General features: G+C 66.2%; 42 protein-coding genes, 2 tRNA genes and 1 pseudogene (2 of these 45 only partly in view). 13 read left to right on the forward strand and 32 right to left on the reverse strand.

What is annotated here, in order from left to right; genetic code table 11:
* On the forward strand, window positions 1-791 hold the 3' portion of the coding sequence (locus MJ606_RS10065) for a homocysteine S-methyltransferase family protein (RefSeq protein ID WP_243049389.1). 289 nt of this gene lie to the left of the window's left edge; 791 of the gene's 1,080 nt are visible here — the last part of the coding sequence; its start codon lies off the left edge, out of view; it ends in the stop codon at window positions 789-791.
* Window positions 792-797: 6 nt separating this feature from the next.
* Entirely contained in the window at window positions 798-3,485 is a 2,688-nt protein-coding gene (metH, locus tag MJ606_RS10070; protein ID WP_243049390.1) for a methionine synthase, read from the forward strand.
* Window positions 3,486-3,512: 27 nt separating this feature from the next.
* Here the strand turns inward: metH and MJ606_RS10075 are convergent, their stop codons facing one another.
* The gene (locus MJ606_RS10075) at window positions 3,513-3,854 is read right to left on the reverse strand and encodes a lipid-A-disaccharide synthase N-terminal domain-containing protein (RefSeq protein ID WP_243049391.1); all 342 of its coding nucleotides are present in this window, start codon (window positions 3,852-3,854) and stop codon (window positions 3,513-3,515) included.
* Between the two features lie 132 nt (window positions 3,855-3,986).
* Here MJ606_RS10075 and MJ606_RS10080 point away from each other — a divergent pair.
* Together MJ606_RS10080 and MJ606_RS10085 are read left to right on the forward strand one after the other, a co-directional pair.
* Window positions 3,987-4,061, forward strand: a tRNA-Val gene (locus MJ606_RS10080).
* Window positions 4,062-4,347: 286 nt separating this feature from the next.
* On the forward strand, window positions 4,348-4,800 hold the full coding sequence (locus tag MJ606_RS10085; protein WP_243049392.1) for a hypothetical protein: 453 nt from the start codon (window positions 4,348-4,350) through the stop codon (window positions 4,798-4,800).
* Between the two features lie 53 nt (window positions 4,801-4,853).
* Here the strand turns inward: MJ606_RS10085 and MJ606_RS10090 are convergent, their stop codons facing one another.
* Window positions 4,854-5,621 carry a hypothetical protein gene (locus MJ606_RS10090; protein ID WP_243049393.1) on the reverse strand — a complete coding sequence of 256 codons (768 nt, stop codon included), beginning with the start codon at window positions 5,619-5,621 and terminating at the stop codon, window positions 4,854-4,856.
* 352 nt (window positions 5,622-5,973) lie between these two features.
* On the opposite strand from MJ606_RS10090, the gene recC reads away from it, so the two are divergent.
* Genes recC through recD form a run of 3 tightly spaced genes read left to right on the forward strand, consistent with a single transcriptional unit; the run spans window position 5,974 to window position 15,093 of the window.
* Window positions 5,974-9,462 carry an exodeoxyribonuclease V subunit gamma gene (gene recC, locus MJ606_RS10095; RefSeq protein ID WP_243049394.1) on the forward strand — a complete coding sequence of 1,163 codons (3,489 nt, stop codon included), beginning with the start codon at window positions 5,974-5,976 and terminating at the stop codon, window positions 9,460-9,462.
* The gene (gene recB / locus MJ606_RS10100) at window positions 9,459-13,124 is read left to right on the forward strand and encodes an exodeoxyribonuclease V subunit beta (RefSeq protein WP_243049395.1); all 3,666 of its coding nucleotides are present in this window, start codon (window positions 9,459-9,461) and stop codon (window positions 13,122-13,124) included. The genes recC and recB overlap by 4 nt, the downstream gene beginning before the upstream one ends.
* Window positions 13,114-15,093: an exodeoxyribonuclease V subunit alpha gene (gene recD / locus MJ606_RS10105; RefSeq protein ID WP_243049396.1), complete on the forward strand. Its 1,980-nt coding sequence runs from the start codon at window positions 13,114-13,116 to the stop codon at window positions 15,091-15,093. The genes recB and recD overlap by 11 nt, the downstream gene beginning before the upstream one ends.
* A gap of 9 nt (window positions 15,094-15,102) precedes the next feature.
* Here the strand turns inward: recD and MJ606_RS18315 are convergent, their stop codons facing one another.
* The 18 genes from MJ606_RS18315 to murJ form a co-directional block, all read right to left on the reverse strand.
* Window positions 15,103-15,531 carry a type IV pilin protein gene (locus MJ606_RS18315; RefSeq protein ID WP_343214810.1) on the reverse strand — a complete coding sequence of 143 codons (429 nt, stop codon included), beginning with the start codon at window positions 15,529-15,531 and terminating at the stop codon, window positions 15,103-15,105.
* Between the two features lie 14 nt (window positions 15,532-15,545).
* Window positions 15,546-19,394 (reverse strand): PilC/PilY family type IV pilus protein, encoded by a 3,849-nt coding sequence (locus tag MJ606_RS10120; protein WP_243049397.1) that lies wholly within the window; start codon window positions 19,392-19,394, stop codon window positions 15,546-15,548.
* Window positions 19,395-19,405: 11 nt separating this feature from the next.
* A complete protein-coding gene (locus MJ606_RS10125; protein ID WP_243049398.1) occupies window positions 19,406-20,023 on the reverse strand; it encodes a PilX N-terminal domain-containing pilus assembly protein in 618 nt (205 codons plus the stop codon).
* 20 nt (window positions 20,024-20,043) lie between these two features.
* Window positions 20,044-21,360, reverse strand: a complete 1,317-nt coding sequence (locus tag MJ606_RS10130; RefSeq protein WP_243049399.1) for a PilW family protein — start codon at window positions 21,358-21,360, stop codon at window positions 20,044-20,046.
* Window positions 21,357-21,884: a type IV pilus modification protein PilV gene (pilV, locus tag MJ606_RS10135; protein WP_243049400.1), complete on the reverse strand. Its 528-nt coding sequence runs from the start codon at window positions 21,882-21,884 to the stop codon at window positions 21,357-21,359. The genes MJ606_RS10130 and pilV (MJ606_RS10135) overlap by 4 nt, the downstream gene beginning before the upstream one ends.
* 210 nt (window positions 21,885-22,094) lie before the next feature.
* Complete coding sequence (locus tag MJ606_RS10140; protein ID WP_243049401.1) at window positions 22,095-22,706, reverse strand: GspH/FimT family pseudopilin; 612 nt, start codon at window positions 22,704-22,706, stop codon at window positions 22,095-22,097.
* On the reverse strand, window positions 22,699-23,142 hold the full coding sequence (locus MJ606_RS10145; protein WP_243049402.1) for a DUF4124 domain-containing protein: 444 nt from the start codon (window positions 23,140-23,142) through the stop codon (window positions 22,699-22,701). The genes MJ606_RS10140 and MJ606_RS10145 overlap by 8 nt, the downstream gene beginning before the upstream one ends.
* Before the next feature lie 2 nt (window positions 23,143-23,144).
* Window positions 23,145-23,558 carry a type IV pilin protein gene (locus MJ606_RS10150; protein WP_279236765.1) on the reverse strand — a complete coding sequence of 138 codons (414 nt, stop codon included), beginning with the start codon at window positions 23,556-23,558 and terminating at the stop codon, window positions 23,145-23,147.
* 11 nt (window positions 23,559-23,569) lie between these two features.
* Window positions 23,570-28,981, reverse strand: a complete 5,412-nt coding sequence (locus tag MJ606_RS10160) for a PilC/PilY family type IV pilus protein (RefSeq protein ID WP_243049403.1) — start codon at window positions 28,979-28,981, stop codon at window positions 23,570-23,572.
* 13 nt (window positions 28,982-28,994) lie between these two features.
* Window positions 28,995-29,699, reverse strand: coding sequence for a PilX N-terminal domain-containing pilus assembly protein (locus MJ606_RS10165; protein ID WP_243049404.1), 705 nt, complete (start codon window positions 29,697-29,699; stop codon window positions 28,995-28,997).
* A gap of 4 nt (window positions 29,700-29,703) precedes the next feature.
* Window positions 29,704-30,828: a PilW family protein gene (locus MJ606_RS10170; protein ID WP_243049405.1), complete on the reverse strand. Its 1,125-nt coding sequence runs from the start codon at window positions 30,826-30,828 to the stop codon at window positions 29,704-29,706.
* Complete coding sequence (gene pilV / locus MJ606_RS10175) at window positions 30,825-31,349, reverse strand: type IV pilus modification protein PilV (protein WP_243049406.1); 525 nt, start codon at window positions 31,347-31,349, stop codon at window positions 30,825-30,827. Before pilV (MJ606_RS10175) ends, MJ606_RS10170 begins: the two co-directional genes overlap by 4 nt.
* Window positions 31,350-31,675: 326 nt before the next feature.
* A tRNA-Thr gene (locus tag MJ606_RS10180) sits at window positions 31,676-31,751 on the reverse strand.
* A gap of 52 nt (window positions 31,752-31,803) precedes the next feature.
* Window positions 31,804-32,763: a 4-hydroxy-3-methylbut-2-enyl diphosphate reductase gene (gene ispH, locus MJ606_RS10185; protein ID WP_243049407.1), complete on the reverse strand. Its 960-nt coding sequence runs from the start codon at window positions 32,761-32,763 to the stop codon at window positions 31,804-31,806.
* Window positions 32,764-32,841: 78 nt separating this feature from the next.
* Window positions 32,842-33,333, reverse strand: coding sequence for a signal peptidase II (gene lspA, locus MJ606_RS10190; RefSeq protein ID WP_243049408.1), 492 nt, complete (start codon window positions 33,331-33,333; stop codon window positions 32,842-32,844).
* A gap of 139 nt (window positions 33,334-33,472) precedes the next feature.
* A complete protein-coding gene (gene ileS / locus MJ606_RS10195; RefSeq protein WP_243049409.1) occupies window positions 33,473-36,337 on the reverse strand; it encodes an isoleucine--tRNA ligase in 2,865 nt (954 codons plus the stop codon).
* A gap of 111 nt (window positions 36,338-36,448) precedes the next feature.
* Complete coding sequence (locus tag MJ606_RS10200; protein ID WP_243049410.1) at window positions 36,449-37,402, reverse strand: bifunctional riboflavin kinase/FAD synthetase; 954 nt, start codon at window positions 37,400-37,402, stop codon at window positions 36,449-36,451.
* A 150-nt stretch (window positions 37,403-37,552) separates the two neighbouring features.
* Window positions 37,553-39,160, reverse strand: coding sequence for a murein biosynthesis integral membrane protein MurJ (gene murJ / locus MJ606_RS10205; RefSeq protein ID WP_243049411.1), 1,608 nt, complete (start codon window positions 39,158-39,160; stop codon window positions 37,553-37,555).
* 265 nt (window positions 39,161-39,425) lie between these two features.
* Here murJ and rpsT point away from each other — a divergent pair, with 265 nt between their 5' ends.
* Window positions 39,426-39,689: a 30S ribosomal protein S20 gene (gene rpsT / locus MJ606_RS10210; protein ID WP_038616506.1), complete on the forward strand. Its 264-nt coding sequence runs from the start codon at window positions 39,426-39,428 to the stop codon at window positions 39,687-39,689.
* A gap of 331 nt (window positions 39,690-40,020) precedes the next feature.
* Here rpsT and cgtA read toward each other — a convergent pair whose 3' ends face one another.
* The 4 genes from cgtA to MJ606_RS10230 all read right to left on the reverse strand — a co-directional run bounded on the left by cgtA (window position 40,021) and on the right by MJ606_RS10230 (window position 42,725).
* Window positions 40,021-41,100: an Obg family GTPase CgtA gene (cgtA, locus tag MJ606_RS10215; RefSeq protein ID WP_243049412.1), complete on the reverse strand. Its 1,080-nt coding sequence runs from the start codon at window positions 41,098-41,100 to the stop codon at window positions 40,021-40,023.
* A 155-nt stretch (window positions 41,101-41,255) separates the two neighbouring features.
* The gene (gene rpmA / locus MJ606_RS10220) at window positions 41,256-41,513 is read right to left on the reverse strand and encodes a 50S ribosomal protein L27 (protein WP_019465502.1); all 258 of its coding nucleotides are present in this window, start codon (window positions 41,511-41,513) and stop codon (window positions 41,256-41,258) included.
* Window positions 41,514-41,532: 19 nt separating this feature from the next.
* The gene (gene rplU / locus MJ606_RS10225; RefSeq protein WP_019465501.1) at window positions 41,533-41,847 is read right to left on the reverse strand and encodes a 50S ribosomal protein L21; all 315 of its coding nucleotides are present in this window, start codon (window positions 41,845-41,847) and stop codon (window positions 41,533-41,535) included.
* Between the two features lie 137 nt (window positions 41,848-41,984).
* Window positions 41,985-42,725: a DUF2059 domain-containing protein gene (locus tag MJ606_RS10230; protein ID WP_243049413.1), complete on the reverse strand. Its 741-nt coding sequence runs from the start codon at window positions 42,723-42,725 to the stop codon at window positions 41,985-41,987.
* Window positions 42,726-42,907: 182 nt separating this feature from the next.
* On the opposite strand from MJ606_RS10230, the gene uvrA reads away from it, so the two are divergent.
* The 4 genes from uvrA (at window position 42,908) to MJ606_RS10250 (ending at window position 48,698) form a co-directional block, all read left to right on the forward strand.
* Complete coding sequence (gene uvrA / locus MJ606_RS10235; RefSeq protein WP_243049414.1) at window positions 42,908-45,805, forward strand: excinuclease ABC subunit UvrA; 2,898 nt, start codon at window positions 42,908-42,910, stop codon at window positions 45,803-45,805.
* The gene (locus tag MJ606_RS10240; RefSeq protein ID WP_243049415.1) at window positions 45,802-46,290 is read left to right on the forward strand and encodes a thioesterase family protein; all 489 of its coding nucleotides are present in this window, start codon (window positions 45,802-45,804) and stop codon (window positions 46,288-46,290) included. Before uvrA ends, MJ606_RS10240 begins: the two co-directional genes overlap by 4 nt.
* A gap of 104 nt (window positions 46,291-46,394) precedes the next feature.
* The gene (locus MJ606_RS10245; protein ID WP_243049416.1) at window positions 46,395-47,849 is read left to right on the forward strand and encodes a DUF4139 domain-containing protein; all 1,455 of its coding nucleotides are present in this window, start codon (window positions 46,395-46,397) and stop codon (window positions 47,847-47,849) included.
* Window positions 47,850-47,942: 93 nt separating this feature from the next.
* Entirely contained in the window at window positions 47,943-48,698 is a 756-nt protein-coding gene (locus tag MJ606_RS10250) for an enoyl-CoA hydratase/isomerase family protein (RefSeq protein WP_243049417.1), read from the forward strand.
* Between the two features lies 1 nt (window position 48,699).
* Here MJ606_RS10250 and MJ606_RS10255 read toward each other — a convergent pair whose 3' ends face one another.
* The 3 genes and pseudogenes from MJ606_RS10255 to MJ606_RS10265 all read right to left on the reverse strand — a co-directional run bounded on the left by MJ606_RS10255 (window position 48,700) and on the right by MJ606_RS10265 (window position 51,125).
* Window positions 48,700-49,569, reverse strand: coding sequence for a sulfurtransferase (locus MJ606_RS10255; protein WP_243049418.1), 870 nt, complete (start codon window positions 49,567-49,569; stop codon window positions 48,700-48,702).
* A pseudogene (locus MJ606_RS10260) lies at window positions 49,566-50,371 on the reverse strand (CoA pyrophosphatase). The gene MJ606_RS10255 and the pseudogene MJ606_RS10260 overlap by 4 nt, the downstream one beginning before the upstream one ends.
* A gap of 37 nt (window positions 50,372-50,408) precedes the next feature.
* On the reverse strand, window positions 50,409-51,125 hold the full coding sequence (locus tag MJ606_RS10265) for an FKBP-type peptidyl-prolyl cis-trans isomerase (RefSeq protein ID WP_243049419.1): 717 nt from the start codon (window positions 51,123-51,125) through the stop codon (window positions 50,409-50,411).
* Between the two features lie 153 nt (window positions 51,126-51,278).
* Between MJ606_RS10265 and MJ606_RS10270 the strand changes: the two genes are divergently transcribed.
* A complete protein-coding gene (locus MJ606_RS10270; RefSeq protein ID WP_243049420.1) occupies window positions 51,279-52,061 on the forward strand; it encodes an enoyl-CoA hydratase-related protein in 783 nt (260 codons plus the stop codon).
* Window positions 52,062-52,107: 46 nt separating this feature from the next.
* Here the strand turns inward: MJ606_RS10270 and MJ606_RS10275 are convergent, their stop codons facing one another.
* The 5 genes from MJ606_RS10275 to MJ606_RS10295 form a co-directional block, all read right to left on the reverse strand.
* Window positions 52,108-53,019 (reverse strand): DUF1684 domain-containing protein, encoded by a 912-nt coding sequence (locus tag MJ606_RS10275; protein WP_243049421.1) that lies wholly within the window; start codon window positions 53,017-53,019, stop codon window positions 52,108-52,110.
* 73 nt (window positions 53,020-53,092) lie between these two features.
* Window positions 53,093-54,928, reverse strand: coding sequence for a DNA mismatch repair endonuclease MutL (gene mutL / locus MJ606_RS10280; RefSeq protein WP_243049422.1), 1,836 nt, complete (start codon window positions 54,926-54,928; stop codon window positions 53,093-53,095).
* Window positions 54,929-55,016: 88 nt separating this feature from the next.
* On the reverse strand, window positions 55,017-56,606 hold the full coding sequence (locus tag MJ606_RS10285) for an N-acetylmuramoyl-L-alanine amidase (protein WP_243049423.1): 1,590 nt from the start codon (window positions 56,604-56,606) through the stop codon (window positions 55,017-55,019).
* 193 nt (window positions 56,607-56,799) lie between these two features.
* Complete coding sequence (gene tsaE, locus MJ606_RS10290; RefSeq protein WP_243049424.1) at window positions 56,800-57,258, reverse strand: tRNA (adenosine(37)-N6)-threonylcarbamoyltransferase complex ATPase subunit type 1 TsaE; 459 nt, start codon at window positions 57,256-57,258, stop codon at window positions 56,800-56,802.
* Window positions 57,255-57,671 carry the end of an NAD(P)H-hydrate dehydratase gene (locus tag MJ606_RS10295; protein ID WP_243049425.1) on the reverse strand. Its footprint extends 1,068 nt past the window's final position, so the window shows 417 of its 1,485 coding nt (coding positions 1,069-1,485); its start codon lies off the right edge, out of view; it ends in the stop codon at window positions 57,255-57,257. Before MJ606_RS10295 ends, tsaE begins: the two co-directional genes overlap by 4 nt.

A 57,671-nucleotide genomic window follows, 5' to 3' on the forward strand; every position in this document is an offset into this window, starting at 1 on the left:
TCGAGACCAATACCTTCAACTCCACCCGCATCAGCCAGGCCGACTACCACCTCGAACATCTCGCCTACGAACTGAACCGGGAGGGCGCCGCCCTGGCCCGCGCCGCCTGCGACGCGATGGAAGCGAAGACGCCGGACCGGCCACGCTTCGTCATCGGCGTGCTCGGCCCCACCAGCCGCACTGCCTCGCTGTCGCCGGACGTCAATGACCCGGGCTTTCGCAACGTGACGTTCGAAGAACTGGTCACCAACTACACCGAAGCCGCCAGCGGCCTGATCGACGGCGGTGCCGACCTGATCATGGTCGAGACCATCTTCGACACGCTCAACGCCAAGGCGGCGCTGTTCGCGCTCAGCGAGCTGTTCCACCAGCGGGGGACGCGGCTGCCGGTGATGATCTCCGGCACCATCACCGACCGTTCCGGCCGCACGCTGTCGGGCCAGACCGCGGAGGCGTTCTACTACTCGGTACAGCACGCGCGGCCCATTTCCGTGGGCCTCAATTGCGCGCTGGGCGCGGCCGACCTGCGCCCGCATGTGCAGGTGCTGGCCAACACCGCCAGCTGCTTCGTCAGCACGCATCCCAACGCCGGCCTGCCCAATGCGTTCGGCGAGTACGACGAATCGCCCGAGCAGATGGCCTCCGTCATCCGCGGCTTTGCCCGCGATGGCCTGCTGAACATGGTCGGCGGCTGCTGCGGCACCACCCCCGCGCATATCAAGGCCATTGCCGAAGCGGTGCGTGACTGCGCGCCGCGCGCACTCCCTTCTGATAATGCAAAGGCCGCCTGAGTCCCCATGATGCCCCGCTACACCCGCCTCTCCGGCCTCGAACCGCTGGTCATCACGCCTGATCTGCTCTTCATCAACGTCGGCGAACGCACCAATGTCACCGGCTCGGCGCAGTTCAAGAAACTGATCAAGGAAGAGCGCTACGAAGAGGCCGTGGACGTGGCGCGCCAGCAGGTCGCCAGCGGGGCGCAGATCATCGACGTCAACATGGACGAAGGCCTGATCGATTCGGAAGCGGCGATGACGCGCTATCTGAACCTGATTGCCGCCGAGCCCGACATCGCCCGCGTGCCGGTGATGGTCGACTCCTCCAAGTGGAGCGTGATCGAGGCCGGCCTGCGCTGCCTGCAGGGCAAGGGCATCGTCAACTCCATCTCGATGAAGGAAGGCGAGGACGTGTTCCTCGAACACGCGCGCAAGGTGCAGCAATACGGCGCCGCGGTGGTGGTGATGGCCTTCGACGAACAGGGCCAGGCCGATACCTGCGAGCGCAAGGTGGAGATCTGCTCGCGCGCCTACGAACTGCTCACCACCCGGCTCGACTTCCCGCCGGAAGACATCATCTTCGACCCCAACATCTTCGCCATCGCCACCGGCATCGAGGAACACAACAACTACGCGGTGGATTTCATCGAGGCCACCCGCGAGATCAAGCGCCGCTTCCCCGATACCCATGTATCCGGCGGCGTGTCGAACGTGTCGTTCTCGTTCCGCGGCAACAACACCGTGCGCGAGGCGATCCACTCGGTCTTCCTGTACCACGCCATCCAGGCCGGCATGGACATGGGCATCGTCAACGCCGGCGCGCTGATGATCTATGACGACGTGCCCCAGGAACTGCGCGAGCGCGTCGAGGACGTGGTGCTCAATCGCCGGCCGGACGCCACCGAGCGCCTGCTGGAGATCGCCGAGAAATTCAAGGCAAAGAAAGGCGAGGCCGTCGTCGAGAACCTGGCCTGGCGCGAGCAGCCGGTGCGCGAGCGGCTCAGCCATGCGCTGGTGCACGGCATCGACCAGTTCGTGAACGAGGACACCGAGGAGGCGCGCCAGCTGTCCACGCGTCCGCTCGACGTCATCGAAGGTCCGCTGATGGACGGCATGAACGTGGTTGGCGACCTGTTCGGCGCCGGCAAGATGTTCCTGCCGCAGGTGGTCAAATCCGCCCGCGTGATGAAGAAGGCCGTGGCTTACCTGCTGCCTTACATCGAGGCGGAAAAGCTGCGCACCGGCGACATGGGCAAGAACAACGGCACCATCGTGATGGCGACGGTGAAAGGCGACGTGCACGACATCGGCAAGAACATCGTGGGCGTGGTGCTCCGCTGCAACAACTTCGAGGTGATCGACCTCGGCGTGATGGTGCCTGCGCAGAAGATCCTGGACACCGCGCGCGAGCACAACGCCGACATCATCGGCCTGTCCGGCCTGATCACGCCCTCGCTGGAAGAGATGAGCCAGGTCGCCCGCGAGATGCAGCGGCAGGATTTCCACATCCCGCTGCTGATCGGCGGCGCCACCACTTCGCGCGCGCATACCGCGCTGAAGATCGAGCCGCATTACAAGGCGCCCACCGTGTGGGTGAAGGATGCCTCGCGCGCGGTGGGCGTGGCGCAGTCGCTGGTCAGCAAGGACCTGGTCGACCACTTCATGGCCAAGATCCGCGCCGAGTACGCCGAGGTGCGCGAGCGGCATCGCAACCGCGGCCCCGGCAAGCAGCTGGTGTCGCTGGAGAAGGCGCGCTCGCAACGCTTCAACGGCGACTGGGCGAACTACACGCCGCCAACGCCGCGCCAGCCCGGCATCACGGTGTTCGACCACTATGACCTGGCCACCCTGCGTCCGTATATCGACTGGACGCCGTTCTTCAACGCGTGGGAACTGGCCGGCCGCTTCCCGGCCATCCTCACCGACGAGATCGTGGGCACCCAGGCCTCGGATCTGTTCCGCGATGCCCAGGCCATGCTGGACAGGATCATTGCCGAGCGCTGGCTCACCGCCCGCGCCGTGATCGGCTTCTGGCCCGCCGCCCAGGTGGGCGACGATACCGAAGTGACCACGCCCGAAGGGGAAAAGCTCGCCGTGCTGCATCACCTGCGCCAGCAGGTCGACAAGCCGGTCGACCGCCCCGACTTTTCGCTGGCCGACTTCATCGCACCCAAGGACGCCGGCCGCCAGGACTGGATCGGCGGGTTCGCCGTCACCGCCGGCATCGGCATCGACGCGCACGTGGCCCGCTTCGAGGCGAACCACGACGACTACTCGTCCATCATGCTCAAGGCCCTCGCCGACCGCCTGGCCGAAGCATTCGCCGAGCACCTGCACGAGCGCGTGCGCCGCGAGTTCTGGGGATACGCGGCGGACGAAGCGCTCGACAACCAGGCGCTGATCGACGAGAAGTACCGCGGCATCCGTCCCGCCCCCGGCTACCCGGCCTGCCCGGACCACACCGAAAAGGCCACCCTGTTCCGCCTGCTCGACGCCACCCGCCACACCGGCATCGAGCTGACGGAAGGCTTCGCCATGTACCCGACGGCGGCCGTTTCCGGCTGGTATTTCTCACACCCGCAAAGCCAGTACTTCGTGGTCGGCCGCGTGACCCGCGAACAGGTCGACGACTACGCCAAGCGCAAGGGCTGGACCCGCGAGGAAGCCGAACGCTGGCTGGCACCCAACCTCGATTACGACCCGGATTGAAACAGTATCGCGCCCGGAGAGGCGCGATCAGACCTCGCTCTCGACCAGGTCGCGACGCTTTACCTCGCGCATGTGCACGATGAGGTTGTACACCGAGACGAAGGCGGGGAAGAAGTTGGAGAGAATGCCCACCGAGTCGTTCTTGCCGAAGATGAAGTAGGACAGCAGCAAGGCGCTGCCGATCACCGACAGCCACCAGAACGAAAGCGGCATCACCACGCGCTTCAGCTTGCGGGTGAAGTAAAGCTGCACGAACCAGCGGCTGGTAAACATGACCGACCCCAGCAGACCGACCATCTTCCAGGGCGTGAGCTCGAACCGGCGCAGGGATTCGAGGATATGGACAAGTTCGTGCTGCAGGAAATCCATGGGCTGCGACCAGTGACGTCAAACCGCCTATTCTACTCGGCAACCTTTCAACCAACTGCCTGCGACCTGCTTTTTTTGGCGCTCACGTATTGACCCCTCGCCCCATACCCCGTATATTTGCGCGCTCTCGGCGGGCGGTTAGCTCAGCGGTAGAGCACTGCCTTCACACGGCAGGTGTCACAAGTTCGATCCTTGTACCGCCCACCATCGAATCGAAACCAAAGGCCCGGCATTGCCGGGCCTTTGGTTTTTCATGGCCGCCCAGGTCACTGGCGGCCATGAACGGGAAGCGCCCGGCCCGCCGTACCGCCATCAGCAAACGGACGCGCTCGCCCGCTGCCTCCCCCGTAAGGGCTGCCCCGAGCGGCGACGCCCCTGCCCGTCGAACGCGATGTGCCGACGAGGCCGCGCCATCCGGCCAATATTCCGATACACAAATCGCCCCGACAGGTAGAAAATGGGCGATCAACTTCACCGGAGGGGGGACCGGCTCATGAGTCAGAACGACGCTACGGCGTATCCCGTAATGCAGTTGCTTGTCGTCACGCGCAGTTTGGTGGAGCTCACGGACCGTGCGGTCTCCGACAGCGAGCTGTCGCGGGCGGCCGCCGATGTCCTGGTGTTCGCGGCACGGCAGGCGGCCAAGCTGGTGGAGGAAGTGGTGAGCGCACGCTCGCACGATCCCGCCGGCGCACATGCCTTCGCGCAGTGTCCCAGCAGCGCCGATCTCGATCGCGCCTACAGCGACCTCGAATGCCTGGCCGAGGCGGCCGGCATGATCCGCGCGCACGGCATCGGCTCGCAGTACCGTGCGCACCTCGCCTATCTCATGCGCTACGCCGCCGAATCGGCATGCAGTGCGCTGGAACGAGCCGAACGCGGCATGGACGATGCCCCCGTGGCCCCCACCCTCACCGGCCTGCCGCCAGCCACGCTGCACAACTGACGTTTCGCGAACGCCTGCGCCGGCGATGTTGCACCGCCGGCACCGCTTGCCACTCAGTTCGTGGCCCGCTTGTCGTCGGGCGAGGGGACCTGTTGCAGCGGCCCCACCTGGACATGGCCTACCCAGCCGTCGAAGACGCTTGCCGCCATCGTATCGACCACCTTCACCACAGACTGCGCGGTGGGGCAAACCGTGGGATCGACGTTGGGCTGCGCCATGGTTCCCGAACCGGCCATGCAGAACCGGGCGCCGCTGTTGCTCAGCCGGGTCAGCTCGGCCATGCCCGCCGTATAGCGCTGTTCGGCACGTACCGCCGCGACGCTGTCGGCATAGGTTTTCCGCATGGTGACCAACAGCTGCTCGGCAGCCTGGCGCTCGTCCGCCGACGCCGCCTTGTGGAGCGACTCGTACGCCTGGCGGTAATCGGAATTGGGCCGCTCGGAGGCCAGCGCCAGCCATGCCAGCGCCAGCGGCCGGTTCACCGGCTGATGATCGCCGTTGAGCGCCATGATGCCGAGCACGTACTGCGCCGGCTTGCTCGCCCAACTGGCGGCCGTCGTGAAGAATTTCTGGGCATAGGCGTAGTGGTGGCTGCCATAGTTCTGCGTGGCCAGGCAGTAGTAATAGTCGGCTGGCAGGAAGCGCTCCTCGCCGATCGCGCAATTGGTACCGGCAAGCTCGGCATCGGTGGGCACATCGTCATCCTGCGCCGGCGCAGCACCTGCGGCAGCCGTGTTCGCCAGCAAGGGCGGTGCAATAGCCAGCGCCAGTGCGGCGGCCAGCCCTATCGACCATGAGTTCAAACATCGCTGCTTGTCCATGCTGCTGTTCTCCTGTTCGTTGGGGAGGGGAAGACACGAATCTTAACGGGGATGATAGCCCTGCCGATGACAGTGCAAGGCACTGTAATGACGCAATATTTTGCGCCCACGTGACCCCAGCGAACGCTCATCGACAACCCACGGGCGGGTGACGACTGGATCGCCACAAGCGTTTGGACGTCCAAACGGATGCCTTGCCCCCGGCCGCCACGAAGCGGACGCGGCAACCCGCGTAGCGCGCTGAAGCCGCCCCGGCCTCTCACGAGCCGAGAAGGCCATCGATGATGATGCGGGACATCGCGCACCCGCTCGGCGAGAATGTCCCCATGACCCAAGCCGCCCCCTGCCTGCCGTGAGCCACAGCCTGGACCTGCCCCTGGAGGCCCCGATCGAGCCGGGCCTGATGGTGATCCATGGCAACCGCATGGAAGACCTGCGCGACCTGCTGGCCGCATGGCTCGCCCGCGCACCGCTGCGCCCGCTGGAAGACGAGCTGATGCTGGTGCAGAGCAACGGCATCGCCCAATGGCTGAAGTGGGCGCTGGCGCGCCCGGCGGCTGATGGCGGGCTTGGCGTCAGCGCCGCGATCGACGTGCAGTTGCCTGGCCGGTTCCTGTGGGCGGCCTATCGCAGCGTGCTCGGCCGCGAGGCGGTGCCCACTACCTCGCCGTTCGACAAGTCCCGGCTGAGCTGGCGGCTGTTGCGCCTGCTGCCACAACACCTGCATGAACCCGATTTCGCGCCGCTGCGCGACTTCCTTCGCGACGACCCGGACGAGCGCAAGCGCTTCCAGCTGGCCGAGCGCGTGGCCGACCTGTTCGACCAATACCAGGTCTACCGCGCCGACTGGCTGGCGGATTGGGAAGACGGCCACTATCGCCTGCGCGACGAACTGCGCGGCCAGCACACGCCCCTCGCCCCCGACCAACGCTGGCAGGCACGCCTGTGGCAGTTGTTGCTGGAGGACGTGGACAGCGAGCGGCACAACCACCGCGCGGCGGTGCATCAGGCGTTCCTCGAACGCATCGGCCAGCTGGGCGCGCGGCCGGCCTCGCTGCCCAGGCGCATCGTGGTGTTCGGCATCTCCTCGCTGCCGCAGCAGACGCTGGAAGCACTGACGGCGCTGGCGCGCTTCAGCCAGGTGTTGCTGCTGGTGGCGAACCCGTGTCGCCATTACTGGGCCGACATCATCGAGGATCGCGAGCTGCTCAAGGCAAGCCAGCGTCGCCAGGCGGGCAAGCCCGGCCTGCCCGCGGAGCCACGCTATGAAGACCTGCACCTGCACGCCAATCCACTGTTGGCGGCCTGGGGACGACAGGGGCGCGACTATATCCGCCTGCTCGACGCGTTCGACCGGCCGGACGGCTACCGCCAGCAATTCGCCGCGTGGAACCGCAGCATCGACCTGTTCGCCGACACCGACGGCAGCACGCTGCTGCGGCAGATCCAGCAGGCCATCCTGGACCTGGAACCGCTGCCGGCCGAACCTGCCGAACGCCGCCCATGGAAGCCGCACGACACCTCGCTGCGCTTCCACGTGGCGCACAGTCCGCAACGCGAGGTGGAGATTCTCCACGACCAGTTGCTGGCGATGTTCGAGGACGCTCACCGGCGCGGCACACCGCTGTCGCCGCGCGACGTGATCGTGATGGTGCCGGACATCCAGACCTATGCCCCGCACGTGCAGGCCGTGTTTGGCCGCGTGCCGCCGGATGACCCGCGCCACCTGCCCTGCTCCGTGGCCGACCAGCCCACCCGCGGCGCGGTGCCGTTGATGGTGGCGCTGGAACACCTGCTGTCGCTGCCCGACTCGCGCTTCGCGGTCAGCGACCTGCTGGACCTGCTCGACGTGCCCGCCTTGCGCAAGCGCTTCCAGATCGACGAAGCCGGATTGCCGACGCTGCGGCGCTGGATCGAAGGCTCGGGCATCCGCTGGGGTCTCGACGGCAGGCAGAAGCAGAGCCTGGAACTGCCCGGCATCGAACAGAACAGCTGGCGTTTCGGATTGCACCGCATGCTGCTGGGTTACGCCGTGGGCGACGGAGAAACCTGGCAAGGCATCGCGCCTTACGACGAAGTGGGCGGGCTCGATGCCGCCATGGTCGGCCCGCTCACCGAGCTGTTCGATCAATTGGAGCGTTACTGGCAATCGCTGCGCGAACCCGGCACGCCCGCCGAGTGGCACGCGCGCCTGCAAGCCTTGCTTGGCGATTTCTTTGCGCCCGACGACCCCGCCGACAGCGATCGCCTGACGCGCCTGGGCGATGCCCTGGATGCCTGGCAGGAAGCCTGCGCCGAAGCCGCCTTCGCCCAGCCCATGCCGCTGGGCATCGTGCGCGAGCACTGGCTCAAGGCGATGGACGAGAGCCGGCTCTCGCAACGCTTCATGGGCGGCGCAGTGAGCTTCGGCACGCTGATGCCGATGCGCGCCATCCCGTTCCGCGTGGTGTGCCTGCTGGGCATGAACGATGGCGACTATCCGCGCCGCCAGGCGCCGGTCGACTTCGACCTGATGGCGCAACCCGGGCACGCCCGTCCAGGCGACCGCTCCCGTCGCGAGGACGACCGCTACCTGTTCCTCGAAGCGCTGGTCTCGGCACGCGACGCGCTGTACATCAGCTGGGTGGGTCGCAGCGTGCGCGACAACAGCGTGCTGCCGCCTTCGGTGCTGGTCGGCCAGCTGCGCGATTACCTTGCGGCCGGCTGGCATCGCGAGGGGGACGACGCCGGCAACACAGCCACCGGCAAGGCGCTGCTCGATGCGATGACCACGGCCCACCCGCTGCAGCCCTTCAGCCGCCGCTATTTCAGCGCCGATGCCGATCCGCACGTATTCACCTATGCGCGCGAATGGCGCCAGGCGCATGAGCTGCCGGCCACGGCGCCCGCTGCACACAAGCTTGCCGCGTGGGTGCCCGATGCCGCGCTTGGCGTGGGCCAGCTGCAGAGTTTCCTGAGCCGCCCCGTGCGCTACTTCTTCAACCATCGCCTCAAGGTGCATTTCGCCGGGCTGGACGAAGAAGCCGCCAACGACGAGCCGTTCGGGCTCAACGCACTGGAACATCACCTCGCCACCGCCACGGTATTGCGGGCCGCGGTGAACGCGGCCGACGCCAGCGAAGCCGTGGACATCGCCACGCGCCAGCTCGCCGAGCAGGGCGCGCTGCCACCCGGCGGATTCGGTGACCTGCTGCGCGATGCGCTGGCGCGGGAAAGCCGCGAGCTGGCCAACAGCTGGCTCGCCGCCTGCCATCGATGGCCGAAGGCCGCCGACAAGATCGAGCTGCAATACGCCGCGCATGGCGTGCGCATCGAGGACTGGCTGACCGATCTGCGCACCGACGGCGCTGCAACCTTCGTGCGCCTGGAACTGGCGGCCGGCAAGCTGCGGCAGAAGAACGGCGACATCCGCCACGACAAGTTGATCGGTGCCTGGGTGATCCACCTGCTCGCCCATGCCCAGGGGCTGCATTTGCACACGCACATCATCGGCAAGGATGCACAAGTGACCTTGCGTGCCCTTGATGCCACCGAAGCACGCGCGTTGGCAGACGACCTGCTGGCCGCGCTGGACGAGGGCATGCGCGCGCCGCTGCCCATCGCCCGCAAGGCCGCCTTCGCCTGGCTGCAATACGCCGACGACAGTGAGAAGGCCCGCAAGCAGGCCCAGCTCGTCTACGAAGGCAGCGGCTTCGGCGGCGCCCCTGGCGAAGTGGAAGAAGACCCCTGCCTGGCCCGCGCATGGCCAAGCTTCGCGCGCATGCAAGCGGCCGGCTTCGACAGCTGGCTGAAGCTCTATCGCCCGCTGATGGATGCCGCCGCGCTGGGAGACGCCGCTTGAATACCAGCGCCACGCTCCAACCGCTGCAGCTGCCGCTGTACGACATCCAGCTGATCGAGGCCAGCGCCGGCACCGGCAAGACCTGGACCATCGCCGCGCTCTACCTGCGCCTCGTGCTCGGCCATGGCCGCACCGACGCGGAACCGCTGCTGCCGTCGCAGATCCTGGTACTCACCTTTACCAAGGCCGCCACCGCCGAGTTGCGCGAGCGCATACGCGAGCGCTTGGGCGAAGCCGCGGAAGCCTTCCGGCACGGCCACGCCACCGACGATTTCCTGCGCGACTTGATCGCGGCCTACCCGAACGACGATGCGCGCGCCGTCGCCGCCCGTCGCCTGGAGCTGGCCTCGCAATGGATGGACGAAGCCGCCATCCATACCATCCACGCTTGGTGCCAGCGCATGCTCGGCCAGCACGCCTTCGACAGCGGCCACCCGTTCGTGCAGGACACCGAGACGGACGAAAGCGAGCTGCTCGCCGAAACCGTGCGCGACTATTGGCGCAGCCACTTTTCCCCGCTGGACCGCGACGGCGCGGCGCTGGTATCGCGCTGGTGGAACAGTCCATCGCTCCTGCAGAAAGCCCTGCGGCCGCTGTTGCGCCAGCCCGTGGAGAACCTGCGCCTGGACGGCAAGCCGCTGCCGGAACCGACCCAGGTGCTGGATGCGTTCCATCGCCATGTGGAAGCGGCGCGCGCGGCGGAAGCCGTCGCGCGGCAGCAGTGGCTCGATGATGTCGACAACATCGAGGCGATGTTCGCCAGCGCGCTGGACGCCGGCGCCCTCAACGGCGTCAAGATGAAGCGCGAAAAGGTAATGGGCGAGCTGGCCCTGCTGCGCGACTGGTCGCAAGGGCGGGAGGATGCCGGCGAAACACTGTCGCGCTACAGGCAATCCGCCCTCGCCGACGCCAGGAACAAGAACGCCGCGCCACTGAGCCATCCCGCTTTCGTGGCCATCGAGGCCTGTGCGGACGCCCAGTCGAAGCTGGCGCCGCTGGAAGCCGCGGTACTCGCCCACGCCACCACCTGGGTAACGCGGCGGCTTGAACAGACCAAACAGCGCCGCGCGCAACTCGGCTTCGATGACATGCTCAAGCGCCTGGACGGCGCGTTGCACAGCCACGCCGGCGCGCGACTGGCCGACACCGTGGCCAGGCAATACCCGATCGCGCTGATCGACGAGTTCCAGGACACCGACCCGCTGCAGTGGCGCATCTTCCGTCGCATCTATGCTGGCCGCGGCACCACGGGCCTGCTGCTGATCGGCGATCCCAAGCAGGCGATCTACGGCTTCCGTGGCGCGGACATCCACACCTACCTGCGTGCCCGCGCCACGGCGCAGCAGCCCACGTGGACGCTGGATACCAACTACCGCTCCACGCAGGCGCTGGTCAGCGCGGTCAATCGCGTCTTCGAACATGCCGACACGCACGCCGAGGGGGCGTTTGCGTTCGGCAAGGGACAGCACGCGCTGCCGTTCCACCCGGTGACGGCGCATGGCCGCGACGATCAGCTCGTACTCGACGGAGAACCGTTGCCACCGATGCAGCTGGCGGTGGAAGCGGGCGCGGAGGCCATCAGCGGTGGCGCCTATGTCGAGCTGATGGCACGGCAGGCGGCGGCATATCTGGCGAAACTGCTGACGGCGGCGCACGAGGGGCGCTGTGGCTTCAGGGCGCCGGATGGCATCGTCACTCCCTTGCGGCCCGGCGACATCGCCATCCTCGTGCGCAATGGCAACGAAGCGGCCCGGATACGCGGGGAGATGCAGCGGCTGGGCCTGAAGAGCGTCTATCTCTCCGACCGCGATTCCGTGTATGCCTCGGCCGAGGCTGCCGACCTGCTGCGCTGGTTGCAGGCCTGTGCGGACCCCGCCTCCGATCGCGCCATGCGCGCGGCCCTGGCGACGCCCACGCTGGGACAAAGCGATGCGGAGCTGGATCGCCTCAACCTCGACGAACATCACTGGGAAGCCTGCGGCGAACGTTTCCGCCAGTTGCACGACAGCTGGCGACGCCATGGCGTGCTGGCCATGCTGCACGATCTCCTGCATGCCTTCGACCTGCCCGCCCGCCTGCTCGCCCGCCCGGAGGGCGAACGCGCGCTGACCAATCTGCTGCATCTGGCGGAACTGCTGCAGCACGCCGCCGCGAGCCTGGATGGCGAGCATGCGCTGATCCGTCATCTCACCGCGCAAATGGCCACGGCTGCCGATCCACAGGCGGAAACGGCCGAGGAACAGATCGTGCGACTCGAAAGCGAGGCCGCGCTGATCAAGGTCATCACCATCCACAAATCCAAGGGCCTGGAATACCCGCTGGTATTGCTGCCCTTCATCTGCTCCGCCCGCGAAGTGAAGCGCGATGACAGCTTCCTGTGGCACGACGCCGAAGGCGAGCCGCAGATGGACCTGCGCGCGGACGAAACCGCCCGCGCGCTGGCCGATCGTGAGCGCCTGCAGGAAGACCTGCGCCTGCTCTACGTGGCGCTCACCCGCGCGCGCTATGCCTGCTGGCTGGGCATCGCCTGTTATCGGGTGGGCAACAGCAAGACACCTTCGCTGCACAAATCCGCGTTTGGCCATGTGCTTTCCGGCGGCGAGGTCATCCAGCCGGGCGATCTCATGCGCCGACTGGAAGACCTGCGCGGCGGCCACCCGGGCCTTTCCATCCAGACCTTGCTGCCGATCGAACCCGCTCCGCTCAAGGCCACCCACGACGAGATCACTCCGCTGTGGGAGGCGCGCACCTACCAGGGCCCCGCGCAGGAACGCTGGTGGGTGGCCAGCTACAGCTCGCTGAAATACGCGGAGGCGGACCCTGCCCGCATCCCTGCCCCGGAGACCGCCGCGCAGGACGTGCGCATCGAACTTGGCAGCGAACAACCGGCCATGCCCGAGACCACGCAAGCTGCGCCAAAGGGCATGCACGCCTTCCATGCCGGCGCCGAGGCAGGCACGTTCCTGCACGACCTGCTCGAATGGGCCGCCGACGAGGGCTTCGCTGCCGTCGCCGCCGATGCCAGCGGACTGCAGAAGGAAATTGCCCGCCGCTGCCAACGCCGCGGTTGGCAGTCCGACATTCCGCTGCTGTCGCAATGGCTGCCCGCCCTGCTGCGCACGCCGCTGGCGCTGCCCGGTGACGTCTCGGCCAGCCTGGCCGAGATGGGCAGCTACTACGCCGAAATGGAATTCTGGTTCGAAGCCAACCACGTCGACACGCTGGCGCTCGACCGGCTGGTCACCGCGCACTCGCTCGACGCGCAATCGCGCGTGCCGCTGCTGGCCGAACGCATCAATGGATTGCTCAAGGGCTTTATCGACCTGGTGGTCGAACATCAGGGGCGCTACTACGTGATCGACTACAAATCGAACAGGCTCGGCACGGATGCCAATGCCTACACGCCCACCGCCATGCGCGAGTCGATACTGCGCGAACGCTACGACCTGCAGTACGCCATCTACACACTGGCGCTGCATCGCCAGTTGCGCGCGCGCCTACCCGGCTACGACTACCAACGCCATATGGGCGGCGTCGCCTACCTGTATCTGCGCGGTGTCGATGGCACCGGTCACGGCGTGCACCAGGAACGCCTGCCGCTGGCTTTGATCGATGCGATGGACCGCCTGTTCGCCACAGGAGCACGCGCCCATGCGGCATGACCCGCGGCTCGACCTGCTGGAACAGGCCACGGAGCGCGGCATGCTGCGCGCCCTGGACGTGGCCTTCGCCCGCTTTCTCGCGGCACAAGACACCGCAGCCTCTGCCGTGGTGCCCCTGCTGGGTGCACTGGTCAGCCGGCAACAGGCCGATGGTCACCTGTGCCTGGATCTGACGACCTGGCGACAGCTGGCGGAGGAATTCGCATGGCCGTCGAGCTGGCAGGCGCTGGTCACCGAGGCCGCCGCCGATCCCCATGCGTTGACCACATCCATCCTTGTGGCCACGCCCGCCCACCACGCGCGCAGCGCCTCGCCACTCGTGCTGGATGGCAACCGTCTTTACCTGCGCCGCTACTGGAACCACGAACAACGCGTCGCCCAGGCCATTGGCCGCCGATTGGCACAGGCGCCCAACGCACCGGAAAAACTGGCCGAACAATTGGCACGGCCGTTTCCTGCCGCCAATGCCGATGCACCCGACTGGCAACGCATCGCCTGCGCGCTGGCCGCACGCGGCGCGTTCACCGTCATCACGGGCGGCCCGGGCACCGGCAAGACCACCACCGTGGTGCGCCTGCTCGGCCTGCTGCAGACCTTGCAACGGCACGACTCGCCCCGCCCCTTGCGCATCCGCCTGGCCGCGCCCACCGGCAAGGCCGCCGCCCGCCTGCAGTCATCGATCAGCACGCAGATTGCGCAGCTCGATGTCGATGCCGACGTGCGCGCGACGATTCCCAGCCAGGTCGATACCCTGCACCGCCTGCTCGGCGCGCGCCCGGATACGCGCCGCTTCCGCCATGACAGCAGCAACCCGCTGCACCTGGACGTGCTGGTCATCGACGAAGCGTCGATGATCGACCTGGAAATGATGTCCGCCGTGCTCACCGCGTTGCCGGATGACGCGCGGCTGATCCTGCTCGGCGACAAGGACCAGCTTTCGTCGGTCGAAGCGGGCGCCGTACTGGGCGATCTTTGTCGACGCGCCGAAGCCGGTCATTACAGCGCCGCCACCGCCGAATGGTTGCGAAAGACCACCGGTGACCGGGTCGACGCCTGGGTGCGTGACGATGCGCTGCCGCTGGATCAACACGTGGCGATGCTTCGACACAGTCATCGTTTCGGGGCGGACAGCGGTATCGGTACGCTAGCGCAGGCAGTGAACGAAGGCAGCGCCACACGGGTACGCCAGTTGCTGACTCAGCCGCAAGGCGACATCAGCTGGATGGACGCCAACGCCGACACGCCACGTCTCGCCGAACTGGTATTGGAAGGTGCCGCCGCCCGCTTCGCCTCGCGCCGGGATGATGCGCTGCCCCAGGGCTACCGTCATTATCTGGAATGGCTGCAGCGCGAGCGCCCTCCTGCGAACGCCGGAGCCGCCGCCTTCGATACATGGGCAGGTGGTGTGCTGGAACGCTTTGGCAGCTTCCAGTTGCTGTGCGCGCTACGCCGGGGTCCGATGGGAACGGAAGGCCTCAATCGCCAGATTACCGACATTCTGCATCGCGAAGGCCTGATCGACGCCAACCATGAATGGTACGAAGGCCGGCCGGTTATGGTGACCCGTAACGACTACAGCCTGGGACTGATGAACGGCGACGTCGGCATCGCATTGCGCGTGCCCGACGAGCGGGGCGCATTGCAGTTGCGCGTGGCCTTCGAAGTGGCCGGCGATACGGACGATGCGCGCACGCGCATCCGCTTTGTGCTTCCCTCCCGCCTGGGCGAGCGCGAAACGGTCTACGCCATGACCGTGCACAAGTCACAGGGCTCGGAGTTCGATCACGCCGCGCTGGTGTTGCCGGAGGAATCCAGCGCCGTGCTCACCCGCGAGCTGCTCTACACCGGCATCACCCGTGCCCGCCGCTGGTTCAGCCTGGTCGGCCAACGAGCGGTCATCGACAACATGACCGGGCGTCCTACCCAGCGATATTCCGGCCTGTGGGAACGCTTGTCCGCCCGCCCCTAGGTCCGGCCGTCACCAGCATGCGCCATTGGTGTTTCTCGAAATATCGGAGGCAGCGGGAAGCTTTCTTCCCGTGCTGTCGATCGAGAGATTGCCGCACGCATCCTTCGCCTGGATCGCTTGTGGTGTCGCCATCGCTACATAGCCCTGCGCCGTACCCTGCGTATCGGTGAGCTCCACCTGCGCAACGTAATAACCCTTCTCCGAGGCTGCATCCGTTGCCGCCGAGAACCCGAGGCTGGGCAGGTCACCGTACCGCTGATGTACCGTGTAGTGGCGCTCCTGCGCCTGGGCGATGCGCAACAGCAGTTCCTGCCCGTCCACGCGACGGGCGCGATAGGCGTAACGACCATAGGCGGGCACGGCCACCGCGGCGAGTATCGCGACAATGGCCACAACCACCATGAGTTCGATCAGCGTAAATCCCTGTCGACGATGCACCCGTCGCCTCCTTGTTATTGGTCGCTGTTGAGCACGCGCCACGAGCGCCGACGCCAGAGCGCATCGCCGATGGAGAACGTGCGGCCATCGGAAGCCAGGCTGACTCCGGGGAAGTAGATTTCGCCTCCTCCCGCGCGGACGGCCGCAGGCAATGAGCCCCCGGTGGGCGCATCGGTGATGCGGGCACCGGCCTGGCTGTAGGCACCCTTCCAATCGACGACGGTGCCGAGGTTGACGCCTTGCGCCGCGCCGCCGGTCGCCGCATCGACCACCATCACGGCACCCTGCGTCTTCGGGTTGCATGGGTCGGCCTGCTGCGGCATCAGCGTGGTGATGATGGCGCGGTTGCTATCGAACAACGCGGTGGCATCCACCACCACGCGTTCGCCCCGGTTGGTTTGCCGGCCATCGCCATCGGCGACGTACAGCAGGAAATACCAGCCGTCGATGGGCCTACCCGCGCTGTCGGATGGCGGCACGGCGTGAGTGGTCAGGCCGCGTATCTGCGCTTGCTCGGCCAGGGTTTGCTGCACCAGCCGCGAGGAGCCCTCGATGACCGTCCGCGCCCCGGCCACGCCCGGGTCGCGAATGCCGTAGACGGCCTGCGTCCTGGTCGATGCATCGATGAGGTTGTCGCTGCTGCCCAGGTACTTGCCCGTGCCGAATACCACCATGAAATGCCCGGTGGCCGGATCGGGAAAAAGCCTCGGCATCACGGTGATGGGGCGATCGCCTGCGATGACCGGCCTGAACAATAGATCCACCCGCCAGTTCTGCGGGTTCTCGTCGCGCAGGTCGAAACGCCACAGGTTGCCGAGCAGGTCGCCGGCGAAGGCCACATCGTCCACCTGGTCGTTCTCGTAGTCGCCCAGCACCGGCGTGGTGAGCCCATGGCTCTTCACCGGGCCCACGCCGGCGACCGTCTCCGGGGTGCGCAATTCCCTGATAAGCGCGCCGGTCTGGGCATCGAGCACGAACAACGAACTGGATGGGTGGGACGCCGCCGGGTCCGTGCTATCGGCAGGGAAGTAACCGCTCGGCACCAGCACGGCCCACTTGCCATGGGCCAGGCGACCGATGTTTGGACGTCCAAATGTATAACCCAGGCGTGCGGGATCGCCCACTGCGCTGGGCGTCATGTGGTTGAATTCCCACAGCACCTTGTCCGCAGGGCCCATCACCTTGCCCGACGAGGCTCCCTCGCTGGCCGAGGCTTCGGTGATATCCAGCGCGTACACTCCGCGCCCGCCCAGGCGCAGGCCCGCGACGAGTATCGTGTGCCAGCCCACCTTGCCACCGGAACCGAAGAAGACATCCCGAGTCACCGGCGTCCCATCTACCGTGGGCGCATATTGGAACCGGGCCAGCGCGCTCATGCCGCGCAAGCCGCCATAAACCGAGTAAGGCACATACGCCCAGCGTTCCGTACCTGGGTCGGGAGCGACGTCAACCGCAGCAACGCGGGTGCCGCTGGTGGTGGCGTCGAAGGCGTGCAGCATGCCGTCGTTGGCGCCCACGTAGAGCGTCGGCGCCCGCTTCAGGTGGTCAGCCACAAACTGCTCATAGCTGTGGAGCAGCTTGCCATCCCGATCGACGGCCATTTCCGGCGCGGGCGTGGTTGGCGTGCTTCGGCGAGAAGGAAAGTTGTCGCGATAGCCGCTGGCGGGATAGACCACATAGGCGGCCTGGGCATTGATCACCGCACCCAATACCGAGCTGCGCGGACGAAACACCGTGCCCTCCTTGCTGCGAATGCCGCGGATCCACGCCAGCCGATCCAGCCCATCCTCATCGCCACTTGCCGAGCCAAAACCCGGATCGACGGCGTTGATCGCATTGACCACGGTCGTCCCCTTGAACGCCGTGCCATGACCGGGCCCGGTCGCGGTACTGGTGAGTATCACGCGGTCCTCGTGGTCGCCCGTACGCGCATCCAGCCGTTGCTCGGCCAGCCATTGAACGGTTCCGATGCGGCCGCCTGCGTCGACCTGATGCGCCTGCACGCTGCCGCTCCAGTCATCACTGCTGAACCCGGTAAGAAAGGTGACGGCATCCGCGCCAAGCACGCTGGCATTGAGCGTGCCGGCAGTGACGGCGCCATTGCGTGCCACAACGCCATGGATGATCCGCCTGAGCCGATCAGCCAGCTGCTGCGGATGACTGGCGTTGAACAGCTCGCCGCGGCTGTTGATGGCCGCATGCCAGGTATCGTCCAGCTTGGCGGGCGTAGCGATGGTTTCGTCATTGGGTGCGCTGGCCCAGTCGGACCAGGTCTTGGCACCCTTGCGCAAGGCAGGCAGGTCATCGGGAAAAGTCAGTTGCCCGTCCAAGCCGAAGGCCACGACGTACTGCACCAGGTGCTGCCATGTGGCCGGATCGTTGGCCGGGTTGAAGTAAACCTCGTCGGGCAGCGTCTTCGGGTCGCTGCCGATCGCCGCGGTGATGGACGTGCCCGTCACCCCCGTGGTCCGGTCCGGCAAGTAAGGCACCACGTTGTCGGCAAGGTCGGGCCGCAGGTCGGTGGCCCAGTAGTGGAAGGCCACATCCGCGAAACCGGAGCGTTGGTTCTGGCTCGGCCCGCCACCGAAGATCGTGGCCGCCTGGCTGGAAGGGACATACCGGCGTCCGTCCGGCAGCACCGTCGTCGTCTGGTCCGGGTTGGCGCCCACCCATATAGGGGTGCCCTGGGCGTCCTTGATGTCCTTCCAGGCGTCGGTGAAGCCCGGGTCGTCCTTCCAGCCACCGTCCGTCACCAGCAGGCTGTAGTTGCGCCGGCAGCTCAGCTCCTTGCCCGACGCCGTGTCGTAATAGGGGTTGTTCTCCGCCAGGCGATTGTTGGATGGCCCGAAGTAATGGGCCACGCGCACGATGGCACTACGCGTCGGCGCGCCATGGCCACCGGTGGCGTTGCTCGTATAGATGAAATGCGCGAAAGCCTGGCGCTGGGCGTTATCGGACAATGGCTTGATCAAGGCACTCGTGGTGAGCTGGGCGGTATTGAGCCGCTGCCATTGAACGCGAAGGGTGCCGGAAACCGATGCGAAGGCGCGCAGCAGCGCCGATCGCGCAGCCAGCTGGCGGGTGCGGTAGAAGCCGTACCAGATCGCGAAATTCCTCTGCTGATCCATCGGTAACGTAGTGACATCGACGGCCACATACCGGGTCGGGTCATGGAGAGCCGCGATGTCATGGGCGGGTCCGGTGAACCGGTAGAAGAACGCATGCGCCTGCGTGCCATCGGCATTCGCATACGGGAATGGCATATAACCGTTCACACCGGGGTCGCAGCTCACGGACGGCGCGTTGCCGGTTCCGGCAGGAAGAATGACGTCGGGTTTGGGGAAGTTTCCGCCAGACCAGGTGATCTGATAGTTGATGGCCAGGTTGCGGGCGGCGCGGCTTCCCCCTGTATTGGCACCGATGCCGTCTTCCCAGGCGGCGGTGATGCTGCCCTCGTCCATCGCGGTGCCATCGAGCTTGCTGGGCGCCACGTAGGTTTGAGTCTCGTCGTAATAAAGCGTATTGACCGCCGGCGAGAAGTTCCACGCATGGACAAGGTTGCTGCCATCGGCACTGAACCAGCCACAGATCCGGCGACCGCTGGCCGGATCTGTGATCATCCCCGCATAGGCGCCGTAGATAGCCTCGCCCTCGCCAAGGAAACCCGGCACGAAACCCTGCGCCATGCTGCCGGAATCGTCATAGGTAAGCACCAGGTTGGGCGCCACCGCCGGCGTCAGCTCCGGTGGCGTCGCCGAAAGATCGACCGTGTCCGCGCGCAAAGGCAGGCCGCCACCGGCAACCATCAGTGCTGAAACCAGCGATGCCGTGCGCAGTCCCTGCATCACCGAGGCACGCATCATCCTTCCTCCCATCAATCGCCCTTGGCCGTGAACGTGCTCTCCAGCACACGAAGCGTGTTCTCGTTGCCACCCACGGAGCGCGAAGTAATCCGATAGATGTGTCTTCCCGTTGACGCCGATCCGCTGAAACCCGATTCATGCTGCACACCCACGCCGGGCGGCAGCTCGGGCCCCAGATCTTCGATGAGGTAGCGAGGGTTGTGCGCCAGCGCGGCGCTCTCCTGGCCGGCGTGCGGTCGAGTGAAGTCGATGCCGCCGTTGGCGGCGTTGTATTCCGTGCCCAGGCTGGGCAGCCAGCCCGCGCTGGTGCGGAACGTCTTTACCGTGGCCAGCGTGGGCGCGGCGGGGTCGTAGACGTAGCAATCGGTAAGCAGCGTGGCGCCACATTTCATGCCCGCCCCCGTTTGGGCACTGGCTTTCCACAGCCGCCACTCGGCGCCCCGAAGCGCTGCCTCCGCCCCCATGTCCGCCAGCTGCGCGTTGCGAAGCCCGCCAGCCAAGTGCTCCTGCAACAGCGAACGCCCGATGGCGCCGATGCCGAGGATGCTCAACAGCAGCAGGAAGATCAGCGCGACCACGAGCACGACACCTCGTTCGCCGCAAGCGGAACCGATACATGGATGGGGCATGGTGCCTCCACGGAAAAGGATCAGGGGTTGTAATTGCGCACCGAGACGAGCGCGGTGAATTCGCGGCGGATCTTGGCGTTGCCGAAGCCCTGGGCCACCGGCGTAACCTTGCGCCCCGCCGCGTTCGGCGCGGCCGGCATGGCAAAGCCGTCGAGGGCATACGCGTACATCTGCTCGTCCGGGGTCAGCGTATAGATTGCCCGCTCACCCGCCATCAGCAGCCGCACCTCGATGCTCTTCACCGCGCGCCACAGGCAACCCGGATCGCCGCCCAGCGGCGAAGGCACGGAAGGCGGGCAACCGATACTGCCGCCCGCCCCGCTGTCGACGTCGTCCGCCGTGAGATAGCGGGTGTTGCCGTCGGCGTCCTCGACGCCATAGAGGAAGTCCAGCCGTTCGACGCCGCGCACCAGTTCTTCGGCGCCATTGCCGGCCTTGCGCGCGAGTGCGCCGGTGGTGGTGCCGTCATCGTTCGCGACCACCTTTACGTAGTACGTCACGCTGAGGTAGTCGGTATTGAAGTCGAACAGCTTCGGTGCTGCTTGCATGCCCTGGAGCGCGGGCGCGGAAAAATTGCGCGTCGGGTCGGGAACGAAATCAGGATTGCCCGTCACCGCGAAGATCTGCGCGCCCGAGCAATCGGCAAGCATCGCCAGGTCGCCTGATGCAAACTCCTTCAGTGCCGGCTCGCCCGCGGCGGAAGCTATGTGGATGGCGGCGATCGAACCGTCGGCCGCGTTGGTCACCACCCGGCTGTTGCCGCCAAGCACCCAGCCGCGCGATGAGTCCATGAAGCGCAGCGTGACCAGGCTGGTGCCCAAGGCACGGGCGCCAACACCCTTCCCCATCGCCGGTGCAACCGAGGTTGGCGGATTGACCGGCTTGCAGGCCGTCGTGTCGCAATCGTAGCCACGCATCGACAGGAAGGGCGGCAACGCATAGGGCGACGATGGTGCCGCGGGATACGTATTGCCGCCCGAGCGCTGCCCCCAGGCGGTGGTGAGATCCTTCGACGCCAGCGACGTCATGATGTCCCGGGCATATACCGTCGGCGCACGCAGGCCATCAAGCCACAACCCGCTGGCGGCATGGGCGGCGATGCCGCCGGTACTGGCGCAGTACAGGCCATTGGCCATACGCAAGTCGTCAGTGATGCGCTCCAGCGCATAGCGCCCTCCCTCCAGTACCTGGCTCAACTGGTTCTGAGCGTGGTTGCTGGCGGATGTCGAGGTGACTACGGTGACGATGCCACCGGCGACCAGCAAACCCAGCACGAGCGCGACCAGAAGCTCGATCAGGGTGACACCGGATGAGCGGCGAGAGACGGCCACGCTCATGGCTGAAAATGCCAGGCAAACACCTGGGTCGCGGCATCGCGATGGCTCGCATCACCCAGCTCTCGTTCGGCCCAGGTGACCGTCATGGCGCAGTTGCCACCATACGGAGGTCGCAACCCCAGCTCGGCCGATGGGTCATAGCCAGCGCGGTCGACACCGGTACATTGCAGCGTGGCGCTGGCATCAGGCAGCTGCGATGTGAGCAGGCGGCTCCATAGCACCTGGTCGCGCCTGGCGACGGCCAGAGGATCGCATGCCGAGCCCTTGTCGCAATTCGGTGCGCCGGATGTGACCGGATACGCGCCGTTATAGCTGCCCTTCCAGACGCCCACCGGGTTGGCCCGCATGCGATCGGCCAGGTTGTTGGCGAGAAACGTCACCTGCGTGCGCAGGTACGCCGCATGATTGGAGCGCGTCGCCATCACCAGCAGGCCGGCCACCCCGATCAGGCCGATGCTGAAGATAAGCACGGCCACCAGCACTTCGATCAGCGATACGCCACGCTGGTGCATTTCCGTATGCATGGATAGCTCCCGTGCGAACTCACAGGAGCATTCATGCTAGTTGGCATGGATGGGAATACGCGGGCCGACGAGCGGGTATAAGCGGCCGACGAGTCACGCTTCCCGACAACAAAACCATAGGGCCGCCTACAAGCAGCCTGGCAATTCCCGTCGATGGTGCGGTAAACCGGATGCCCGGCCCGCGCCCCACCTAACCCGCGCGATGGAAGCTCAACCGCAGGTCGCGCCGGCCGGCAGAGTGCTGACGGAAGCCCGCCCACTCGATGCAATGCGCACCTGCTTTCCGGGAACCGCCGGCGTGTTGCTGCCCGCTTCGCCTTGCTCCGACTCCGGCTTGAAGCACACGGCGATCACCGTCTCGCCCTGGTTGCCCACCAGCTCACCACGCGCGTTGAACGTGAGTATGCCTGCGGCGTCCCTACGCAGGGACACCTTGCCGGGACTCGCCGTCAACCGCAGCACGGGATGTGCCTCATCGGAATCGTTGTACGCGGTATGCGCGGCGGCCGCCCCGTAGATCAGCCAGCCGCCATCGAAATTGGCGCTGGCGTCTTCGGCGCACGCTTGGTCGGCAGCACCGGCGTTGGCGGCGCGGGGACAGAGCGAGACGAAGCCGCGTTGCGCCAACGCTTCGCTGCGCGCGTACTGGATGTCCGCCAGCAGGCTGTTGGCGTGCGATGTCACCTGGTTGCGGCGAATGAGGCTGGTGAAATTGGGCATGGCGATGGTCGCGAGTATGGCCAATACCGCCGTGACCACTACCAGCTCGACCAGCGTGAAGCCCCGGCTACCCGGACGGTGCGACGACTGATGCTCACTCATCGCAGTATTGCCCGACCTGCTGCCTTGCCTCGTTGCGCGCGGCATGACGTTGTTCGTCACTGAGACGGGTGGCGGTTTTTATGTCGCCGCTGCCCAGCACGATGGCGTTGCTGTCGAGTAATTGGAGATTGTTGCGCGCCTTGGCGCACATCCGCTGGCGCTGCTGTTGATCGACTCGCTCAAGTTCTGCTTGCCTGTCGGCCAACGCCCTGGCGGCCGCCTCGACCGCCTGTTCGGGGGTAACCCGGGGTTCGTCACGGGTCAATCGCATGACCTTGGCGTCACCGACCGGGCGAAGCTCGCTGTAATGCACGGTGCCGGCGGCATCCGTCCATTGATAGATCTGTTGCGCGGTGGCCACGGCAGGCGCCATCAGCAACACCCATCCGATCCCATGATGCCTTGGGCGCCCGGTATGACGAAGGCTGCGCGCCATGGTCAGCCTCCCCAGCACTGCGGATCGTTGTCGGTGGTGCCCGTCGACAGCCGGGCGCCGGCCTTGGTAAGCACCAGGGTCTGGCAAGCCGCATCGTCCCGTTGCTGCGCGCCGGTCGCCGTCGCGGTCAAGGTGAAGTCCGATGCCGAGGCGTCGGTGATTTCCACCGTGTACGGCATGTCGGCATAGGTGCTGGCGGTTACCGACAACTTGTCCACGCTGTCGGCATAGGCATTCCTCGCATAGAAGTAGCGCTCCTGCCTGCCTGCCAGTTCCAGCAACGCTCTCTGCGCGTCCGTGCGGTGCGCCCTCACCACATAGCGGCGATAAGACGGCAAGGCGATGGCGGCAAGGATGGCGATGATCGCCACCACGATCAATAGCTCGATAAGGCTGAAACCTCGCTGGCGTCCCATGCTTTGCTCCGTCACTTGTCCAAAGGTTCGCGCCAGGAAATCTCGCCGCTGTTGATGCCGTTCATGGTGGGCACGTCGTAGCAGATGATGGCGCCGGTGGAGGTCTGCACGCAGACCCGCAATTGCTGCTTGCCGTTCTTGACCCCGCGCTTGAGGCTGGGCTGCGATGGCAGACCCGCGCCCAGCGAAACGGACCGATTGATCAGCGTGCCCTTCGATGTAGTGCGGGAACCAAGGAAGCCCGCAAGGCCCGGGCTGGGCGTGCCCGACTTGTAGTCCATGCCGTAGAGAAAGCCCTCGCCCTGGTCCGTGCAGGTATCGGTGCCCGGCAGGTAGGTGCTGGTCAGCAGGGTGCGATCCGACAGCACCTGCGTGCTGACCACGCGCTCGGAGGGTATGGCCTTGTTGTTGGCATCGGCCGTGCTCAGGTTGTAGTACCAGCCACCGCTGCCATCCACCAGCGCCTGCAGCGCGCCGGTGTCCGTGACATCGGCACCCGCGCCCACCACCTTGCCATCCACGGTGATGTCGATGCCGGTGACGTTCTGCAGGCTGGAGAAGGCGACGGTACCGCCCGTATCCACCAGGCCGGCGATGACCTGCTGTTGCTGGTCGCTCATGTCCGCCTTGGTGTAGGCGCGGCCCGTACCGAAGAACACCGCGCGCTGGCGCTTGTCGTTGACGCTGAGCGTCGGGCGTATCGTCACCGGCTTGCCCAGCCCGGAAAGCAGCTGGCGCGGAAGCCACTTGGTGGGATCGGTTTCGCCATTGAAATCGATCGCCCACAGGCCGCCGCTGAACGTCGTCGACGAACCCTTGACGCTGCCGAAATAAAGCGTTTCGGCGATGCCATCCAGATTGAAATCCGAGGCAATCAGATCGCCGGCGAAACTCTGGGCGCCAGCGCCCGCGCCGCCGACATCGGCAAGGCTCTCCACCATCGTGCCATTGCCCCAGGTCACGGGTGTGGGGTCCCTGGACGCCAGGTTGGACAGATCGAAAGCACGAATGGCCAGGCCCGCCGACGAGCCGGCATTGCCACCTTCCATCGTGCCCACGCCGCCGTTGTCGGTGGTGCCCGATCCAGTGAACAGGAAGAACTTGCTCGGATCGGGATTGGCCGAGGCGCGCGGACGAAACATCGCCACCGCAGGCAACGACGATGTATAGGTGCTCACGACGCGCGTCAGGTCGCTGCATGACACCAGCTTGCCGGCGCAGGTGGTGCCCACGCCGCTGGTGTTGGTCAACTCCGCCAGCACCACCGGGGGCGCTTCCGGATTGGTCACGTCCAGCACCACGTAGGCCGGAAACGAGTTCTGGATGGATGCGCCGCCCGATGCGAGCCTGGTATCCACGCTGATGGGGCCGCCGCCGAAGCGGAATGGCACGATCAACAGCGTGCCCCAGCCATCGGGGTGGCATTGGCTGGTGGCGTTGGCGCTGCAACTCTTGTCGGCCTTGAAGATGCGCGCATCCTGTGACACCGGCGAACCGTCCACATAGAACATGTGGGCATAGGCCGGATCGGCCAGCCAGCGCAAATGCGGCAACAGGTTGCCCGGCACATAGGCCCATACTTCGGCCCCCAGCGGATGGGCGGTGAACCCCGCATCCAGCTTGCATCCGTCCTTGTCGCAAGCCATGGGCTGCGTATTCAACTGGCGCTTGGAGGCGTCATAGAAGCCGCCATTGAAGGCATGCAGCATGCCGTCGTTGGCGCCCACGTAGATCATCTGGCGCCGACTCTGGTAGATGCGACGGAAGCCGCCGTAGCTGCTGTCCGCGTAGAGCAGGTCGAACGCTTCGGCCGGCGTCCCCACCGCCAGCGGCGTGGAGTTGATGATGTCGCCCAGCCGATAGACGCTGCCATCCAGGGTGCGCGAACGCCAGTTCACATCCGGCTTGCCGCTGCTGTCGTTGAGTTCGCTGCCGCGCACCCAGCTGATCAGGCTGCTTGCGCCGTCCGCACTGCAGGTATTGAGGAAACGGAAATTGCCGGTGACGCTGGAGCCCGCCGCGCAGGTGCCGCTGCCGTAGAACGCTGAACTGTCCCAGGCGAAGTCCATCTGCTCGCCGTCATCGACTTTGCCGTCATGGTTGGCGTCGACCCAGGTGAAGATGTAGCGCCCGTTCGACGGCGTCGCCGCGGCGCCATAGCTGCGCTGCTTCTCGGTCTGGTAATTGCCCGCCATCAGCGCGGACTGCGCGGACCAGACCGGCTGCAACGCGTCCAGGGTGTTGCCGGTGCATTCGGCCGGCGAGATCGTCGCGGGTACGTCCGCGGCGGCGGTGTAGGTCTTGAAGCGCGATTCGCCCTGCACGGTGGTGCAGAACATCACGATGGGGTTCTGCTGTTCGTCGCCCAGCGTGGGCACGCCACCCACGCTGTAGCCGCCCAGCCGCATATGGCCGCTGGGGTCCGTCCACATGGCGTTGAGCGAACCGGTCCAGCTCACTTTCTGGCTGCCGCTCTTGTTCTGCTGCTGCGCCTGATACAGCGCCTGGTAAGTCAGGCCATCGCCACCGGCGCTGGCGGATACCACCGCTGCCGAGGTGCCCGACCCCGAGCGCGCCAGGATCTTGTTGAACACATCGGCCAAACGTTCGCCCAGCAGCGCGGGATTGCGCACCGGGAAGAAATTATCGGGCAGGCCATCGCCACCGCCATTGGCGCGCGGCTGCCCGGTGTTGTTGTCCACCCGGTCCCAGTTGGAGACGGTGCAGGCCGGCGGGTCGCAGGGCTTGTCGGCGATGCCGCCGTCGCTCCTGGCGACGTCGGCAAAACCGCCGTACTTGGCGGCGTAGAACAGCGGGTTCTCCAATTGCCTGGCGCCGCCCGAGCCCAGGCTGTACTTGGCCACCTTGGGCAGGTTCCAGCTGCTGTCCGGATCGGCGGTCTTGGTCAGCACGCTGCCGTTCTTGTTGCCCGGACGCAGCACGACGCGCTTGACGCCATCGTCATTGGAGCCGGTCACCGAATAGCCGCTCAGCATCGCATTGCCCGCATAGGCCGAAAGCGTCTCGATGCGCACCAGCACCTCGTTCGATAACACCGACGGTTTGCCGTCGCTGCCGCACACAGTGGAATCGGAACGCCAGCAAATGTCGTAGCCGGCATAGGCACTGCCATTGGGCTTCTTGCGGCCGGACTGCTGGTTGACGCTGCACTTGGCGCCGGCACAGTAGGACAGCATGGCCACGACGTCGTTGTCGTGATCGTTGCCCCACAGCGAATCTTCCCAGACCAGGGAGAAACTGCCCGCGCTGCCGTCGCTCTCCATCGAACGGCCATAGATGTAATTGGGCGACACCGCCGAACTCTTCTGCCCGATGCCCACGGCGCCCAGGTAGCAACTGCGCCAGCCGGTATCGCCGATGGCCGCCGAGCCAGTGTTGTTGGCCTGGCACAGCGGCGCCAGCGTGATCGAACCGCTGCCCACCGGAATCTGGAACTTGGGCAGGTTCTCGGCCAGGGCCACCGTATAGGTCTGCACCTTGTTCTTGTAGCCGACGCAATGGTCGCCGCTGGCGTCGCATACCTTGGGCCGGTCCAGGCCGTTGGGCGTCTTCAGGTCGGGGCGAAGATCCGTGGTCCATGCCTTGTAGGCCAGCCCGGCGATCAGGTAGCTGCCTTCCATCGAGGGAATATCCGGGCAGATGCCGCGCACCAGGCTCAGATCGCTGACACTCTTGGCCGTGCACAGGTCCTCATAGGTATTGAGGGATGTGTTGTTCGGCGTCAGCCCGACGCGCCCCACCAGATAGTTGCCGCCGATGCCCTCGGCCACGCCGACGTCCTTGGTCGCCTTCGAGGCCGCGCCGGCGCCGAGCGCGGCGATATCGGGAACCTCATCGCTATCGAACGAGTTGAGGCCGGTGGACAGCACGATGATGCTGCAGCCGGCGCAATAGGGATTGCGCACATTGCCGGTGTCGCTCGCCACCCCATAGGGATCTTTCCAGTCGACGCTGGGCAAGCCATCCAGATCGCCGCTGGCATTGAAGCGGCTGGTCTTGGCGCCGTCGTTGGCGATATAGCGCAGCGCTTCGGCATACATCTCCGAAAGCGGGTTGCCCCAGGCGCTGCAGTTTTGCGCGCCGCTGCCGGACGACCCGGGATTGTTCAGGCGCTTCTGCGAGCCGCCCGCGCTGGTTTCGCGGTTGAGGATGCCGTAGTCGTTGCAGTCGCTCCAGTTGTTGGAGTAATTCCACTGGGTGAGCTTGAAGCGGTTGAGCGTATTGATGATGCCTTCGGCGCTGGCTGTCTGCGCGCAGAACACGCCGCTGCCAAGGTCGACCTCGTCGCCGCTGGCGCAACCGGCGAAATTGCCGTTGGCATCGGCCACGCCATTGCCCGCGAGCTTGCCGATATTGCGGCGCAGGACGCCGCCGCTGCGCGGCGCCGAGAAACTGCCGGTAAGCAGGCCAAAGCGCATCTGGCCGTTTTCGCCATAGCGCTGCAGCAGGCCGACCGGTTTGTAGCTGGTGCCATAGCGCTGGCAGAACGCCTCGCGGGTATCACTGGAAGGGTCACATACCTGCACCCGCACGGTGTATTCCTTTTCACCCAAGCCGTCGTTGGACTTGGAGGCATCGTCCCGGTAGCTGTTGTCGTCGTTCGCCGAGCCAATGGTTTCCTTCCAGTCGCACTGACGCGCCGCCGTGGCCGCCCATTCGCTCCAGTTGCCGCGCGCCACGCGCATCTGCGGCACGCCACCGGACGTCACCGTGGCGTTGCAGAACGAAATGCCGTTGCTGCTGCCCTGGGAAAATGGCGTGTAGAGGTTGACGTCGCTGCCGGTGTAGACCTTGGCCCAGGCATGCAGGTCATTGGGAATCGGCGCCCGCTCAAGCACCGTGCTGGTAGCGGTATCCGTGCTTCGATAACCGCCGTAGAGCACGTAACGCACCACGTCCAGGCGACTCATCGCTACCCAGTTGAGGAAGTTGCCGCTCCATTTGCCGGCAACGCCGCCCTGGCACTTGTGCGTCGTGGCCGCGCCGACCGCCTTGAAGCTGCTGCTGCCGTAGTCGTAGCAAAGGTCCGGGTCGAAGTAACCCGAATAGCTGAAGTTGTTGTTGTAGGTACTGTCGATCAGGCCGTCGCCGTCGAGATCGGTGTAATCGGTGTACGCCTTGATGAACAACTGCTCGTCACGCGACATCACCAGCATCACCAACGGCGCCACCGCGCTGGCGTTGAGCGTCGGATAGGCCGTGTAGTTGCCGGCCGATGCCGCCAGGTTGTTCCGATTGGTGGCGATGGCAGCCCCCGGCGGCGATGCCGTTACCGCGGCCTGCGCGCTGACCATCGGCATCGCCGCCAGCGATGCCAGCAGACCGGCACCCAACGACACCATGGCGGAACGCCACCTGGCGACGCCCTGCTTCCGATTCATCGGCATGTGATGCTTGTCCATGCAGGTCGCGGCCCTAGTTGCTGATGCGTTGGCGATACTGGGAAAGCGTGACGGCACGGGCGGAATCCGCGCTGCCCTCGCTGAGAATCTGGAAGTACATGGCGCCGCCGCCGCTCGCGGCCGAATTGCCCTCGCCGCGATAGCCCGCTGCCTGGGCGGCGCCGCTGCCTTCGCTCAGGGCCGTGCCATCCGGGCGAATCCAGATCCGCGCCTGGCCGCCGCTGGTGCAGTTGCCGCTGCTGCAGACGTCGATACTGACGTCCTCCGTGGTGACCATCCAGGTGGATGGGTCATAAGGCTTCTCGCCATCCTTGAAAGCGATGTCATAGAAGTTCACCAGGCCGGTCACGGCGTCCGGCCTGATCCTGGTGGCCTTCAGTACATCGCAGCTCACGCCATTGCTGCCTACCGGACGGGTGCCGCACTGGGGAAAGCCGCCATAGCTGGCATCGGCCACCGTTCCGCCCATGGCGGCCATCGGCCAACCGCGATTGAAGGTGTGTTCGTCGAACAGCGCCACTGGTATGCCGCGCATCGATTCGGATACTTCAAACGCGCGCTCGTGGGCGGCCACGCTGTTGACCATGTGCATTTCCATCAAGGTGCCACGCATGGCGATCATCGCCACCAGCGAAAGCACCACCAGGAAAACCAGGCCGACAAACAACGCAATGCCGCGCTGCATCCGTTGCCCGACCACATCGATAGAGCGACGCATAGAGTTATCCACCACGGATACGGTTGCGTACCTGCACCACTTGCTGCTGCAGGCTACGGATGTATTGGTCGGGCCGGTTTACGCCCGAGAGGGCGAATCCGTCACAGTCATGGCCGGTGCTGGTCAGCGTGAATTGGCCGTCGTCGCCAAGCTGATACGAGCAACTGCCGGTCAGCGCGAATGTATCGGCGTGGGACAGCGCGACATCGCGCTCCCGGCTACGCGCGATCATGCTGATGCGCACGGCGAGCACCTGCTGCCAATCGGTGGCGCTCATGGCGGCGGCGCTTTTGTACTGGGCGACCTGTTTCGCGGAAGCCGAATCGCCCGGGTTCACGTTGGGCACGCCGTACTCGAACTGCAGCTGCTCGATGCCATCGACCAGCGGCTCGCGCACCATCGTGCCGTCTTCCGACAGCCGCATGCGCATCAGCGTGGGTTGTGGATTGCCGTCATCGCTGCCTGCCGTGCAACCGGCGCCACGGTTCGAGCAAGGCTGCAGGTAATACATCTCCACCCGATAGGGATAAACGTAGCGCCGCGTGCTGCCCGTCAGTGCGGGAATGCTCGACGACGCGGCGAACAACGCGGCCTGCTGGCCGACGTTGGTGACCAGGTAATGGCTGGACGGTTGGCAGGTATTCGTCGAGACGGCCGTTGCGCCATCGGCCACGTCACACGCATCCGTGTCGGCGTAACGCAGCACCAGCACGTCGCTGCCGGCCACATAGTCGGTATCCGTGATGCAGCCTGACAGCGGGAACGTGGCCTTGCCGTCGTAGCCAAACAGGCCACCGCCCGCGGCGCCGGGTTTTCCGGCAAGCACCCACGCCGCGTCGCAGCCTGACGCGCCACCGCCACTGCCAAGCACGCCTTGGACATCCTGGGCTCTCGCGCCACCCCAGAAATCCGCCATGCGGATCGACCAGCCCAGCCGGTCGCTGGCAAAGCGCAGGTTCTGCTGCAGGAAATTGTTGCCCTGCTGAATCTGGTAGGCGTTGCGATGGGAGATCAGCACCTGGATCAGGCCCGCCACCACCATCAGGCCGAGCAACACCGACACCATCAGTTCGATCAGCGACACACCCGCCTGATGGCAACGGCGCGAACGGCATCTGCGCTGCTTCATGGCAGGTAATTCAGCGTGTAGGAAAGATCGTCGTCCGCACCGGGGGCGCCCTCACCCATGGCACCGCCGGACCAACGCGACGTCACCCGGTACATGCCCAGGGCGCCATCCCACGTCACCGACGCCAGCACGCCGGATGCTGGCCCGGGCGCGGACGCCTCGAGCCGCGCATACCAACGCGCGAGATCGTTCTGGGCCATCTGCCGGGGCGTGCAACTGGTGCCGCAACTCACCGGCTTGGGCTCGGTGGCGCCAGTGATGCAGTAAGGACACTCAGCCGCCGAGGGAGCAGCGGGATCGGCGGCGTTGCGTGGGCTTGCCGCTGCCGCAGGATTCGCGCGCATCGCATCCACCAGGCTGCGCGTCTCCACGATCACCTGACTGCGCGAACCCGCCTGCTTGGTGAATTGCGCGCCCTTGATCTGCAGCAACGCCAGGCCAAGTACGCCGACGCTGAAGACCACAATGGCAACAAGCACTTCGATCAGCGAGACCCCTCGCTGACGCGATCGCATAGGCATGGATACCCCCTCCTGCTTTGGAGGAGCATCCCCTCAATCATCGCCAAACGTAAATATTTGCGCCGACAAGCGGTAGGTTTTGCCTGACAAACGGCAAGTTCTTGCTGGCAAAGTGCCAACACGCTCACATGCCGAAAAATTCAATAGCATCAATGGATTTTATTAATGACGCAGGACTTTCCCATAGCGACAAGTCCGTCGCGGCGGCAACCAAATCGGGATGGAATCGCAAGAAATAGCAAAACCCCGATGTCGCGCCGGCAGGACCGAATCGCCTCCAACGCGCGCAAAAAAAAGCCCGCTTGCGCGGGCCTTTTTCTTCAATCTGGTGCCGGAAATAGGAATCGAACCTACGACCTACGCATTACGAATGCGCCGCTCTACCAACTGAGCTATTCCGGCGAGGAACCGCTAATTCTACGGAGCTGAAGGAAGCCGTGCAAGACGTTGGCGATCACAGGCTCGCAGAAGTAATGCCGGCGATGCGCAGTTCCTTGGGCAACGCGAAGGTGATCGTCTCGGGCTCGCCGTCCAGCTCGCGTACCGCGCCAGCGCCCCACGACTGCAGGCGGGCGATGACGTCGCGCACCAGCTTCTCGGGTGCCGATGCGCCGGCGGTCAGGCCGATGCGGGTGACGCCATCGAGCCAGCTGCGTTCGATGTGTTCGGCGCCGTCGATCAGGTAGGAGCGCACGCCCTGCTTCTCCGCCAGCTCGCGCAGGCGGTTGGAGTTGGAGCTGTTGACCGAGCCGACCACCAGCATCAGGTCCACCGCATCGGCGAGGCGACGCACAGCGTCCTGGCGGTTCTGCGTGGCATAGCAGATATCGTCCTTGCGCGGCCCCTCGATGTCCGGGAATTTCTGGCGCAGCGCTTCGATGATCGCCTTGGTATCGTCCACCGACAATGTGGTCTGGGTGACGTAGGACAGCTGGTGCGGGAATTTCGGTTCGAGCGCCGCCACGCCTTCCACCGATTCGACCAGCAGGATCTCGCCGGTGTTGGCGCGGTTCCACTGGCCCATGGTGCCTTCGACTTCCGGATGCCCGGCATGGCCGATCAGCACCACGCTGCGGCCGATACGCCCCAGCCGCGCCACTTCCATATGTACCTTGGTGACCAGTGGACAGGTGGCGTCGAACACCTTGAGGCCGCGCTGGCCGGCCTCTTCGCGCACCGCCTTGGACACGCCATGGGCGCTGAAAATGAGCGTGGCACCATCGGGCACTTCGCTCAGTTCCTCGATGAAAACCGCGCCGGCCGCACGCAGCTTGTCCACCACGTAGCGGTTGTGCACCACTTCATGCCGCACATAGATCGGCGCGCCATACGATTCGAGCGCACGCTCGACGATGGCGATGGCGCGGTCTACACCGGCGCAGAATCCACGGGGATTGGCGAGCAGGATGTCCACAAAGGCTCCGGACCAGACAGGGGCGGCTGACAGGTCCGCATTATCGCATGGCCGCTGCGGCCGCACGTGACGAAGCGTTCAGGCCTTGGCCTTGCCCGCCAACAGGCCGAAGACGATCAGCAGCACCGCGCCCACCGTGATGCCGCAATCGGCCAGGTTGAACACCGGGTAGCTCCACTCCCGGTAGTACACCTGGATGAAATCGGTGACCTGCGCCGCGTGCAGACGGTCGATCAGGTTGCCCAGCGCGCCCCCCACGATCAGGCCCAGCGGCAACGCCGTGCGCCAGTCGCGACGTGCCGTGCGTGCCAGCCACACCACCAGTACCGCGCTGATCACCACGGCGAGCAGCACGAAGAACCAGCGCTGCCAGCCCTCGCTGCTGGCGAGGAAACTGAAGGCTGCGCCCCGGTTGAAGGCCAGCGTCCAGTTGAGCAACCCCGGTACTACCGGATGCGGCACGCCGGCCGGCTGCAGCGCGCTCAGGGCCCACCACTTGCTGAGCTGGTCGAGCACGATGACGGCTGCGGAAAGCCACAGCCAGGGAAGTGCGTTGGGCTTGGGGTTCATGCAGGACTCAAAGGGAAGTTACATTCGTAGGCGATGAGACTCCCTCCCCTGCTTGCGGGGGAGGGCTGGGGAGGGGGCAGGCACGCTCGTCCCCTCCCCACCTCGCCCCTGAAAACAGGGGGGATGAGCATGTAGCGCGTCAGAACCAGCGGCGATCTTCGCCCGGCCCTTCCACATTGCTGATGCAGCGATCGCACAACTCCGGATGCGCGGGATGCGTGCCCACGTCATCACGGCGATGCCAGCAGCGCACGCACTTGGCCGCGTCACTCACCGTGGCCGAGACCCAGACATCGGCGCCTTCCAGCTCGGTAAGCACCGCGTCGGCGGGCTGGCCACCGGCCAGGTCCAGGCGCAGGTCCGAGGTGATGAAGAAGAAGCGCAGCTCCGAGGCCGCCGGCGCATAGCGCGACACGATAGCCGGATCGGCATGGATCGCCAGCTTGGCTTCCAGCGAGGCGCCGATCTGCTCGCTCTTGCGCATGCCTTCGAGCACGCGCGAAGCGGTGTCGCGGATGGCCAGCAAATCGGACCAGTAGCGGCGCTGTTCCGGCGAACCCTGCGTGGCGGCCAGGCCCTCGTACCAGGTTTCGAACAGCACGCTCTCGCCACGCTGGCCCGGCAGGCTCCGCCAGATTTCCTCGGCGGTGAAGCTCAGCACCGGCGCCAGCCAGCGCACCAGCGCCTCGGCGATGCGGTACATCGCGCTCTGCGCGCTGCGGCGACCATGGCTGTCGGTCGGCATCGTGTAGAGACGATCCTTGGTGATGTCGAGGTACAGCGCACCCAGTTCGTTGGTGCAGAAGTTCTGCACGCGCTGCACGATCTCGGGGAAGTCGTAGCGGTCATACGCGGCCGTCACGGCCTGCTGCACGTCATAGGCTTGCTGCACGGCCCACTGGTCCAGCAGCAGGCTTTCTTCCACCGGCACCAGGTGCCTGGTGGGATCGAAACCATCGAGGTTGCCGAGCAGGAAGCGCGCGGTGTTGCGGATGCGACGATAGGTGTCGGACACGCGCTTGAGGATCTCGTCCGACAGCGACATCTCGTTGCGGTAGTCGGTCGAGCAGATCCACAGGCGCAGGATGTCCGCGCCCAGCGTCTTCATGATGTCCTGCGGCTCGATGCCGTTGCCCAGCGACTTGGACATCTTGCGGCCCTGCGCATCCACGGTGAAGCCGTGGGTGAGCACGTCCTGGTACGGCGCGCGCGCGAACATCGCCGCCGAGGTGAGCAAGGACGACTGGAACCAGCCGCGATGCTGGTCGGAGCCTTCCAGGTACATCACCTTGTAGCTGGATGCCTTGCCCTGCTGCAGCTCCGGGCGCTGGCCGACCACGGCGAAATGGCTCACGCCGGAATCGAACCACACGTCGAGCACGTCGAGGACTTTCTCGTAATCCTTGGCCTGGTCGCCCAGCAACTCGGCCGCATCGAGCGCGTACCACGCATCGATGCCGCCCTGCTCCATGCGCTTGGCCACCTGCTCCAGCAGCGCAACGCTGTCCGGATGCGGTTCCTGCGTGGCCTTGTGCACGAACAACGCGATCGGCACGCCCCAGGTACGCTGGCGCGAGATGCACCAGTCGGGACGGTCGCCCACCATGCCGGCAATGCGTTCCTCACCCCAGCCCGGCACCCAGCGTACCTGCTTGATCGCGTCGAGCGCGGTCTGGCGCAGGCCCTGCTGTTCCATGCTGATGAACCACTGCGGCGTGGTGCGGAAGATCACCGGCGTCTTGTGGCGCCAGCAATGCGGATAGCTGTGCTCGATCTTGGCGAAGGCCAGCAGCACGCCACGGCGGCGCAGCAGTTCGACGATGACGTCGTTGGCCTTCCACACGTGCAGACCGGCGATCACCGTACCGTCGAGCGCCGCCGGCGTATCCGCGCGGAAGGTGCCGCGGCTTTCGATGTAATTGAGCGTGTCGATGCCGTACTGGCGCGACACCACGAAATCTTCCACGCCATGGTCGGGCGAGGTGTGCACGGCGCCGGTGCCGTCTTCGGCGGAGACATGCTCGCCGAGCAGCACGGGCACTTCCCGCGGGTAGAACGGATGCTTCAGCAGCGTGTGCTCCAGCGCCTGGCCGGCGACCTGGCCGAGCACCTGCACGTCGTCGAGGCCGTAACGCTGCGCCACTTTCTCCACCAGCGCGGTGGCGACCACCAGCAGCACGCGCTGGCCATCGCGCGGCTTGGCCTCGATCAGCGCGTAGTCGAGATCGGCGCCCAGCGACACCGCCAGGCTTTCCGGCAGCGTCCACGGCGTGGTGGTCCAGATCGGGATGGCCACGACGGCGTCGCCCGCATCCACGCCGAACTTCCGCGCAAGCGCCTTGGGGTCCACGGCGTCATAGGCCACATCCACCGCCGGCGAGGACTTGTCGGCGTATTCGATCTCCGCCTCGGCCAGCGCCGAGCCGCAATCGAAGCACCAGTACACCGGCTTGGCGCCACGCACCACGTGGCCGTTGGCGACGATCTTGGCCAGCGCGCGCACCATGTCGGCTTCGTACTTGAAGTCCATGGTGCGGTACGGGTGTTCCCAGTCGCCGAGCACGCCCAGGCGCTTGAAGTCGGCGCGCTGCAGGTCGATCTGCTGCTGCGCGTACTCGCGGCATTTCTGGCGGAAGGCCGCGGCGTCGAGCTTGTCGCCCGCCTTGCCGAACTTCTTTTCCACCGCGATTTCGATCGGCAGGCCGTGGCAATCCCAACCCGGCACGTAGGGCGCGCGATAGCCGGCCAGCAGGCGCGACTTCACCACCACGTCCTTGAGCACCTTGTTGACCGCGTGGCCCAGGTGAATGGCGCCATTGGCATACGGCGGGCCATCGTGCAGCACGAACACCTTGTCGCGTCCGGCAGCATGCTGCTGGATCTGCTCATAGCGCCCGGCCTGCTGCCAATCGGCCAGCCACACGGGCTCGCGCTTGGGCAGGTCGCCACGCATCGGGAAATCCGTCTGCGGCAGGTTGATGGTGTTCTTGTAATCCTGGGTCATTGCCTGAGTGCCGTCGGGTGGTAGCTGGCGCGGCCCGGCCGCTGCCGTTGATGTTTCGGTGCACGCCGCCCGGGCTGGGCGGAAACGCGAACGTTACCGGATTTGCGCCGGCTACGCCTCGCTCAGGCGAGGATTCATGCCCAGCACCTCGCGCGCCTGGCGCGCATCGAGCGCCATCTGCGCCTTCAATGCCTCCAGGCCGTCGAATTTCTGCTCGTCGCGCAACTTGGCCACGAACTCCACCGCCATGCGCTGGCCGTAGAGATCGCCATCGAAATCGAACAGGTGGACTTCCAGCAGCGGCTCGGCCACCTCGTTGACGGTCGGCCGACTGCCAAGGCTGGCCACGCCGGGCCAACTGCATTCGCCCTCGCCCAACCCCACGCGCACGGCAAAAATGCCATGCACCGGGCTGGTACGGTCACGCAGGTGGATATTGGCGGTGGGATAGCCCAGCGTGCGGCCCAGCTGATGGCCGTACTCCACCTTGCCCTCGATCACGAACGGACGGCCAAGCAGCGGCGCCGCCCCGGCGAATTCCCCCGCCCCCAGCAGCATGCGGACCCGCGTGGCGGAGACGCGGGCGCCATCGAGCAGCACCGCGGGCATGGTGCGGGCCACGAAACCGTTCGCCGCACCCATCGCCTCCAGCAGGGCGACATCGCCGCCACGCTTGTGGCCGAAGCGGAAGTCGCCGCCCACCCACACCTCGCGCGCGGCCAGCCGATCCACCAGCACGCGGCGCACGAAATCCTCGGCGGACATCGCGGTCAGCGCGCGATTGAAGCGCAGCAGCAGCACTTCCCGCATGCCGGCCGCATCGAAGCCGCGCAGCTTCTCGCGCACGCTGGACAGGCGCGGCACCGGCTCCGGCGAAAAATAGGCCCGCGGCAACGGCTCGAAGCTCACCGCCACCGGCGTCAGCCCAAGTTCGTCCGCTCGCTCACGCACCTGCGCCAGCAAGGCCTGGTGACCCCGATGCAAGCCATCGAACGCACCAACGGCCACTACGCTGCCGCCGGGAGCCAGACAGGTGCCGGCGACATCCCTGGAAAGTCTCATCATCCGCCGATTATAGCGGCTGGAGACTGGCAACCTGCGTTCTGCAGGCCCCGCGAAAGCGGCGATCCAGTGACTTCCCGCCAAATCACAAGACCAAGGCACTGGCCCCCCCGCTTTCGCGGGGATGACGCGTAGGGCGCGCCCGGATTGACGTCAAACGCCCCGCAACTCGCTCAGCCGGAAGCCCGCCGCAAACAGCGTCACCACATAGGCGCCACCACCGGCCGCCACCAGCACGGCCAGATGCCAGACGCGGGTCCACTTCGGCGCCTCGGTCCAGTCCGGCCACAGCCACATGCCCAGCAGCAACACGGCGACCATCACCGCGCAGGCCAGCACCAGTCGCAGCATATGGCGCGCCCAGCCCGGCTGGCGCTGATACACGCCCGCCTGCCGCAACCAGCGCCAGAGCAGGCCCAGATTGATATAGCTGGCGATGGCGCTGGCCATGCCCAGCGCCATGTGCAGGCCCGGCACAGCGGCCACGCCATCCAGCCACGGCAGCTGCTTCTGCGCCGGCGTGGCCCACAAGCCAAACAGCAAGGCCACGAACAGCACGTTGAGCCCCATGTTGGCCACCAGCGAGGCCACGCCGGCACGCACCGGCGTCTTGGTGTCCTGGCGCGCGTAGAACGCGGGCAGCGCTACCTTGACCAGCGCGAACGCCGGCAGGCCGAAACTCAACGCGGTGATCGACAGCGTCGCCATGCGCGTGTCGAACGGGGTGAACTGGCCGTGCTGGAACAGCGTCGCCACCAGCGGCTTGGCCAGCAGCATCAGCGCGAACATCGCCGGCACCGCGATCAGCAAGGTGATGCGCAAGCCCCAGTCCAGCGCCTTGGAGAAACCGTCCCGATCGGTGGTGACGTGATGGCGCGACAGCGACGGCAGGATCACCGTGCCCAGCGCCACGCCGAACAGGCCCAGCGGCAGTTCCAGGAAACGGTCGGCCTGCGACAACCAGCTCTGCGACCCGGTCATCAGGTAGGCCGCGATCACCGTGTCCAGCAGCAGGTTGATCTGCGCGATCGAGGAGCCGAACAGAGTCGGCACCATCAGCTTGAGGATGCGGCGCACGTCCGGATGGCTCCAGCCCCAACGCGGCAAGGTCAGCAGATCCAGCCCGCGCAACGATGGCATCTGGAACAGCAGCTGCAGGATGCCCGCCACCAGGATCGCCCAGCCCATCGCCATGATCGGCGGATTCAGATGGCGCGACAGCCACAGCGCGCCCCCGATCATGCACAGGTTGAGGATCACCGGCGTCAGCGCCGGCAGCGCGAAGCGATGGAAGCTATTGAGCGCACCGCCGGAAAGTGCGGTCAGCGATACAAACAAAAGGAATGGAAACGTAAGGCGCAGCAGCTGGGTCGTAAGCGCGAACTTCTCCGGCGTATCTGCCGCCCCCTGCGAAAACAAGGAAGCCACCTGGGGCGCGAAGATCACGCCCAGCGCGGTGATCACCAGCAGCACGCCACCCAGCGTGCCCGATACGCGGGACATCAGCTGCTTGAGGTCCTCATGGCTGCGCTTTTCCTTCACCTCGGTGAACACCGGCACGAAGGCGGTGGAGAACGAGCCTTCCGCGAACAGCCGGCGCATGAAGTTGGGAATGCGAAACGCCACCCAGAACGCGTCCGTCGCCGCATTGGCGCCGAACACCGCATTGATGGACATGTCCCGGACCAGACCGAGTACGCGCGAAATCATGGTCATGCTGCTGAACGACAGCAGCCCACGGAACATGCTGGGAGACTTCATGCCTCTGACGACGCCTATGCTTGAGTGGATACCGGCCGCGTCGAAACCGACTCCCCGCCCGGAAAGGCGCATAGTGTGACAGCGGTTGTGGGCGAGATCACGACGCAAACGTGGCATAATGCAGCCCGCCTGCCCCACCCCGACGCCCTACCGATGGCGCCACACCGGGCGGAGCACCTTGACAAACGGCTAAGCTGTTGACGCTGCGGCGCATTGGCCGCATAATTGCCGTCTTTTTCCAACCCAGCAATTCCGGAGTTCTACCTTGGCCAACATCAAGTCCGCGAAGAAGCGCGCGCGCCAGTCCGAGCAGCGCCGCCTGCGCAACGTCAGCGCCCGTTCCATGGTGCGCACCGCCCTCAAGAAGGTCGTCAAGGCCATCGAGAACAAGGACAAGGCTGCCGCCGTCGAGGCTTTTGCCGCCGCGCAGCCCGTCATGGATCGTTACGCCGCCCGCGGCCTGATCCACAAGAACAAGGCCGCTCGCCACAAGAGCCGCCTCAACGCGAAGATCCGCGAGCTGGCGTAAGCCAGGTTTACGCGACAATCGGGTTGGCGAAAAAGCCGGCGCAAGCCGGCTTTTTTGTGTTGGATGAAGAGCGAGGCCGGCGCAAGCCGGCTTTTTTGTGTTGGATGAAGAGCGGGGCCGGCGCAAGCCGGCTTTTTTGTGTGCGCGCGAAACTTGGGCCCACAACCGTCATTCCGGCGAAAGCCGGAATCCAGCGACTTAAACCCGTCGATTAGGCTGCAGACCCGCGCCTCCAAAGGCACTGGATGCCGGCTTTCGCCGGAATGACGGCAAAAAAGAAGGCGACCCGGGGCCGCCTTGCTTTCGTCATGCGACACCCGCGACCGCGGCGTTACTCCGCCGCGCCATCCCCACGCCGCCGCACATCCCCCGGCAGCATGTCGTCGCGCTCCTCGCGCGCCATATGCTCCGCCTCGAGGAAGCGCCACACCTGCTGGCATACCGGCATGGTGTTCTCGCGGGCGATGGCTGAGACCAGGAACCACGGCTGGGTCCAGCCCAGGCGCGCGACGATGTCCTCGGCCACGGCCTGGCGCTCATCCTCGGGCAGCACGTCCGCCTTGTTCAGCACCAGCCAGCGCGGGCGCTCCAGCAACTCGGGATCGAACTTGGCCAGCTCCTGTTCGATCGCATGCACCTGCTCGACCGGATCGGCGCCATCGATGGGCGCGATGTCGACCACGTGCAACAGCAGGCGCGTGCGCGACACATGGCGCAGGAACTGGATGCCCAGGCCGGCGCCATCGGCCGCCCCCTCGATCAGGCCGGGAATATCGGCAATCACGAAGCTCTGGTCCGTGCCCAGGCTGACCACGCCCAGGTTGGGGTGCAGCGTGGTGAACGGATAGTCGGCCACGCGCGGCGTGGCCGCGGACACGGCGCGGATGAAGGTGGACTTGCCGGCATTGGGGAAGCCCAGCAGGCCCACGTCGGCCAGCAACTTCAGCTCCATCTTCAGCTCGCGCACGTCGCCCGGCGTGCCCGGCGTGGACTTGCGCGGCGCACGGTTCACCGAGCTCTTGAAGTGGATATTGCCCAGGCCGCCCTTGCCGCCCTGCGCCACCAGCAGGCGCTGGCCGTGCTGGGTGAGGTCGCCGATGATCTCGTCGGTATCGACATTGGTCACCACGGTGCCGACCGGCACGCGGATGAAGGTGTCTTCGCCGCCCTTGCCGTACATCTGGCTGCCCATGCCGTTCTGGCCGCGCTCGGCCTTGAACGAACGCTGGTGGCGGAAGTCGATCAGCGTATTGAGGCCTTCGTCGGCCACCAGCCACACCGAGCCGCCGCTGCCGCCGTCGCCGCCGTCCGGGCCGCCAAAGGGAATGAATTTTTCGCGACGGAAGCTGATGCAACCGTTGCCGCCGTCACCGGCCTGGACCTTGATGATGGCTTCGTCGACAAATTTCATGGGGAGATCCAGGGGTGATGAACGGGAAGCGGGCGCAGCTCAGTGCATCATAAGGGATTACCGGACCGGCTTATTTCCGCCCCAACCCCTGGCCCTCTCTCAGAAAAAACAAAGGCCCCGCCAAGGCGGGGCCTTCGCTGCAGCATCGCCGGGAATTAACCCTTGACGACGCTGACGAACTTGCGGTTGTTCTCGCCGCGCGTCTTGAACTCGACGGTACCGTCGACCAGCGCGAACAGCGTGTGGTCACGGCCCAGGCCCACGCCGGTGCCGGCATGGAACTTGGTACCGCGCTGACGCACGATGATGTTGCCGGCTTCGATGGCCTGGCCACCGTACACCTTGACGCCGAGGTACTTCGGGTTCGAATCGCGACCGTTGCGGCTGGAACCTACGCCTTTTTTATGTGCCATGACTCAATGCTCCAGTTGCTCAGGCGTTGATGCCCGTGATCTCGACTTCGGTGAAATGCTGACGATGTCCCTGCTGCTTCTTGTGGTGCTTGCGGCGGCGGAACTTGATGATGCGGACCTTGTCGGCACGGCCGTGCTTGCGCACGGTGGCGCTGACGGTGGCACCGGCCACGGTGGGCGCACCGACGGTGATCGACTCACCGGCACCGACCAGCAGGACCTGGTCGAAGGTGAAGGCGGCGCCTTCTTCGGCGTTCAGCAACTCCACGCGCAGGACGTCGCCCTGCTGAACGCGGTACTGCTTGCCGCCGGTCTTGATGACTGCGTAACTCATGGGATTATCCCTTCTGTCGTTATTCTCTTGGGCTCGCCAGGCGAAAAGCGGCACTGGCGAACTGCGGAGTATAGCGAGGCCGGCTGGCGGTGGTCAATTACTGACCACCCATCGCGAGACAGCCGCCGGACAGCCGGTCATTGACCGTTCTGGGCCGGCGTGGCCGTGGCGCCAGCGGCGGCCTTGGCGGGAGCCTTGGTCGCTGGCTTGGCTTCGGCCTTGGCCGGTGCCTTGGAGGGCGTGGCGGCCTTCTTTACGGGTGCCTTGGTGGTCTTCTTGGCCGGCGCCTTGGGCTTGGTCTTCGCTGGCGCCTTCGAGGCGGCCTTGGCCGGCGCCTCTTCCGCGTCGTCGTCCGTGGCCTTCAGCGCCACGCCACCGGCAAGGGCGGCCGCGCCGATGCCGGCACTAGCGGTGGCGATCTTGGCCGGACAGCGGCCATTGGCGTCCAGGCTGCCCATCTGCTTGAGTTCTGAGATCATCTGCGCGCTGCGCTCATGGCTCCACTGCTGGCCCGCCTGATTGGCCTCGGCCATGGTGGTGGGCATCTCGTTGATGACCTTCTGGCCCAGCGGCGAACGATAGAACTTGAGCAGGCCATCCAGCTCGTCAGCGGTGAAGTGGTGCTGATAGACCGGCACCAGCCGGCCGATGAACAGCTGGGTCTGGCTGGCGTCCATGTAGTTCTGCCAGAAGTCGGGCGACACGCAGGGCATCGACTGCTGCAGGGTGGTGACCGCCTGGGTGTTCATCTGGGCCAGCATCTTGCCCACGCCGACCACATCCATCAGCTGGCGCACCTGTTCCTCGCTGGCCGGAGCCGCCGTCGCCATCGCCTGGCCGCCGGCCATTGCAAGCGCCACCGCGGCGCCCCATTTCATCCACTTGACCATCCGCACTCTCTATATCGCTGCGTCGGCCGGAAGCCGGCCAAAGATCCTATTAAGCCATAGTCGGCGCCGCCTTCCCTGAAGATGGCCGACAGGCAGCCACGCAGCCAATAACTAACCTGGTTAGTTTGATATAGTGCAGTTTTTCCCCCTCTCCACCCCACCCGGGCGACATGGACACCATTCGCATACGCGGCGCGCGCACGCACAACCTCAAGAACATCGACCTGGATCTGCCTCGTGACCGGCTGATCGTGATCACCGGCCTGTCCGGCTCCGGCAAGTCGTCGCTGGCGTTCGACACTATCTATGCCGAAGGCCAGCGCCGGTACGTCGAGTCGCTGTCGGCCTACGCCAGGCAATTTCTCTCGATGATGGAAAAGCCGGACGTGGACCACATCGAGGGTCTGTCACCGGCCATTTCCATCGAGCAGAAATCCACCTCGCACAACCCGCGCTCCACCGTGGGCACGATTACCGAGGTGTATGACTACCTGCGCCTGCTCTACGCCCGCGTAGGCACACCGCGCTGCCCCGACCACGGCATTCCGCTGGAAGCGCAGACGGTGAGCCAGATGGTGGACAGCACGCTGGCACTGGACCCGGACAAGCGCTACATGCTGCTGGCCCCGGTGATCCGCGAGCGCAAGGGCGAGCATGTACAGGTGTTCGACCAGCTGCGCGCGCAGGGTTTCGTGCGCGCCCGCGTCGATGGCGCCGTGTACGACCTGGATGCGGTGCCCCCGCTCACCCTGCGCCAGAAGCACACCATCGAGGTGGTGATCGACCGCTTCCGTCCGCGCGACGACATCAAGCAGCGGCTGGCCGAGTCGTTCGAGACGGCGCTGCGGCTGGGCGACGGCCTGGTGATCCTGGCCGACATGGACGATCCGTCGGCCAAGGAACAGCTGTTCTCCTCGCGCTATTCCTGCCCGGTGTGCGACTACTCGCTGCCGGAACTGGAACCGCGCCTGTTCTCGTTCAACTCGCCGGTGGGCGCCTGCCCGTCGTGCGATGGCCTGGGCGTGACGCAGGTGTTCGACGCCTCGCGCGTGGTCGCCCATCCGGAGCTGTCGCTGGCCAATGGCGCGGTGCGTGGCTGGGATCGCCGCAATGCGCATTACTTCCAGCTGATCCTGTCGCTGGCCGCGCACTACGGCATCGATGTCGACACCCCGTGGCAGAAACTGCCCGCCGGCGTGCAAACGGCCATCCTGCATGGCAGCGGCAAGGAAAAGATCGCCTTCCGCTACATCACCGAGCGCGGCGGCCGCGTCACCCGCGAGCATGCGTTCGAAGGCATCCTGCCGAACATGGAGCGGCGCTACAAGGAAACCGAATCGCCCGCCGTGCGCGAGGAGCTGGCCAAGTACATCAGCGACCAGCCCTGCCCCGAATGCCACGGCCAGCGCCTCAACCGTTCGGCGCGCAACGTGTTCGTGGCCGACCACGCGCTGCCCACGCTGACCGCGCGCTCGATCGACGACGCGCTGGCGTTCTTCGAGAAGCTCACGCTTACCGGCTGGCGCGGCGAGATCGCGGTGAAGATCATCAAGGAGATCCGCGAGCGCCTCACCTTCCTCAACGACGTGGGCCTCAACTACCTGACGCTGGATCGCCAGGCCGATTCGCTGTCCGGCGGCGAGGCGCAGCGCATCCGCCTCGCCTCGCAGATCGGCGCGGGCCTGGTCGGCGTGATGTACGTGCTCGACGAACCCTCCATCGGCCTGCACCAGCGCGACAACGAGCGCCTGCTGGGCACGCTGACGCGCCTGCGCGACCTGGGCAACACGGTGATCGTGGTCGAGCACGACGAAGACGCCATCCGCATGGCCGATCACGTGCTCGACATCGGCCCGGGTGCCGGCGTGCACGGCGGCGAGGTAGTGGCGCAGGGCACGCTGAAAGACGTACTCGCCTCGCCGCGCTCGGTCACCGGCCAGTTCCTGTCCGGCAAGCGCGGCATCAAGGTGCCCACCGAGCGTCGCCAGCAGCTCGACGCCGATTCGTGGCTGCACCTCAAGGGCGCCAGCGGCAACAATCTGAAGAACGTCGACCTGGCGATTCCCGCCGGCCTGTTCACCTGTGTCACCGGCGTCTCGGGCTCGGGCAAGTCCACGCTGGTCAACGACACCTTGTTCCGCCTCGCCGCCGCCGAGTTGAACGGCGCCAGCGCGCAGCCCGCGCCCTACCAGAGCATCGAGGGGCTGGAGCTGTTCGACAAGGTGGTAGACATCGACCAGTCGCCGATCGGTCGCACGCCGCGTTCCAACCCGGCCACCTATACCGGCCTGTTCACGCCGCTGCGCGAACTGTTCGCGCAAGTGCCCGAGGCGCGCGCACGTGGCTATACGCCGGGCCGCTTCAGCTTCAACGTGCGTGGCGGCCGCTGCGAGGCGTGCGAAGGCGACGGCATGATCAAGGTGGAGATGCACTTCCTGCCGGACGTGTACGTGCCCTGCGATGTCTGCCACGGCAAGCGCTACAACCGCGAAACGCTGGAAGTGCATTACAAGGGCCACACCATCGCCGACGTGCTCGACATGACCGTGGAAGACGCGTTTAAGCTGTTCGAGAACGTGCCGACCATCGCGCGCAAACTGGAAACATTGCGCGCGGTGGGCCTGGACTACATCAAGCTCGGCCAGAGCGCGACCACGCTCTCGGGTGGCGAAGCGCAGCGCGTGAAGCTGTCCAAGGAGCTGTCCAAGCGCGATACCGGCCGCACGCTGTACATTCTCGACGAACCCACCACCGGCCTGCACTTCCACGACATCGAGCAGTTGCTCGACGTGCTGCATCAGCTGGTGGACCAGGGCAACACGGTGGTGGTGATCGAGCATAATCTCGACGTGATCAAGACCGCCGACTGGCTGGTCGATCTCGGCCCGGAAGGCGGCGCCGGCGGTGGCCGCATCCTGGTGTCGGGTACGCCGGAGACGGTGGCTTCCACGCCGGGCTCGCATACCGGACACTTCCTTGCCCCGCATCTGGACATGAAGCCGGCCAAGCCCGCCAAGGTCGAGAGCAATGGCAAGAGCAAACCCGCATTACGGAAGAAGACGGCATGAGTTCCAGCGATACGGCGCCCGCGAAACGCAAGCGTGCCGGGCACACCGAGGCAACGGACAGCACCCCGGCCACCGCGGCATCGGCCACGCGGCTTTACGTCGCGCCCATCACCGTGCGCTGGCGCGACCTGGACGCGTTCAACCACGTCAACAACGCCAACTACCTCACCTATCTGGAGGAGGCGCGGCTGCAGTGGCTGCGGCATGTGCCGGGCTGGTTCGACGAGCATTCGATGCCGGTACTCGCCGCCAGCGAGATCAATTACCGCCGGCCGATCGAATGGCCCGCCGAACTGCATGTCGAGCTGTCTTGCGAACGGCTGGGCAACAGCTCCATCACCCTTGCCCACCGCATCCTCGACGCCGCTGACGGCGAGCGCCTGTACAGCGATGGACGCGTGGTGATGGTGTGGATGAACCCCGCCACCGGCAAGACGGTACCGCTGCCACAGTCGATCCGCGACGCGGCGGAAGGCGCTGCTTGAACGGCGGCGCCGGCATTCGGGGTTAACCCGTTCGACGCGACGGATGTCGTAGCTTCACGCGACATCCGTAACATGCACGGCGACCACCCGAAAGGAGTTCGACCGTGAGCAAGCTTCCCCTGTGCCCCCTCGCCTTTGCCATCGCCGCCAGCGTCGCCACGGCGGCGACGGCAGCGAGCGCGCCCACCAGCCTTACCCTCTACCGCAGTGACGATGCCGCCCTGTTCAGCGCCGCCGACAACGGCAGCGTGCAGGCGGGCTATGCGGTGGCGCGCGAGCCGCGCCAGCTGCAGCTCAAGGCCGGCCTGCAGGACATCAGCCTCGGCGGACTGCCGCAATACCTGGACGCCGAAGCACTGGCACTAAGCGTCGAAGGCGGCGCCGCCAAGGTGGTTTCCCAGCGCCTGCGCCTGGGACAAGGCCAGAACGCCGCGCTCGGCAGCCTGATCGGCCAGCCGGTGGACGTACTGGCCACCAGCGGACAACCACTCGCCAGCGGCACTCTGCTGCGCGCCGGCGACGGCCTGCTGGTGCAGGATGCCTCGGGGCGCAGCAGCCTTATCCGCGAGTTCGCCGCCGTGCGCGCGCAGGGCAGCTTCCAGACCGGCTCCAGCCTGGAACTGCGCGTCGACGCCAGCCATGCCGGCACCGCCAGCGCCATCCTGAGCTATCCCACTGGCGGCCTGGGCTGGCGCGCCGCCTATGTCGGCACCCTGCAGCCGGGCAACAGCTGCAAGCTGCAATTCGAATCGCGCGCCAGCATCGCCAATCGCAGCGGCCGCGACTGGTCTGGCGTGCAGCTGACCCTGGTGGCGGGCGAGCCCCAGTTCGCCAAGCCCTCCGCACCGCGCCCGATGGCGGCGTACGCGGCGCGCGCGAAGGTGGACAGCGCCGAGTTGCCCGAGCAGTCCTCGCTCGCCGATTACCGCACCTACGCCTTGCCCGCTCCGGTCGACCTCCCCGATGGCAGCGTGAGCCAGGTGCCGCTGTACGCGACGCGCACGCTCGACTGCGAACGCACCGCGCTCTACGAGAACGCCGGTGGCTGGGTACCACCCCAGCCGATGATCAACCGTGATTACGCGGCGGGCGGCAACAGCGCCATCGTGAGCACGCTGCAACTGCGTGCGTTCGACAGCCTCCCCACCGGCTATCTGCGCGTGCTGGCGGCCGACCGCCAGGGCACGCCGCAATTCATCGGCGAAGGCCGCATCAACGACACGCCCAAGGGCAGCGACGCGCACATCACGCTCGGCACGGCATTCGACTTGCGCGGCGAGCGTGAGCGCACCGCCTTCAACGTGGACAAGGCCGGCCGCACGCTCGACGAAGCCTTCCGCATCACGCTGACCAATGCCGGCGACAGCGCGCGCACGATCACCATCCGCGAACATCCCTCGCGCTGGCGCCAGTGGACGCTGGCATCGTCCAGCCTCAAGCCCAGCCAGCAGACCACCGACACGCTGGAGTTCCAGGTGAACGTGCCTGCCGGCGGCAAGGCCACGCTGGATTACGCCGTGCATTATCAGTGGACCGCGGAACAGCAGCCCCAGGACTGAGCAGCGCATAGGCGGCGAGGGAAAACAGCGGCCCGCAGCCGGGTTTGCTACTCTCGCCGCTCTCTTCTCATCCTCCAGCTCACGGGCCTGCCCATGCTCAACGTCATCACGCACGACGCCATCACCGAGATCAACCTGGCGCGTCCGCCGGTCAATGCACTGAACATCGACCTGCTGCGCGCCATCCGCGATGCCGTCGATGGCGCGCTTGCCGCCGGTGCGCGCGGCCTGGTGCTGTCGGGCGCCCCGGGCCTGTTCTCCGCAGGCGTGGACGTGCCGTCCCTGCTGGGCCGCGACCGCGATGGCGTGCGCGAGTTCTGGCGCGAATTCTTCCTCACCGGCTCGAAACTGGCCACCTCGCCGGTGCCCATCGTCGCCGCCATCACCGGCCACAGCCCGGCGGGCGGCGCGGTGCTGTCGCTGTTCTGCGACTACCGCGTGATGGCGGAAGGCCCGTTCCGCATCGGTCTCAACGAAGTGCAGGTGGGCCTGGTGGTGCCGGAGTCGATCCAGCTCGCGCTGCGCCGCATCGTGGGCCCCTATCGCGCCGAACGCCTGATGGTGGCCGGCGCGATGGTGGAATCAGCCGAGGCGCTGGCCTATGGCCTGGTGGACGAGCTCACCGGCGTGGAACAGGTCGTCACGCGCTCCATCCATTGGCTGCAGGGCATGCTGGCCCTGCCCTCCAACGCGATGCTGACCACGCGCGCCATCGCGCGAGCCGACCTTACCAGCGCATGGGCACACCCGGAGACGTTGCCGATCGACCAGTTCATCGACGCCTACTTCCACCCGGAAACCCAGGCGGTGCTGCAGCAGCTGGTGGCGCGCCTCAAGAAGAAGGACTGAGTCAGCCCTTGGCCACGGGGCGGCCCGGGGCACTGACCCAGCCGCTCCACGAGGGCGCATACAGCCGCGAGCCCGCCAGCCCGGCGTGCTCCATCGCCAGCAGGTTGTGGCACGCGGTCACGCCGGAGCCGCACATGTGCACCACGTCCTGCGGCGCATGCGTGCCGAGCAGTTCGAGGAACTCCCGGCGCAATACATCGGCAGGCTTGAAGCGGCCATCCACGCCCAGGTTGTCGGAAAACGGCCGGTTCAACGCGCCCGGCACATGGCCGCCCACGCGATCGATCGGCTCCACCTCACCGCGATAGCGCGGCGCCGCGCGGGCGTCGAGCAACACCCGCTGCGGCACACCCAGCAACTGGGCGTGATCCAACAGATACTTCGTGGCATCGAAATGCAGCGTCACCTTGCTGGGCGTACGGACCACCTCGCCTGAGGCTACCGGCAATCCCGCCGCCAACCAGGCGGGATAACCACCATCCAGCACGGCGGCTTCACGCACGCCCGCCAGACGCAGCAGCCACCACAACCGCGCGGCAGCGAGCGAACCGCCAGCGGCGTCGTAACACACCAGTTGCAGGCCGGGCCGCCAACCCCAGCGAGACAAAACCTCGGAAAACGCCGTCTCCAGCGGCAATGGATGCCGACCCAGCCCTTCGGCCTGTCGCGAGAGATCGGAGAGGTCGCGGTCGAGGCTGGCGTATACCGCGCCGGGAATATGTCCCTCGCGATAATCGCGCTCGCCCTTGGCGACATCCCGTTGGCCGTTGCCCGGCGCCATCAATTCAAAGCGACAATCGACGATAAGCACGGCGTCCACCGGCAACGCTGCCAGTTCATCGACCTCGATCAGCGTGGTCTTGAGGGTCATGTGCGCCCCAGCCTCTGCAGCAGATTGAACACCATGGCGGCGGTGGCGCCCCAGATGCGATGGCCGCCGTGCACGAACTCCACCATGTCGCGGCGATGCCCGCGGAACTCCATGGTGTAGCGACGCAGGTTGGCCGGATCAAGGAAGAACGACAGCGGCACTTCGAACACCTCGGCCACTTCGGCCGGCGCCGGGTACAGTCGCGCCTCCGGGTCGATGCGCGCCACCACCGGGGTAATGCAGTAGCCGCTCACGGTCTCGAAACGGTCGAGGAAACCCAGCGGCGTCACCAGCTTGCGCGCCAGTCCGATCTCCTCTTCGCTCTCGCGCAGCGCGGTAGCGACCGCGTCGGCGTCATCCGGATCGGTACGCCCGCCCGGAAACGCCACCTGGCCCGCGTGGTCCTGCAGGTGATCGGTACGCACGGTCAGCACCAGGCGCGGCTGTACGCCCTCGCGCAGGCCGACCAGCACCGCCGCCGGGCGCCGGGGCACGTTGCCCAGCAGCTCCGCCATGTCTTTGTGGTTCCAGCCTGCGCCGGTCGGCGGCGACGACAGCGGCAGCAAGGCGGAGCCAAGCTCGGTGAGCACTTCACCCATCACGGAAGCTTGCGCGCAGGAAGCACATCGCGCATGACGCGAAGACGCTCGCCGTCATCCATGCCGCGCCAGCGGGCAATCTCATCGCCGGTGCGCAGGCAACCGATACAGTAACCACGCGCATCGAGCCGGCAGATACCGATGCAGGGCGAAAGGGCGACAGGAGGCGTTGGGACAGGATCGTTGGGCATGAGCCCCATCATGCTAGCCGATTCCCTGCCGCTCGGCAGCGGTACTGCATCAAGGCTGGCGGACGTCGAGCAACTCGATTTCGAACACCAGCGCCTCGTTGGGCCCGATGCGTGGCAGCGCCCCATGCGCGCCATAGGCGAGCTGGGGCGGAATCACCACCTTCCAGCGGTCACCCACGTGCATGCGGGGAATCACGTCCTGCCAGCCGGGAATCACCTTGTCGACCTCGAAGTGCACCGGCGCACCACGCGCCCAGGTACTGTCGAACTCGGTGCCATCCACCAGCATGCCGCGGTAATTGACCGTGACCATGCTGGTGACGGTCGGGCTGCTCTGGCCATCGCCCTTCTTGATCACCGCATACTGGATGCCCGACGGCAGCTGGATCACGCCCGGCTGCTGCCGATTGCGGTCCATGTAGTCGGCGCTCTTGCGCGCGTTGGCCTCGGCGATGCGCTTGAACTCCGCCATAGCGGCGGAGTGCATCTGCTGGTCGAGCCGCTGCAGCTGGTCATGCATGTCCTGCATGGACACCGAAGGACGCTTCTTGGCATAGGCGTCCTGGATCGCCCGCTGCAGCGTGGGGATATCGATATCCGGATCGCCGTTGGCGAACTGGCTGCCGATCTGATAGCCGATGGCATAGGACAGCTTGGCCTTGTCGAGCTTGCCCGATGCGGCATCCGGCGATGCGGCGCCGTCCTGCGCATGCACTGACGCACCCCACAGCAAGATGCCCAGAGCCAGCCAACGCAGTTGTGCCATGCCTATCTCCATTGAAACCGGTACTCCACCATCGTAAGCGGTCCGGGCCCGTCGTGCAGCGAACACCGGACAACCCGGCATCCCAGCTGAGAACGCCAGGGGCCGCAAAGGTTCCCGCTGCTACCATGTGCGTTTTGTTGCCGGAGTGAAGTCATGGCCTATCGGAACCTGGAAATCACCCATCGCGGCGCGGTGCGCACGATCACCGTCAACCGCCCGGACAAGCTCAATGCGCTCAATCGCGACACGATCAATGAACTCACCCTGGCCTTCAACCAGGCCGCGCAGGATGACGACGTCCGCGTGGTCGTGCTGACCGGCGCGGGCGAAAAAGCTTTCGTGGCGGGCGCCGATATCTCGGAGATGAACGGATACACACCGGTGCAGGCGCAGGGCTTCTCGCGGGCCGGCCAGCAACTGATGAGCCGGGTCGAACGCCTGGGCAAGCCGGTGATCGCCCGCATCCAGGGCTTCGCACTCGGCGGTGGCATGGAGCTGGCCATGTGCTGCCATCTGCGCGTGGCCAGCGAGAAGGCGAAATTCGGCCAGCCGGAAATCAACCTCGGGCTGGTCCCGGGCTTCGGCGGCACCCAGCGCCTGCTGCGGCTGGCCGGCCGCGGCGCCGCGCTGGAGCTGTGCCTGACCGGCGCCCCCATCAGCGCCCAGCGCGCCTATGAGCTGGGCGTGGTGACCCGCGTGGTGGCGCCCGAGGTGCTGGACGAGGCGGTGAATGCGCTAGCCGACCAGTTGGCCGTAGCGGCGCCGCTGGCGGCGGCCGGCATCCTGGACGCCGTGTTGCAGGGCGGCGAAGCATCCATCGACCAGGGCCTGGAGTTCGAGACCCAGGCGTTCGCCCTTGCCTTCTCCACCGAAGACATGCGTGAGGGTACCAGCGCGTTCCTGGAGAAGCGCAAGGCAACCTTCAAGGGGCGCTAAGAGCAAGAGCCGCGTGCTTGATTTTGATCGCGGCCAGACGCCGCGATCAGTGCCCGCCCCGATATTTTTTCTCGCCCGCGGTGACCGCCAGATCCAGCCGGTTCTCCGGCGGCGCCAGCGGGCAGGTGGCATACGGGGTGAATGCGCAGGGCGGGTTGTAGGCGCGATTGAAATCCAGCACCACCTTGCCGTCCTTGGGCAGCTCGGCATACAGGAAACGGGCCGCGCCGTAGGTTTCATGGCCCGAGGTGCGATCGGCGATCACGAAGAACAGCGAGTCCGGTTCTTCCTGGATCGGCATCAGTTCATAGGTGTGGCCATCGCGATGGAACACCGCCTTGCCCGGCACCTTCTCCTTGTTGATCGTGCCCAGCACCGAGCCGATTTCCAGCTCGTGCGGCGGATCGAACGGCACCCAGTCGGCCACGATGCGCCATGACGGGTCCGCCGGGTAGTAATCCAGGCCGAGGAAGTGCGTGCGCGTCTGGGCGTTGCTGTCCTTCACGCGCAGCGCCTTGCGGCCGTCGCGGTCGATGACGAAGAAGTTCGCCGAACCGAAGGCCACCGTGGTAGGCGTACCCTCGCCGGCATGCGCATCGTCAAGCAGGGTGGCCTCAGTCACCGCCTTGCCATCGACGGTAGCGCCGCTGTTCTTGTCCAGCACGAGGTGCAGCGCGCCGTCCTTGGACAAGGTCACCACACCCAGGTGCGCCGGGCCGACCTTCAGCACGATGTCGTTGTCGGCGGCGCTGCCAATGCGATTGGCGCCATCCTTCAGCCATTCCAGGCCGACCAGGCTCAGCCAGCCGTTGGGCGCGGTGAGATTCGCCAGGCGCTTGTGCTGCCACTGCTGGTTCTGCTGGGAAAAATCGGCCGCCGTAGCGGTGTTGGTGGTCTGGGCGTGCACGGCGGCAACTCCAAAGCTCAAGGCGATAGCAAGAACGGTGGTACGCAACATGGCAGGCCCCGTCGGAATCGAAGTCCGAGTATGGACGTCCATTTGCCGGCATGGCAAGCGCGGCAGGGAATACTCAACGACCGCGCATGAACAACCTGTCCAGCTCCGGCAGGCTCAGTTGCGTCCAGGTGGGGCGGCCGTGGTTGCACTGGCCGGAGCGCTCGGTGGCTTCCATCTCGCGCAACAGGGCGTTCATTTCCGGAAGGGTGAGGCGACGGCCGGCGCGCACCGAGCCGTGACAGGCCATGGTGGAAAGCAGTTCGTTCTCCAGCTCCTGCAGGCGCCGCGAACTGCCGTGCTGGGCCAGCTCGGCCAGCACGTCGCGACACAGCTGCGCGACATCCGCGCCTTCCAGCAGGGCCGGAATACGCCGCACCACCACGCCCGAAGGGCCACTGCGCGACAGCTCCAGCCCCCACTCGGCCAGAGCCTCGGCATGCTCTTCGGCGGCGGCGGCCTCCTTCGCACTCACCGCCAGGCTCAACGGCACCAGCAGCATCTGCGAACGCAGGTTGCTGCAGGCGCGGCCGGCCTTGAGCTTCTCGTAGGTGATGCGCTCATGCGCCGCGTGCATGTCCACCAGGATCAGGCCATGCGCATTCTCGGCCAGGATGTAGATGCTCTTGAGCTGCGCGATGGCGAAGCCCAGCGGGGGCGCCTCATCGTCTGCCACCTCGGGCATGGGCGTGTTCGCCGCAAGCGCCAGCGACGCCGGATTCGCCACGGGCTCACCCAACAAGGCGGCATAGCCCGCCAGCGGCTCATCGCGCACGCCAAGGCTGAGCCGGCTCTGGCTGAAGGCATTGGGCCACGCCGGCGCGGCGGCGGGCGCCGCGGCATACGCCACGCCATGGGACGACAGCGCTGCCGTGTTCACCGGCTCGGCAACGGACAGGCCCACCTGCCCCGCTCGCGTCTGCGCCAACGCCTCATGCAGGGTGCGGAACAGGAAATCGTGCACCAGGCGCTGCTCGCGGAAGCGCACTTCGTGCTTGGCCGGATGCACGTTGACGTCCACGCCGGCCGGATCGAGTTCCAGATAAAGCACGAATGCCGGGTGACGCCCGTGGAACAGCACGTCGGCATAGGCCTGGCGCACCGCATGCGCCACCACGCGGTCGCGCACCAGGCGGCCGTTGACGTAGAAATACTGCGAGTCGGCCTGCGATCGCGACGCCGTGGGCAACCCTACCCAACCGGACAGATGCAAGCCCGCCGCCGCATGATCGATGCGCAGGCTTTGCGTGGGGAAATCCTCCCCCAGCACTTCGGCCACGCGCTGCAGGGCGGCGCTTTCGTCCCGCGCCGCCTTGAGGATGCGCACGGGCTTGCCGTTGTGGCTCAGGCGGAACTCGACCGATCCGCGCGCCAGCGCCAACGACTTGAGCAGGTCGTCGATATGCGCGAATTCGGTGCGTTCGGCGCGGAGGAACTTGCGTCGGGCCGGCACGTTGTAGAACAGGTCGCGCACTTCCACGCTGCTGCCCTGCGGATGCTGGGCGGGTCGGGCCGCCTGCACCTTGCCGCCATCCACTTCGATGCGGAACGCGGTGTCATGTCCCTGTGCACGGGAAGTCAGCGCAAAGCGCGCCACCGACGATACCGACGCCAGCGCCTCGCCGCGAAAGCCCATGCTGGCGACATGTTCAAGATCATCAAAGCTGCCGATCTTGCTGGTGGCATGCGAGGCCACGGCCAGCTTGAGTTCGTCCGGCACGATGCCGCAGCCGTCGTCGCGTACGCGGATCAGGCGCGCGCCACCTTGTTCGATATCCACCTCGATACGGGTGGCGCCGGCATCGAGGCTGTTCTCGACCAGTTCCTTGACCACCGACGACGGCCGTTCGATGACTTCGCCGGCGGCAATCTGGTTGATGAGTTCGGGGGGGAGAGGGCGGATCACAGGCATCGGCAAAGCTTAGAGCCTGGGCCGGCCGGACGAAAGTAAAAGCGCCGCCTCCAGGGCAGCGCTTCGGTCCAGAAGCCTGGGAGACGTGTCAGCCGGCAGGGATGGTGAGCATCATGCCCACCCGCACGCTGCTGTCGCTGTCGATGCGGTTGGCGCTCTTCAGGGCATTGACGCTGACGCCATACTGGCGCGCGATGCTGCGCAGGCTTTCGCCCTGCTCCACGCGGTGCAGGTCGCGCACCCCGTCATCGGCACGTGCCGAACTGTCGCCGCCATTGGACGAAGCGGAGGAAGCCATGGCCTGGGCCACCGCCTTGTTCGCCGCCGAGGCCGTTTCATCACCCGAGTCGCGAACCGACGCGATCACCGTGCCGTTGCGGCGTGCCGCCTGCGCGGCGAACCAGCTGCCCGGCGGGGGCGTGGCTTCGAAGTAGCTCTTGACGCCCGTCATCACCGCCTCGGCGAGATGCGCCTGGTGGCTGGGGTCGCGCAGCTTGCGCTCCTCGTCCGGGTTACTGATGAAGGCCGTCTCGACCAGGATCGAGGGCACGTCCGGCGAGCGCAGTACCACGAAGTTCGCCCGCTCCACGTAACCACGGTGGGTCGGACCCAGGCTGCCCAGTGCCTTGAGCACGTTGCCGGCCACCGATTCGCTGGCCTGCATCGAATAGCCCTGTTGCAGGTCGAGCAGCACGGCGGCCAGGCCGTCGTTCTTGTCATCCAGGGTGACGCCGCCGATCAGGTCGGCGCGGTTTTCACCATCGGCCAGCCAGCGCGCCGCCATGCTGGTCTTGCCGCGCGGCGACAGCACCCATACCGACGAACCCTTGGCGTCGCCATTGATGAAGGCGTCGGCGTGGATCGAAACGAACAGGTCGGCGGCGTTGTTGCGGGCGATCTGGTAACGCTGGGCGAGCGGAATGAAGAAGTCCGCATTGCGCGTCAGCACCGCCCGCATGCCGGGCTGCTGGTTGATCTGGTCGGCCAGCTGCTTGGCCACGGCCAGGGTGACGTTCTTCTCCAGCGTGCCGCCGGGGCCATGCGCACCCGGGTCTTCGCCGCCATGGCCGGCATCGATGGCGATCACCACCTTGCGCTCGCCATTGAGCATGGCCGCGGCCGCCCGGGTGGAGGCCATGCCGCTCTGGGTCGGCTTCAGGCTGGACTTGCCCGATGAATGTGGCGGTACCGGCGCCGGCACCGGGAGCGAGGCGGATGCCACCACGGGCGCCGCGCTGCTGTCGTCCGAATCCGGCGAAGCGGACTTGGAGCTGACCACCCCATTGCCCGGATACAGATCGAGCACGAGCCGGTAGCCGTAGTCGGCCTGCGGCTTGAGCAGGAAGCTCTTGACGTTGCTGGAAGGGGCGACCTTGGCGGTCAGCCGCACGTTGTTGCCCTGGCGGGCGCCGCTCAGGCCCTTGTACAGGCCCTGGGCGGACGGCGAGCTGAAGTTGCTGCTGATCGAACTGTCGTTGACGTCGACCGTGAGCTGGTCGCCGTCCTGCGCGACCTTGTAGGTCACCGGGCCGGAGACATCCAGCACCACGCGGGTGTATTCGGGCCCCGCCCAGACGCGCGCGGCCTTCACGTCCGCGGCATGCGAGGCGCAGAAAGGCGCCAGGGCCAGCAAGGCCACGGCGGCGAACCGAGCAGGATGCGTCCTATATCCCTTCATGGGCGGAATTGAAGCCCAGGACTTTGCTGAATGCAAGCGGTTTTTCCCTTGAATATCCATAACCTGCATGGGATTTGTCAGGCAACCTCCAGCTATCGGCCGCAAGCCACGCAAACTGAAGGCCTCTCAGCTCGCCATGAGCGGGAGAAAAATCTCAGCAAGTACCGATACTTAGAGAAAACGGGCGGTCTTTTCAGCCTAGCCGGGACAGCGTCCGTGCGCCCCGCTCGGTGCGCGACTCCAGCGCCGCGTGACGCCCGGTCCCCGCGTAGGCCAGGTGCACGATGACGTCCGCGGCGGGCAAGGCACCGACGCCCCGCTCGGGCCATTCCACCAACACCAGCGCGGCAGGATCGGACAACGCATCCAGGCCAAGCCATTCCAGCTCACCCGGGTCGGCGATGCGGTAGAGGTCCAAATGCCAGGCTGGCCGACCGTGGGCGCGGTAGGACTCGACCAGGCTGTAGGTGGGGCTTTTGATGCGCTCGCCCACCCCCACGGCGCCCAGCAGGGCGCGCGCGAAACTGGTCTTGCCGGCGCCCAGGTCACCATGCAGATAAATCACCAGCCCCTCGTCCAGCACGCCGGCCAGGCGGGTGGCCAGCGCGGCGGTCGCCGCTTCGTCGGCAAGCTCCCACTGATGTGCCGTCATGCGGCCTGTCCGTTGAGCAACTGTCGCAGGGGCTCCAGCAAATCGCTGGCGAGCAGGCCGCGCTCGCCACCGTGGCGGGCGGCGGCGTCGCCCGCACGCGCATGCAGGGCGACACCGAGGCAGGCCGCCTGCCAGGCATCGCAACCCTGCGCCAGCAGGGCCGCCACGATGCCGGTGAGCAGGTCGCCCATGCCGCCCGACGCCATGCCGGGATTGCCCCACGGGCAAACCGCCACGCGCCCTGCCGGGTCAGCCACCAGGCTGCCGGCGCCCTTGAGCACCACTACCGCGCCAAAATGACGCGCCAGCTCGCGTACCGCGCCGAAGCGATCGGCGCCAATCGCATCCGTGCCGCAGCCGAGCAGCCGCGCCGCCTCACCGGGATGCGGGGTGAGCACCACCGGGCCGGCCAG

Origin of the sequence: Dyella sp. RRB7 (assembly GCF_022761115.1) — a bacterium.
Taxonomy (GTDB): domain Bacteria; phylum Pseudomonadota; class Gammaproteobacteria; order Xanthomonadales; family Rhodanobacteraceae; genus Dyella.

What these genes read in the sequence shown, in the direction of transcription:
- metH (WP_243049390.1), top strand. Translation starts at nt 798, where the DNA reads ATGATGCCCCGCTACACCCGCCTCTCCGGCCTCGAACCGCTGGTCATC.
- MJ606_RS10075 (WP_243049391.1), bottom strand. Translation starts at nt 3,854, where the DNA reads ATGGATTTCCTGCAGCACGAACTTGTCCATATCCTCGAATCCCTGCGC.
- MJ606_RS10085 (WP_243049392.1), top strand. Translation starts at nt 4,348, where the DNA reads ATGAGTCAGAACGACGCTACGGCGTATCCCGTAATGCAGTTGCTTGTC.
- MJ606_RS10090 (WP_243049393.1), bottom strand. Translation starts at nt 5,621, where the DNA reads ATGGACAAGCAGCGATGTTTGAACTCATGGTCGATAGGGCTGGCCGCC.
- recD (WP_243049396.1), top strand. Translation starts at nt 13,114, where the DNA reads ATGCGGCATGACCCGCGGCTCGACCTGCTGGAACAGGCCACGGAGCGC.
- MJ606_RS10120 (WP_243049397.1), bottom strand. Translation starts at nt 19,394, where the DNA reads ATGATGCGTGCCTCGGTGATGCAGGGACTGCGCACGGCATCGCTGGTT.
- MJ606_RS10125 (WP_243049398.1), bottom strand. Translation starts at nt 20,023, where the DNA reads ATGCCCCATCCATGTATCGGTTCCGCTTGCGGCGAACGAGGTGTCGTG.
- MJ606_RS10130 (WP_243049399.1), bottom strand. Translation starts at nt 21,360, where the DNA reads ATGAGCGTGGCCGTCTCTCGCCGCTCATCCGGTGTCACCCTGATCGAG.
- pilV (WP_243049400.1), bottom strand. Translation starts at nt 21,884, where the DNA reads ATGCATACGGAAATGCACCAGCGTGGCGTATCGCTGATCGAAGTGCTG.
- MJ606_RS10140 (WP_243049401.1), bottom strand. Translation starts at nt 22,706, where the DNA reads ATGAGTGAGCATCAGTCGTCGCACCGTCCGGGTAGCCGGGGCTTCACG.
- MJ606_RS10145 (WP_243049402.1), bottom strand. Translation starts at nt 23,142, where the DNA reads ATGGCGCGCAGCCTTCGTCATACCGGGCGCCCAAGGCATCATGGGATC.
- MJ606_RS10150 (WP_279236765.1), bottom strand. Translation starts at nt 23,558, where the DNA reads ATGGGACGCCAGCGAGGTTTCAGCCTTATCGAGCTATTGATCGTGGTG.
- MJ606_RS10160 (WP_243049403.1), bottom strand. Translation starts at nt 28,981, where the DNA reads ATGGACAAGCATCACATGCCGATGAATCGGAAGCAGGGCGTCGCCAGG.
- MJ606_RS10165 (WP_243049404.1), bottom strand. Translation starts at nt 29,699, where the DNA reads ATGCGTCGCTCTATCGATGTGGTCGGGCAACGGATGCAGCGCGGCATT.
- MJ606_RS10170 (WP_243049405.1), bottom strand. Translation starts at nt 30,828, where the DNA reads ATGAAGCAGCGCAGATGCCGTTCGCGCCGTTGCCATCAGGCGGGTGTG.
- pilV (WP_243049406.1), bottom strand. Translation starts at nt 31,349, where the DNA reads ATGCCTATGCGATCGCGTCAGCGAGGGGTCTCGCTGATCGAAGTGCTT.
- lspA (WP_243049408.1), bottom strand. Translation starts at nt 33,333, where the DNA reads ATGAACCCCAAGCCCAACGCACTTCCCTGGCTGTGGCTTTCCGCAGCC.
- ileS (WP_243049409.1), bottom strand. Translation starts at nt 36,337, where the DNA reads ATGACCCAGGATTACAAGAACACCATCAACCTGCCGCAGACGGATTTC.
- MJ606_RS10200 (WP_243049410.1), bottom strand. Translation starts at nt 37,402, where the DNA reads ATGATGAGACTTTCCAGGGATGTCGCCGGCACCTGTCTGGCTCCCGGC.
- murJ (WP_243049411.1), bottom strand. Translation starts at nt 39,160, where the DNA reads ATGAAGTCTCCCAGCATGTTCCGTGGGCTGCTGTCGTTCAGCAGCATG.
- cgtA (WP_243049412.1), bottom strand. Translation starts at nt 41,100, where the DNA reads ATGAAATTTGTCGACGAAGCCATCATCAAGGTCCAGGCCGGTGACGGC.
- rpmA (WP_019465502.1), bottom strand. Translation starts at nt 41,513, where the DNA reads ATGGCACATAAAAAAGGCGTAGGTTCCAGCCGCAACGGTCGCGATTCG.
- rplU (WP_019465501.1), bottom strand. Translation starts at nt 41,847, where the DNA reads ATGAGTTACGCAGTCATCAAGACCGGCGGCAAGCAGTACCGCGTTCAG.
- MJ606_RS10230 (WP_243049413.1), bottom strand. Translation starts at nt 42,725, where the DNA reads ATGAAATGGGGCGCCGCGGTGGCGCTTGCAATGGCCGGCGGCCAGGCG.
- uvrA (WP_243049414.1), top strand. Translation starts at nt 42,908, where the DNA reads ATGGACACCATTCGCATACGCGGCGCGCGCACGCACAACCTCAAGAAC.
- MJ606_RS10240 (WP_243049415.1), top strand. Translation starts at nt 45,802, where the DNA reads ATGAGTTCCAGCGATACGGCGCCCGCGAAACGCAAGCGTGCCGGGCAC.
- MJ606_RS10250 (WP_243049417.1), top strand. Translation starts at nt 47,943, where the DNA reads ATGCTCAACGTCATCACGCACGACGCCATCACCGAGATCAACCTGGCG.
- MJ606_RS10255 (WP_243049418.1), bottom strand. Translation starts at nt 49,569, where the DNA reads ATGACCCTCAAGACCACGCTGATCGAGGTCGATGAACTGGCAGCGTTG.
- MJ606_RS10265 (WP_243049419.1), bottom strand. Translation starts at nt 51,125, where the DNA reads ATGGCACAACTGCGTTGGCTGGCTCTGGGCATCTTGCTGTGGGGTGCG.
- MJ606_RS10270 (WP_243049420.1), top strand. Translation starts at nt 51,279, where the DNA reads ATGGCCTATCGGAACCTGGAAATCACCCATCGCGGCGCGGTGCGCACG.
- MJ606_RS10275 (WP_243049421.1), bottom strand. Translation starts at nt 53,019, where the DNA reads ATGTTGCGTACCACCGTTCTTGCTATCGCCTTGAGCTTTGGAGTTGCC.
- mutL (WP_243049422.1), bottom strand. Translation starts at nt 54,928, where the DNA reads ATGCCTGTGATCCGCCCTCTCCCCCCCGAACTCATCAACCAGATTGCC.
- MJ606_RS10285 (WP_243049423.1), bottom strand. Translation starts at nt 56,606, where the DNA reads ATGAAGGGATATAGGACGCATCCTGCTCGGTTCGCCGCCGTGGCCTTG.
- tsaE (WP_243049424.1), bottom strand. Translation starts at nt 57,258, where the DNA reads ATGACGGCACATCAGTGGGAGCTTGCCGACGAAGCGGCGACCGCCGCG.